The organism is Ancylobacter aquaticus (genome assembly GCF_004339465.1).
Lineage (GTDB): Bacteria > Pseudomonadota > Alphaproteobacteria > Rhizobiales > Xanthobacteraceae > Ancylobacter > Ancylobacter aquaticus.
In genome coordinates, this window is the sequence record NZ_SMFY01000001.1 from 1,480,440 (window position 1) to 1,533,706 (window position 53,267).

A 53,267-nucleotide genomic window follows, 5' to 3' on the forward strand; every position below is an offset into this window, starting at 1 on the left:
TTCATTCGCGACACGTGGGAGCCAGGCTTTGCCCGACTACGACAAGGAAGGTCTCGTTTCCGCCTGGACCTTCGACGGCAATGGCGGGGCGCGGCGGATCGGCTGGGAGGAAATCGGACAGGGCGTCCCGGCGGGCGAGCGCTTCCAGTGGATCAACCTCCAGCAGATGGACCATCGCCACGGCCACGGGACCTGGCTCGACGACCAGAGCGGCATTGATCCCTCCATCCTCGAATCGCTGGTGGCGGCGGAAACGCGCCCGCGCTGCGCGCTGTTCGAGAATGGCGCGTTCCTCAATCTGCGCGGCATCAACCTGATGCCCTATTCGCTGCCCGACGAGATGCACTCCATCCGCTTCTGGGTGGAGCCGCACCGCATCGTCTCGGTGCGCCGGCGGGCGCTGTCGGCGGTGGGCGATTTCGAGGATGCGATCCAGCGCGGGCGGGCGCCGCGCACGCCGGGGGAGTTCGTCGCGGACCTCTCCATGCGGCTGGTCGACCGCATGGACACGGTGATCACCGCTCTGGCCGAGCAGGCGGACGAGCTTGAGGAACAGGTGCTGAGCGCCACGCTGTCTAATCTGAGCCCGAAGGTTTCCGAGGTGCGGCGCGTCGCCATCATCCTGCGCCGCTACATCGCCCCGCAGCGCGAGGCCCTGAACCATTTCTCGCTGGAAGACGCCGAATGGCTCTCCCCGCGCGACCGCAACCGGCTGCGCGAGGCGGCCGACCGGGTGACGCGGTTCGCCGAGGAACTGGATTCCGTGCGCGACCGTGCGGCCGTGATCTACGACCAGATGGTGGAACGGCGGGCGGAACAGATGAACCGCTCCATGCTGGTGCTGGCGGCCGTGACGGTGATTTTCGCGCCGCTGACGCTGATCACCGGGCTGATGGGCATGAATGTGGAAGGCATTCCCGGCTCGCAGGACCCGAACGGCTTCTGGGCCGTGACCATCCTCGCCGGCCTGCTCGGAATCGGGCTGGTGACGTTGCTGCGGAAGATACGCTGGCTGTAGGGCGCCCCTTTCCCTCGCCACGCCGGCGCATACATTGACGGGATGCCGGCCGCGACATTTCGTCGGCCGCGGGAGGGAAGTGCCATGCGCGGGAAAGCGATTGCGTCGGCGGCGGTGTTTGCCGGTTTCATGCTGGGGGCGGCCGGCGGCGCGGCCGAGGCCTATGAATTCACCGGGACGTTTGCCGGCGGCGACTGCCGAAAGATGGCGGCGGCGACCCCGCCGGGGCAACTCTGGTACGGGCATTTCACCGGCCGCCGCCAGTCGCCGTGGAACGTCGATTTCATCGAGGGCCGTACCGCCGACGGGTGTTTCCGCAGCAAGGCCGAATGCGACAACTGGCTCTACCAGTGGCGCTCGGCCTGGCAGCTGAATTTCTGGAACGACTATTGCGTGAAGGGCTGGCCGCCCAAGGCCCGCCCGGCCGGGCCGCGCACGCAGGTGCCCTTCGGGCAGTAGGGCGAGTGCCGAGCGGGCAGCCGGGCGAGCCTGCTCATGAAAAAGGGCGCCGTCGACCCGCGACGGCGCCCGATTTTTCGCGTGAGAACCGCTCAGACGGCCTTGGAATAGAGCTCGGCGACGTAGTCCCAGTTCACCAGGTTTTCGACGAACGCCTTGAGATAGTCGGGGCGACGGTTGCGGTAGTCGATGTAATAGGAGTGCTCCCACACGTCGCAGCCGAGGATCGGGGTGGCACCGTGGACCAGCGGGCTCTCGCCATTGGCGGTCTTCATGACGACGATCTTGCCGTCCTTGACCGCCAGCCAGTTCCAGCCCGAGCCGAACTGGGTCACGCCGGCCTGGATGAAGTCTTCCTTCATCTTCTCGACCGAGCCGAGGTCCGCGACGATCTTCTTCTCAAGCTCGCCGGGGATGGCGCCGCCGCCATTCGGCTTCATCCAGTTCCAGAAGTGGAGGTGATTGTAGTGCTGGCCGGCATTGTTGAACAGGCCGGCGTTCTTGCCGAAAGAGCCCTTGACGATCTCTTCCAGCGACTGGCCTTCCCACTCGGTGCCCTTCAGCAGGTTGTTGCCGTTGTTCACATAGGCGAGGTGGTGCTTGTCGTGGTGATATTCGAGCGTCTCGCGCGACATGTAGGGGGCGAGGGCGTCGTGGGAGTAGGGAAGCTCGGGAAGCGTGAAGGACATGGAATCTGTCTCCGCAGAAATGAAATCCGGCCGCGCCGTGTCGGCGCCCCTCGCGGGTGCGCGGGCACCGTGAAAGGTCGGCACCGATTAGATAGGGCGCGACGGCGCGGGCGACAACCAAAAGCGTCGCGCGCGGCCGAATTCTTCCCCGTCCCCGCGCGCGCCGGCGGGCACGGGGACAATCGTCCTGCCCGCTTTCGCTAAAGCTGTACTGGACGTAAAGTCTCCTACAAGAAGGACCGACGGCGAATCGGTCCGGCGGAGTTTCTTCATGGGTGCAGTAGTCATCGGAATCGGCGCGGCTCTGGTCGCGCTTGGCGTCGTCTTCGGCGTAATTGGGTTCGGTTCCGCGGAGACGACTTCCGGCGCGGGCCTGATGATGGTCGGAAGTACCGTTTTTGTCGGCGGATTTCTGATGCTCGCCCTCGGCTTCATTCTGCGGGTCTTGGGCGACATCGCCGAGAAGCTGGAAGGCGCGGTGCATTTCGAGGCGCTGGAGGACGAGCACCCTGCCGGGCGCGTGGAGGCCACCACGGCCGCCATCGCCGTCGAAGCCCTCGCTCCCGTCGCGTCGGCCTTCGAGGACGCACCCCCGGCACGCGCGCCGCAGGAACGGCCCCCGCTTGAAGAGGGGCGCGCCCCGCCGGCTTGGTTCGGCCGCCCGCGTGCCGGCGAGCCGCCGAGCGCAGGCGCTGCGGTGTTCGAGCCGGAGCGGACGTTCGCGCCGGAGCCGGAATTCGCGAATGAGCGAGAGTTCGAGCCCGAGCCGGCGTTTGCGCCCGAGCCGATGTTCGAGCCCGAGCCGGAGCCTGAGTTCGAGCCCTTGCCGCCCTTCCGTTCCCCGCTCGCCGAAGCCGCGCGCCTGGAGGGCAAGCGGGCCGAGCCTGTGCGGGCCGAGCCCCCGCGTCCCGATCTCCCGCGCCGCGAGCCGCCGGGCTTCGCGCGCCCCGCCGCTGGCGCGAGCCTGCCGGTGGAGCGGCCTGCGCCCACCCCCGTCGTCGTTGCCCCTGCCGACGAGGAGGCGAGGCAGCCGCATCCGCGCGACGAGTTCACGGACGAGCCGGATACGGCGCCTCCCGCCTTTCTGCGCGAGACGGACCTGGTGACCGAGGAACCGTCGCCCGAGGAGCCTTCCATCACCGTGCTCAAGTCCGGCACCATCGGCGGCATGAGCTACACACTCTATTCCGATGGCTCGATCGAGGCCGACCTGCCGGACGGCATGCTGCGTTTCGCCTCGCTGCAGGAATTGCGCAGCCACGTCGCCGGCAGCGTCGCCCGCGACTGAGGCGGCCGCTGCCGCACCCAATGCAAAGGGCGCCCGAGGGCGCCCTTTTTCATGAATGCGGCATTCCTGCGTGTGCGGGCCGGCGCCTGTCAGCGCCCCGCCACGGCGAGGGCGAAGGCGTAGATCATTGCAGTTTCCTCCAGCCGGTCGAACCGGCCCGAGGCGCCGCCATGGCCGGCTTCCATATTGGTGCGCAGCAGGAGCGGGCGCGTGTCGGTCTTCAGCGTGCGGAGCTTCGCCACCCATTTCGCCGGCTCCCAATAGGTGACGCGCGGATCGGTGAGGCCGGCCAGCGCGAAGAGGGCGGGATACTCCTGCGCCGCCACGTTGTCGTAGGGCGAATAGGCCTGGATGGTGGCGAAGGCCTGCGCGTCGTTGATCGGGTTGCCCCATTCCGGCCATTCCGGCGGGGTGAGGGGAAGCGTATCGTCGAGCATGGTGTTGAGCACGTCGACAAAGGGCACTTCCGCCACGATGCCGGCGAACAGGTCCGGCCGCATGTTGGCCACCGCGCCCATCAGCATACCGCCGGCCGACCCGCCATGGGCGACAATGCGGTCCGGCGCCACGATCTTCTGCGCCACGAGGTGCTCTCCGGCGGCGATGAAATCGCTGAACGTGTTGGTCTTGCTGGCGAGCTTGCCCTCGCGGTACCAGCGCCAGCCCTTTTCCGTGCCGCCACGAATATGGGCGATGGCGAAGACGAAGCCGCGATCCACCAGCGACAGGCGCGCGGTGGAAAAGCCTGACGGAATCGAAAGGCCATAGGCGCCATAGCCATAGAGCAGGCACGGCGCGCTGCCATCCAGCGGGGTGTCGGCGGCGAAAAGCAGCGACACCGGGACGAGTTCGCCATCCACCGCCGGGGCCATGAGACGCCGGGTGACATAGCGGCTGGGGTCGTGACCGGAGGGCACTTCCTGGCGCTTGCGCAGCGCCCGGGCGCGGCTCGCAATATCATAGTCCCACACCTCCGACGGCGTGGTCATGGACGAGTAGGTGTAGCGGATTTCGGTCTTGTCGAAGCCGTAGCCGGGATCGAAGCCGAGCGAATAGGCGTCCTCGGCGAAGACGACGGCATGCTCGGCCCCATCCGCCAGCGTCCGCACCACGAGGCGCGGCAGGCCGTCCTCGCGCTCCAGCCGCACCAGATGGTCGCGCAGCACGCTCGTCGACAGGAGCAGCCGGCCCGGCTTGTGCGGCACCAGATCGCGCCAGTGGGCGCGGCCGGGCGTCGCCAGCCGCACGGTGACGATCTTGAAGTCCTCGGCCCCGTCGGCATTGGTCTCGATGACGAGGCTCTCGATGCCGGCGAGCGCGGGATGATGCTCGACGCCGTAGCGCAGCCCGGCCTCGCGCGGCTCTACCCGCACCGGGGCTTTGAGCGGGGAGGCGAGGTCGATGAGCCAGACCTCGCTGGTGTCATGGTCGCCGCAGGAGATGAGGCCGAAGCGGCGCGACTGGGTGCGGCCGAGCGAGACGAAGAAGCCCTTGTCCGGCTCCTCATAGACCAGCGTGTCCTCCGCCGGGTCGGCGCCCAGCCGGTGGCGATAGACGAAGCTCGGGCGGTGTTCGGTGTCGCGCCGGATGTAGAAGAGGTAGGCGCCATCGGCGCTCCACAGCACATCGCCCGTGGTTTCCGCGACGAGATCGGGCAGTTCGGTGCCCGCCTCGATGTCGCGGATGCGCAGCGTGTAATATTCCGAGCCGGCCTCGTCCGCCGTCCAGGCGTAGAGGCGATGGTCGGGCGATTGCTGGGCATCGCCGAATTGGAAATAGGCCTTGCCCTGCGCCAGCGCGTCGCCGTCGAGCAGCACGGTCTCACCGGCAATGGCACCGGCCGGGCGGCGGCAGATCAGCGGGTGCTGCCCGCCCTCGCGGAAGCGGGTGAAATAGGCGAAGGGGCCATCCGTGGACGGCACGGACGAATCGTCCTCCTTGATCCGCCCGCGCATTTCCTTGACCAACTGCGTGCGCAGGGCCGCGTGAGGCGCGAGCCATACCTCGGCGGCGGTGTTCTCGGCCTCCAGCCAGGCGCGGATATCTGGGGCGAGAAGGGCCGGATCGCGCATCACCTCGCGCCAATTGTCGGCGCGCAGCCAGGCGTGGGGGTCCGACAGAGTCTGGCCGTGAAAGCTGCGGACCAGCGGCGGATGGGCAGGGGCGAGGCGGTCAGCGGTGTCGGACGTCACGCGGGCGTTTCCTCGGCCTTGGGCGGCTCCGCCTGGAACGTGAGAGCGACGCCGTTGATGCAGAAGCGCTGGCGGGTCGGCGGCGGCCCATCGGGGAAGACATGGCCGAGATGGGCGTCGCAACTCGCGCAGCGCACCTCGACCCGGTGCATGCCATAGGAGTGGTCGTGATACTCACTGACGGCCTCGGCATCCACCGGCTGGAAGAAGCTCGGCCAGCCCGTGCCCGATTCGAACTTGGCGTTGGAGCGGAACAGCGGCGCCTCGCAGCACACGCAGCGGTAGAGCCCCCGCTCCTTCTGGGAGAGGTGCGGACCGCTGAAGGCGCATTCGGTGCCGTGGCCCCGGGTCACGGTGTACTGTTCGTGGGTGAGCTGGGCGCGCCATTGCGCGTCCGACTTCACCACGCGGGGGCGGCGGGAGATCTGGTCCATGGGAAAATCCTTGAGGTTGGAAAATCCTTGAGGTTTCCCGTTGAGATAATGGCCCCTGAGGGCAGCGGCAAGTGTTGTTGTGCTTCACGAAGTTTTGCCCGGCAGATCGCGGGCGCGTTGTCGCGCCGCCACAGGCTTTCGCTACAGCTGAGCTTGCGGCGGCCGGGCGACAGTCTCACGGCTGCCCCGCATTGCACACACCATTGCGACCAAGGGCGCTCGAAAAACCTTGTTATCGCTCCTGTTCAAGTCTATCTGTGGTCTTGTGGCCGTCGACGGAAGGAATACGTTTGGAAAAGACGTATTTGGACGTACAGTGGCAGCACGCAGGGCGCGCTTCGGTCTTGCACGAGATTTTTGCAAAATGAATTGAAGAATGAGCCATGAGCGATATCAACGACGCTGACAGCTATATCGAACTCGCCGCCGATATCGTCTCGGCGTATGTGAGCAATAATGCGGTCTCGACCAATGAACTTGTCACCCTCCTTGCAGATGTGCACGGCGCATTGCAGCGGGTCGACAAGGGTGAGGTCGAGGTGGTGGTGGAGCCGCTGAAGCCGGCCGTTCCGCCGAAGAAGTCGGTGACGCCCGATTACATCGTGTGTCTCGAAGATGGCAAGAAGTTCAAATCGCTGAAGCGGCACCTGCGCACGCAGTATGACCTCACCCCCGAGGCGTATCGCGAGAAGTGGGGCCTGCCGGCGGACTATCCCATGGTTGCGCCCAACTATGCCGCCGCGCGCTCGGCGCTGGCGAAGGAGATGGGCCTGGGCCAGCAGCGCCGGCGCACGCCCGCCGCCGGCTGAACACCGGCGCCCATAGTGGTGTCCGCAAACTGATTGAAAAGGCCGTCACCCCGGGTGGCGGCCTTTTTCGTGGCGCGCCGGCCGTGCCGGCAGGGGTGTCGCCTCAACCTCCGCCAGCAGCCGGCACAGCGCGGCATGGCGCGCCGCGTCATACCCCACGCCGGAGCCGGCCGCCCGCCGCTCGGCCCGCAGCAGGCGCTGCAATGTCGCGCCATGGCCGTCCGGCGGTCGCCCGAGAAAGGGCCGCAGTGCCGCCGCGCGCCCGGCAATAATGGCGTCGCGTTCCTCGCTGCGGGCGGCACGGATGCGGGGGCGGTGGGAAGTGGGGGGAGGGCTTCTCATGGTGAACCTCGCTGAACCGAGGCCAGTATCGGGCCGGCGAAGGCTGTGCGGATAAAAATCCTATCCTCGCGATTCCACGCACCCGCGATGGCGTCATTCGGCCACGATATCGCCGGCCTCAAAATAATGTTCTGTTTTTGTTCTTGCTGGGCGACGATTTCGTTAATAGGCTTAAATTCCTTTACCGGAGATGTCCTCATGCCTGATCCCCTCTCCCCATCCACCACGGTGCGGCCGACGGCCGAACCGTGCCTGATCGCCGCCCGGCTGGCCGCCGACGCCACGGCCATTCCCCTGCCGCTCGTGCTGCACCCCAGGCGGCTCGACCGCCGCTGCGCCTCGGCTCGCGCGCTGGCGATGTATCTCGCCCATGTCGGGCTGGGCCTGCCGATGAGCCGGGTGGCGATCGGTTTCGGCCGCCATCGCTCCACTGTCGCCCATGCCTGCCGGCGGATTGAGGAGCGCCGCGAGAGTGCCGGCTGGGACCGCTGGGTCGCGGCGCTGGAAGACGATGCACGGCGGCTGTCGCCCCCCGCCGGCGCCGAGGGAATCGTCGTGGGAGGAGCGCATGGCTGAGCGCCGCATCGACCATGTCGAGGTGGAGGTCGACGGCGTGCGCCGCGCCGTCGCCATTGATCTGGAGGAGAGCCCGCTCGGCTGGCTGGCGCGGCGGCGCGGGCGCGATGGCAGAAGCTTCATCGCGCCGGTGCAACTCATTGCCGGCGAGCGGCTGCGGGCCGATTTCACCCGCGCCGGCATGGCCCCGCGTCTGACCGCGAACTGGGACGCGGTGACGCGGGCGGACCGTTCCGGCGGGGTCGCCGGGCTCAACGCTTCCGAAGCCGTGCTCGCCGCCCGCCAGCGCGTGGGGAGGGCGCTGGAGGTGGCAGGGCCGGAATTCTCGGGCCTGCTGATGGATGTGTGCTGCTTCCTCAAGGGACTGGAGCAGGTGGAGCAGGAGCGCTGCTGGCCGGCCCGCACCGCCAAGGTGGTGCTGTCGCTGGGGCTGGACCGGCTGGCCCGGCATTATGGGCTGAGCGAGGCGGCGCATGGCCCGGCTCGCGCCCGTACCCGCGTCTGGAAGGCGCCGCCGGAAAGGACGGAGGACGGCTAGAGTGGAGCGTCTTCGAGTGCCGCCCGGGCGTCGGCGCGGATGCGCTCGACCATCGAGCGCAGGCCGTTGGAGCGCTGCGGGGTCAGATGGTCCTTGAGGCCGATGCGCGCGAACACGGCAGCGGGATCGGCCGCCAGGATGTCGCGGGCCGGGCTGTCCGAATAGAGAGCCAGCAGGATGGCGACGAGGCCGCGCACGATATGGGCGTCGGAATCGCCGTGAAAGGCAAGGCGGGGGGCTTCCGCGCCGCCGCTGGGCTCGCTCACCAGCCAGACCTGGCTGGCGCAGCCCTGCACCTTGGCCTGCTCGGTGCGGCGCTCCTCGGGGAAGGGCGGCAAGGCCCGGCCCAACTCGATGAGGTAGCGGTAGCGGTCGTCCCAATTGTCGAGGAGTTCGAAGTCCTCGATGATGCTGTCGATCTTTGATGTCATCGGCGCCTCTCCGGCCGCATATAGGGGCGCGGGGGAGCCAAGCGCAATGGCGGGCGTTGCGCTCGCGCGGCTCACGCGGGGCGTTTGGGCGGTAGCGGCACGCCGCCGGGGGTGGCCGGATGCACCGGGAGGGCGCCGGGCGGGTTCGCCGGGGCCGCTGCCGGCGTGGCACCGGCCGAGCCGGTGATGTCCGACGGCGCGCCCCCCGCGGGCGGGCGTGGGCCCTGCCAGGCGGGGCTGAGATCGTGGGTGGTCAGCGTGTCGCCGGCGCGCGAGCCGTCGGACCGGGCCGCCGCCTTCCGTTTCTCCTCGACAATCTGCTCGGAGAGATAGCTGAGAGCGAAGCGCGCGCCGGCCTCGGCCCGCTCGCCGATCAGCTCGATCAGGCTGCCGCCGATGGCGCAGGCCTGCGGCTGGCGGGTGCAGAAACCGCCGGCATCCGCCGCCGCCGCCGTGGCGGCCGAGAGCGCGTCCATCGCGCTGACCTTGGGCTCGCCGGTCTGCGCCGTGCTGCCCTGAGGCGCGTGCGTCGACGGCCCGCCGACCACCGCCGGCAGCAGCAGGAAGACGACGGTGAGCCAGAAACCGATGCGCAGCAGGAAGAACATGAGCGGTCTCGCGGAAGCCTGAAACGGGAGGATAGAGGCTGCGGGTTGCCCAAGCGGTTTCGAAAACCCGCAAAATCAGCCGATCGCGGAAAGGCGATGTTAAGCACGACGGCTGCTTTTAGGGTTCGCTTAAACCCGGCATGGCATGGTCATCCCGTCTTGCCGCCTGCGTCCCCCCGATTCGGATTCCAGAACACGGTTCCATGCCCCGTTCCTATGCCAGCGATCTTCTGGTGGACGATATCGATCTCGATGGCGAGCGCGTCGCGGGGCGCCCCTACCGTCATGGCCGGCGGCGCTCGGACCTGTTCATGCTGATTCTCGCCGGCGGTGCCTGCGCCGCCGTGCTGTTCAACGCGCTGGCGCTGCAACAGGGGCGCCCGGGTTCCCAAGGGCGCGGCGGTGCGCCGGCCTCGGCCCCGCCGGACATTCGCCAGGTCGACACCCCTCGCGCGGCGAGCAGCACACCGGCGGTGAGCCCGCCCGCGCCGCCGGCCGCCTCGATCGCCGTGCCGGCCCTGCTGCCGGAATTGCTGGCGACGCCTGCGGTGCCGACGCCGCTTCCACCGGCGAAGCCGGCCGCGCCGCGTGCCGCGGCCTCCGCTGCCGGCCCGACTGCCGCTACTGCGTCCGCGTCGACGGCCGAGAAGGCGGTCGCGCCCCCCGCTGGGCTACTGCCGCCGGGCGACGTTCCGGTGTCGCCGCGTGTCATGGAAATCCAGAAGGCGCTGGCGCGCCTCGGCTACGGCCCCATTCGCATCGACGGCGTCTTCGGGGCGGCGACGGAGGAGGCGATCCAGCGCTTCGAGCGCGACCGCCGCCTGCCGATAACGGGGCAGATGTCGGAGCGGGTGGTCCGCGAACTCGCCGCTGTCTCGGGCTTCACTATACGGTAGGGCAGCATGCGGCTGAAAAGCGGGATCTTCGTTTCCGCCCTGCTGCGCCGGGCCAATGGTGCCGGCGCGTTCGCCGCCGTGCGCCGGCGCGGCGCGGAGGAGGCCGGTGCGGTTTTCGTGATCGTGGCGACGCAGGACGGCAAGGCGGCGCTGTATGGCCCGGCATTGCCCTCGCTGGACGGCGCGCCTCGGGATGAGGGCATGCGGCTGTTCGCCCCGCTGGTGCCGGCGGGCAGCCCCGAGAGCGAGGCCGAGGCGCGGATGGCGCGCGAGACGCGCTACGATTCCGATCTCTGGCTGGTCGAGATCGAGGACCGCGCCGGGCGGTGCTTTCTCGATCTGGCGCCGGAGTGATCCGCGCCGCTCAGCCCTTGTGCTGGCGGCTGTCGGTCGCTGCCGGAACCGCCGGGGCCGCATAGGCCGTGTTGAAGCTGCGCATGGAGGGGGCGTCTTCCGCCCGCTCGCGGACCTGCCGCCGGCCGCCCCGCCACGAGGCGACCAGATGCTGGGCGCTGGCGAGGGGAAGCGCGTCGAACATTTCCGCCAGCCGCGCCATGTCCCCGGCCGAGCGGCCGGCGACCGGATGGAGCCGGAACAGCACGCGCGAGAGAATGGCGAAGGACAGGCCCAGCGCGCGGGCGACCACCGCCAGCGCCTGGCCGGTATCGTCAGCGATGATGCGGGCGGCATTCTCGGGCGTGACCCCCAGCGCGCGCTCCATCAGCGTGGCAAGCTCCCCCGTGCCCTTCGCCTTAGCGGCGTCCAGGAGGGCGTCGATGAAGCTCGCCGGCGGTGCCCCCACGCGCTCGGAAAGCGGCAGCGGCGGCAGGGTGACGAGGCGGGCGATGAGGCTGGCACGCTCCTCCGGCCCGGCGAGGAAGAAATCAGGGACGGCGGGCGGTGCAGTTTCGGGCGGCGCTGTCGCGGCCGGCGCGGCTGCCAGATCGGCCGGGGGCGCATCGGTGACCGAAGGCGCCCGCGGCGCGGCCGCTTCCGCTGGGGGAGCTGCCGGCGTGGTCGCGGCGCCGCGGCGATGGGTGATCTCGGCGAGGCGCTTGGCGAGGGCCGGCGTCACCTCTCGGCGGGTGGCCATGGCGGCGAGGTGGGCGGGGCCCGCCTGTTCGGCCAGCTCCGTCAGGTCCTTTTCATCGAGCACCGGCGAGAGTCGCAGGATCGGGCCGGCCAGCGCCAGCGGCCCGGCGGCAAGATGGCGGGCGAGCGCGCGCGGCAGCGCCGGGTGCGGCGCCAGTTCGCGCACATAGCGCGCCGCCACGCCCGCGTCGACGCCCTCAATCAGGCGGACGGCGAGGGTGGTGAAGCGGGCCTCGGCTGCCTCGCCGAGAACCGGCTGCCTCAGGAATTCGTGCACCAGAAGCCGCAGCATGGCCGGGCGGGTGTCCTGATACGAACGCCGCGCCGTGTCGTTCGGGTCGATGGGGCCGGAACCGGAATGGGGAGGCATGGAGGCGGACACAACTCGCGATTGGCACGTCGCGCCGCCCGGGCGGGAGCGCGAAACCAAGCTAGCGCTCGAACGTTATAAAGCCGTTAACCATGGTTGGACCGTAGTGGGCCACTGCTGTTTGGCGGGACTTTGGAGGGCGCGATGGGTGCCTTAGTGCCGTTTCCGACATCGAGACTCCAGAACGAACCTGCGGGCGTGCGCATGCCGTCCGGCGGCTCGGCCAAGGTGATCATTCTCCCCGTTGTGCAGTATGTGCGACCGGGCGAGGCGGCATCGGCGGCTGCGGCGAGCGCGGTCCACGATTGGCGGAAGCCTGTTGGTTCCACCTGATCGGGAAGGGCTGGGGGTGCGCGGGGCCGGCCGTCAGGTGGCGGGCGCGCAGTTCGCCAGTTGCATCCGCGCGCGAACCTCGTCGCGGGCGCTGCGTTCGCGCACCAGCGCCCGTATCAGCACAATGCCTTCATCGCTGGGGGATTCGACGATCAGCCGGTCGGCCGCCGTCACTTCGTCGTCCTCCGGCAGGGCCGCGCGCTGCTTGGCGTTCATCAGGTCGAGCTCGATGATGGAGCGCCCCGCCGAACGGTCGTTGATGGCGTAGAAGGGCAGGCCGTGGCGGGTGTAGAACGACACCGAGGTGTAGTCCTCCGTCGTCGGCACGCGCACCTTGAGCGGGCCGGCGGCGAGATCGTACAGGCACACTGCCGAGATGAACGCCGGGTCGGTGGCAGGCAGCACTGCGCCGACGTCGGAAGGGTCATCGATGGGCACCACCTCATTGGGCACGGCCACCGCCGCCAGCCGCGCATAGGCGTCCTGTTCGGCGAGGTAGGGCAGAACCAGCACGGCGGCCAGATGCACGATGAGGCCGAGCACGATGCCGGCGAGGGCGGTGAGGACGAAACGGCTCATCGACGCGCCCTCATGAGCTGCGCTCCCAGGAGCAATGCTCGGTAAGGATGCGGGGCATTTCCGGGGCGTCGCTGGTGCGGTTGGCGAGGCCGACCGCCGTATCATAAAGGCGGAAGGTGAGGACGATGCGGTCGCGGGCGCCGGTGGGCAACCAGTTTCCGGCACGTGCGCGCGGGCCCAGCGCCACGTCGAGCGTGCTGTTGCGGTTCCACACCACTTCGGTGCTGGTGAAGCCGGTGCGCGCGGCGGCGTTGTCGATCAGTCGGCCCTGGGCGTCGGTCAGGGTCAGGGTCCAGAAGCGGGCCTGCGGCAGGCTGCCGGACACCCGGATGTCGCAGCGCCCGTCGAGCGGGCGGCCGGCCGAATCGGTGGCGGCGACGAAGGCAATTCCGTCCGCCAGCTCCAGCGGCAGTTCGCCAGCGCGGGCAAGGGCGGCGCGGGCATAGGGATCGGCCGTCTCGGTGCCGGCGCGCGGCCAGGTCTCCCACGGTCCGGAACGCACCAGGCCCGGCCCGTACCCCTTCACCGTAGTGATCCAGGTGAGGCCGAGCCCGAGGGCGGCGCCGATGGCCAGGGTCAGGAGGAAGAGCAGGGAGCGCACGGGCAGAAGCTATCCGATGGAGCAGGCGCCTCATGGATGGGCGCTCGCGGGGGGAAGGTCAATCGCGGCAGTAGGAACGCAGTAGCTGAATCGCGAGGAGTCAGTTGCTTCCGACAAGGCTGGTGCCGGGCGAGGGGGCGATGCCGGCGGTGGGCCGGCGCAGGGGCGAGGACGCGGCCTCTCGCAGGCGAGCCGACAGGCCCATCAACCGTTCCGCCGACGCCGGCGAGAGCGTGACCGGGCGCTGGACGCCTTCGATCTGGAGAGCCGAGGCCTGTGCCGCCGCACCGTCGAGCACCGGCGCAGACTGGTTGCCGAGGCCCGGCGTGGGCTTCAGCTCGATACCCTGATGAGCAAACGCCATCACCTTCTGCCACGTCATTGCCGGCAGGGAGCCGCCGGTCATCTTGCGCGTCGACTGGTAGTCGTCATTGCCGAACCAGACCGCCCCCACGTAATTGCCGGTGAAACCGACGAACCAGGCGTCGCGATAGGCATTGGTGGTTCCCGTCTTGCCGGAGACCTTGGTGCCCGGGATCATGGCGCGCCGGCCGGTGCCCTTTTCCACCACGCTGTTGAGCATCGGGTTGATCATGGCGATGATGTCCGGCGGGATCAGTTCTTTCGGCTTGGGCCCGTTCTGGGCGAAGCTCCAGACCGGCTCGCCATTGGGCGTGCGCATGTCGACCACCGCGTGCGGATCGACCGAATAGCCGCCGCTGGCAAAGACCGAATAGGCGGTCGCCATGTCCACCACCGTTACCTCGGCGGCGCCGAGCGGCAGGGCGCGGGTAATCTTGAGCTCGGTCTTCAGGCCCATCGCATGGGCGAGGTCGACGATGCGGCCGCGCCCGATATTCTCTGCCAGCTTGACCGCCACCGTGTTCAGCGAGCGGGTGAGGGCGTTGATCAGGGTGATCGAACCGGCATAGGAGCGGCCGTAATTCTGCGGGCACCAATTGCCGATGCAGATCGGCCCGTCGACGACGATGGTGCTGGGCTTGTATTTCCCCGTCATCAGCGCCGCCGTGTAGACGAAGGGCTTGAAGGACGAGCCGGGCTGGCGCAGCGCGTCGGTGGCGCGGTTGAACTGGCTCTCGCCATAGTCTCGCCCGCCGACCATGGCGCGCACCGAGCCGTTAGGTTCCATCACCACCATGGCCGATTGCTTGGCGCCGTAGTCCTTGCCGAACTGGCGCAGGCTGTCGCGGATGGCGGTGTCGGCCGCCTTCTGGATGTTGGGGTCGAGCGCGGTGCGGACGATGAAGGAGCGCTCGGCATAACTTCTGGGCAGGCCTTCGACGATCTGCTTCACCTGATCGAAGGCGTAGTCGAGATAATATTCCGGCAGGTCGTCCTGCTTGCGGTCCACCGGGGTGGCCGGGTTGCGGCGGGCGCCGAAGACCTGGCCCTCGGTGAGGAAGCCGGCATCGACCAGATTGTCGAGCACCACGCTGGCGCGCCCGCGCGCCGCCGGCAGGTTGATATGCGGGGCGAATTTCGAGGGCGCCTTGAACAGGCCTGCCAGCATCGCCGCCTCCGCCAGATTCACGTCGCGGGCGGACTTGCCGAAATAATACTGCGACGCCGCGTCCACGCCGAAAGCGCCGCCGCCCATATAGGCGCGGTCGAGATAGAGCTTCAGGATCTGGTTCTTGGTGAGGTGGAATTCCAGCCACAGCGCCAGGAAGGCTTCCTTGATCTTGCGCTCCAGCGTGCGCTCGTTGGAGAGGAACAGGTTCTTTGCCAACTGCTGGGTGAGCGAGGAGCCGCCCTGAACCACGCCGCCAGCGCGCGCATTGGACAGCACGGCGCGGAAGGTGCCGGGAATGTCGATGCCGAAATGCTCGTAGAAGCGCCGGTCTTCGGTGGCCAGCACGGCCTTGATGAGGTGGTCGGGGAATTCCTCCAGCGGCACCGTGTCGTTATGGCGGATGCCGCGCTCGCCGATGGTGTTGCCGTAGCGGTCGAGGAAGGTGACGGACAACTCGGCGCGTTTCAGCCAGTCGTCCGAGGTTTCCTGGAAGGCGGGCACCGCCAGCGCCAGCATCAGCACCGCGCCGACCGCCCCCCAGGTCATGGCCTCGGAGGCCAGCGAGATGGCGCGGCGGGCGGGGCCCTGCACGTTGAAGCGCTCGGTGAAGGCGACGAAGCCGCCCCAAGTGGAGCGGAGGGTGACGCCGCCGGAATAGATCGATGAGTCGATCCATGAATCGACGCCCAGCAGGACATGGCGAAGCCGCCGGCGGAAACGCGACGGCGGGTGCCCGCCCTCGGGCGTCGGCAGCGGGGAATCAGCGTGCGGCGTCTCGTTCAAGCCCGTGCTCCAGAGGCGCTTGGCAGGCCCCATCTGCTCTTATAACCGAGCCCTTGCCGCGCGACGAGGGCGGTATCAAGGCTCGCCATGGCGCGGATGCGACGCTATCTAAGGAGTGATTGCCGGTTCGTGAAGAGCGGACCGCCACCTGATGGCCAGCCGGAAACCCGAGAGCGATGCACGACCCTTCGACCGCCCCCGCAGCGGCGCCGTTCTGGCGCACCAAGACGCTGGAGGAGATGGATTCCGCCGAGTGGGAGAGCCTGTGCGACGGCTGCGGGCGCTGCTGCCTCGTCAAGCTGCAGGACGAGGACACCGAGGCCATCGCCTATACCGACATCGGCTGCCAGTTGCTGGACGATTTCAACTGCCGCTGCCGTAACTACCCCGACCGGCAGGCGCAGGTGCCCGACTGCGTGCGGCTGACGCCTGAGACGGTGCGGGCGCTGAACTGGCTGCCGCCCTCCTGCGGCTACCGGCTGGTGGAAGAGGGGCGCGATCTCTACTGGTGGCACCATCTTGTCTCGGGCGACCGCGAAACCGTCCATGCGGCGGGCGTCTCGGTGCGCGGCAAGGTGGCGGCGCTGGAGGACGAGCTGCCGCTGGAGGACTATGTCGACCACATGGTCCGCTGGCCGCTCCGCCTGCCGCGCGGCGCGGTGCGCAAGGTGGCGAAGGGGTAGGGGCGAGGAATGCAGGTTCTTCGGGCTGAAAACCAGAAGGCAGAGAGCGCGCTATTCCGTAGCGGCCGAAATTAAAAGCGGCCGAAACTAAAGTTCCGCAAGAGCCGAGCGATCAGCGGTGCGTTGGTGGCTTACCCTATTGGAAGCTATTTCCATACTCCGCGACACAAGCCCCGTGGATGGGGTGGACGCCTGCGGCGGATTTTACCCTGGGTCCCGGCGCTTCGCCTCGCCTGCGGCTCCGCTTGGCCGGGACACGGTGACCCGGCCGCTCCCCCTCACAGAGCCAGCACGCTCCGGTCGACCTGCTCGATGTCGCGCGTGCCGGTGAGGGCCATGGAGACGTCGAGTTCCTTGCGGATGATCTCGATGGCCTGCGCCACGCCGGCCTGGCCGCCAGCGGCGAGCGACCACAGGAAGGCCTTGCCCATCATGCAGCCCCGGGCGCCCAGGGCGCGCGCCTTGAGGATGTCCTGACCGGACTGGACGCCGCCATCGAACCAGATCTCGCTTTTGCCGCCGCCAATGGCCTCGACGATCTTCGGCAGGGCGGAGATCGAGGAGACGGCGCCGTCGAGCTGGCGGCCGCCATGGTTGGAGACGACGATGGCGTCGGCGCCGGTCTCCGCCGCGATCCTTGCGTCCTCGACATCGAGAATGCCCTTGAGGATGAGCTTGCCCGGCCACAGCGAACGCACCCATTCCACATCCTTCCACGACAAGGACGGGTCGAACTGGCCGGCGATCCAGTGGGACAGGGTGGTGAGGCTGTCGGCGCCCGGCACCCTATCGGCGAGGTTGCCGAAGGAATGGCGCTTGCCCATCAGCACGCTGGCGACCCAGCGCGGCTTGGTGGCGATGTCGAGCGCGTTGGCGAGGGTGAGCCTGGGCGGCACGGCGAGGCCGTTCTTGATGTCGTTGTGGCGCTGGCCCTGAATCTGCAGATCGAGCGTCAGCACGAGGGCCGAGCACTTCGCCGCCTTGGCGCGCTCGATCAGCGAGGCCGAGAAAGCGCGGTCGCGCATCACATAGAGCTGGAACCAGAACGGCTTGTCGACCGCGCCGGCGACATCCTCGATCGAGCAGATCGACATGGTGGAAAGGGTGAAGGGAATGCCGGCGGCCTGCGCGGCGCGGCAGCCATGGATTTCGCCGTCGCCATGGAAGAGGCCCGTCAGCCCCGTGGGGGCGATGGCCAGCGGCAGGGCGACCTTCTCGCCGATCATGGTGGTGGCGGTCGAACGGTCGGACACGTCGATCATCACCCGCTGGCGCAGCCCGATGGCGGCGAGGTCCGCCTTGTTGGCCGCGAGCGTGGTTTCGTCATAGGAACCGCGATCGGCATAATGGAAGATGGCGCGCGGCACCTTGCGCTCCGCGATGGCGCGCAGATCCTGGATGTTGGTCACGGTGGCCATTGGCGTTTCTCCCCGGCTTCTCTTCCGGGCAGGCTGATACGCCTCCTCCGGCCGACGTCAATGATATGCAGGCCCTATCGACGGCCGCGCCTCCGGCGGGAAGGCGAGGGCCGTCTCTCGGCCTTTCTGGTAAAATTTAATTACCATGCAAGTCAATGGTCCGCCGGGATGCGCGCGGGCGGGTGGCGATGTAGTCTCACGCGGTGAACACGACAGAAGAAGAAAATGGGGAGTGGCCGACGTGGAACGCTTGCGCGCACCAAAGCTGGCGGAGGCGATCGCCGAGCATATCGAGCGGCTGATCCTGGAGGGCGTGCTGCGCCCCGGCGAGAAACTGGCCAGCGAGCGCGATCTCGCCGAGCGGCTCGACGTGTCGCGCCCCTCGCTGCGCGACGCGCTGGCGCTGCTGGAACAGCGGGGCCTGCTGGCAACCGGCCGCGAGGGAACCCGTGTCACCGAGTTCCTCGCCGGGCTGACCGACCCGCTCGCCGGGCTGCTGCAATCCAACGAGCAGGTGACGGCGGATTATTTCGAGTACCGCACGGCCGTGGAGCGCCTGGCCGCCGGGCTGGCGGCGGTGCGGGCGACGGCGCCGGAGCGGCAGGCGATCCGCGACTGCCTGGCCGAAATGGCGGCCGCCCACGAGGTGCAGAACGCCACCCGCGAGGCCGAGGCCGACATCGTACTGCACCGGCTGATCTACGCCGCCTCGCATAATCTGGTCATCCTGCATGTGATGCGGGCCTTTTCCGAGATGCTGCGGCGGGACATTTTCTTCAACCGCACCAGCCTGTTCACCAACGCCGAATTCCGCGAGGCACTGCTGGTGCAGCACAGGGCGATCGGCGAGGCGGTGGTGGCTGCCGACCCGGAGGCGGCCGAGACGGCGGCCTTCGAGCACCTGAAATTCACCGGCGAGACGGTGGCGCGCACCCATCGCGACGCCGCCCGGGCCGACCTCGCCGTGCGCCGTCTCAACCGCTCGACGCTGCTTTCGGGGTAACGCAATCCAGGGCGGGGATGACGGCCAAGGCGTCAGGCGCCCGGATGCTCGGCCACCGCCTCGGCGCGGCCGATGCGGATGACGCCGAGCACCAGCGCGCAGCCCATACCAATGACCGCGCCGCCGGCGATCTGCGGCAGTGTCAGCGGCTCGTCCAGCAGCAGCGTGCCGATGGTGACCGCGACGCCGGTGACCCCGAATTCGACGCTGATGGCGCGGGTGGGGCCGATGGAGGCGATCAGCCGGTAGAAGATCACATAGGTGATGGCGCTCATCAGCACGCCGGCGACGAGCAGCGCGCCGACATCCAGCGGCCCCGGCATGGCCGGCACCGGCACGAAGGGGAGAAGCGGCAAGGTGAGAAGGCCGCCGAACAGGAAGGCGCCGATGGTGATTTCCCACGAGCCCGCCTTGGCCAGCCGCCTTCCGGCATAGACGCTGCCGAACGCAGCGGAGAGGGTCGAGCCGAGCGTGGCGGCGCAGCCGATCAGGAAATCCTGCGTCACCGGCTGGGCGGGAAAACCCACCAGCAGCACGATTCCGGCGGCCCCCAGCCCAATGCCGACGAGGCCGCCGAGCCGGATCGGCTCGACCCGCCACAGCGCCGCGATCAGCATGGTGAACAGCGGGATGGTGGCGACGAGGATCGCCGACATGGCGGTGCCGATCTGCGGCAACCCATAGGACAACAGCCCGAGCTGCAGCGCGACCGTGGTGGCTCCGACCACGAAGAGCGGAAAGATGCCGAAGGAGAAATCCAGCCGGCGGCCGATAGCGCGGGCGACCAGCAGAAGTGTCGCCGCCGCGATGAACGAGCGCAAGGCGACCGCGCCAACCCAGCCGAAGGCGTGGATGTTGTGGTCCATCACCACGAAGGACGCCCCCCAGACGAGCGCCAGGAAAGCGTAGGAGACCAGATCCCGGGACTTCATGAACCGCACCGCGACAGACAGACGCGGCTCATGCGGCCGGTTCGCGGGCGGAAATTAGATGGTCGCGGGCGGCTGTCAATCTGTTTGAAAATGGGATAAGGGAAACGCCATGAAAGTCACCGACACCTATCAAGACCGCCAGAAGACCGCCGCCGAAGCCAAGGCCCGCTTGCTGGAGAAGCTCGCCGCCCGTCCCGGCCCGGACGACCCGGCGATGATCGCCAAGGCCGCCGAGCGCAAGGCCGCCGCCGAGGCGCGCCAGATCGCCAACGAAGCCAAGCAGGCGGCCAAGATCGCCCGCAAGGAGGCCGAGGCCGCCGCCGCGATCGCCGCCGCCGAGGCCGCCGCCGCCGAGGCCATCGCCGCGGCCGAGGCCGAGGCTGCCGCCAAGGCCGCCGCCATCGAGCAGGCCGCCGCTGCCGAGGCCGACGCCAAGGCCCGCCGCGACGAGCGCTACGCCGCCCGCAAGCAGCGCGCCGGCCGCTGACGGCCCGACCGCGACATTCGGTTTTCCGATGTCGCGGCCCCGTTGGCCCGCATAGCATTGAGCGGGTGGAATCACCTGTTCGGTGGAAGGTCTCCGAAACCGGCATTCCAGACGTTGCGCGCCGGACCCCCGGCGCGCGCCCAACCGCGTTTTCGCGGACGCTACCCCGTGGCCCTCTGGCCGGCGAACTGGCCGCCATAGCCGCGCCGGGGCACGCCCAGCGTCTGCTCCAGAATCAGCTGGCACACCTTCATCCCCGCCCGTAGCCTTATCGGGCGCGGACCCAGATTGATGATCTCCAGCTGGATCTGCCCGGTGGAGCCGGCGTGGATGGTTGGCGCGGTGAGATGGACGATGAGGCCGATGCGGGCGAGCGAGCTCTTGCCCTCCACCCGCGCCGCCAGCCGCGCCCCCGGGCGCAGGTCCACCCGCTCCAGCGTCCAGCCCAGCACGAGCCGCCCCGGCGCCAGCACGAATCCGTCCGCGCCGATGTCGATCTCGCCGGCCATGCGGGCGATCGCCTCGCGAAAACTGTAGCCCGGCCCGGCCGGGTCGATCACCGGGTCCTCGCCCGGCTCCGGCTCGCGGTAGAGGCTGAGCCGGCGGTCGAGCCGCAGGTCGACGCCGTTGGGGGCGTAGAACTCCTCCGGCGGGGCGGGCTCGATCAGCACCGAGCCGTCATTGATGGCGTCGAGGATGTCGCGGTCGGTCAGGATCACGGGCGTTGGCTCTCGCGGGTCAGCGCTGCGGGAGCGCTAACATGGGTGCTGTGCGCCGCAAAATCCATGCCGCGCGGCAATTGGCCCGGTTTCAGGGGGCAGTGCAGCAAAAGGGCTTGAGCCGGGCGGCGCGGCGCCACAAGCTGGGGGCGACCCGCAAACGCCGTTTGCCCCTGATGTGGAGACCCCCCGACATGACCGACCGCCCGAAGCTTCTCGGCATTTCCGGCAGCCTGCGCTCCGGCTCCTATTCCACCGCCGTGCTGGAAGCGCTGAAGGCCGCTCTCGCCCCGACCATCGACTTCACCGTGCTGACGCTCAACGACGTGCCGCTCTACAACGAGGACGAGGACGGGGCCACCCAGCCGGAAGGCGCTGCCTCGCTGCGCGCCAAGATCGCGGCGGCGGACGGGGTGCTGTTCGTCTCGCCGGAATATAATTACGGCCCCTCGGGCGCGATGAAGAACGCGGTGGACTGGGGCTCGCGCCCCTATGCCAAGGGCTCGCTGCTCGGCAAGCCGGTGCTGGTCGTCACCTCCTCGCCCGGCTCCACCGGCGGCATCCGCGCCCAGGGGCAGCTGCGCGAATCGCTCAGCGCGGCCGGCGCGCGGGTGGTGGCTTATCCCCACCTCGCCATTCCCAACGTCGCCGACAAGGTGAAGGACGGTGCCTTTACCGACGAGAAGACCTCGAAATTCCTCACCGGCGGCGTCAACGCGCTGGTGAAGGAGATCCACCTGCTCGCCGCCCACGCCAAGGCGGGGTGAGGCGACGGGGTGAGGCGGCGGCGGGGTTCCCGCCTGCCGCCCGCTCGTCCACACTGGGGCGGCATCCGACCAAGGAGCCGCCTCATGATGTCGAACGTCCGCCCCCTGCTCGCCGCCGCGCTGCTGGTGACCGTCGCGCTTCCTGCCGAGGCGCAGGAGGTGACGGCCGCGCGGCTGGAGGCGGCGCTGCCGCAGCTTGACGCCATGGCCGCCAAGGCGGTGGCGGAGGGGCAGGTGCCGGGCCTTGCCGTCGTGGTGGTGCACAAGAACACGGTGGTGTTCATCAAGGGCTATGGCCTGCGCGAGGCCGGCAAGCCCGGCGCGGTGGACGCCGACACGGTGTTCCAGCTCGCCTCCTTCTCCAAGCCGATTTCCGCCACGGTGGTGGCCGCGCTGGTGGGCGAGGGGGTGCTGGACTGGGACACGGCCGTCGCGGCGCTCGACCCGTCGTTCCGGCTGAAAGAGGCCTATCCTACCCAGCAGGTGAGCGTGCGCGACCTGTTCGCCCACCGTTCCGGCCTGCCGGGCGACGCCGGCAACGAGCTGGAGGCGCTGGGCTATGACCGCGCCACCATCCTGCACCGGCTGGCGCTGGTGCCGCCCGCCTCCAGTTTCCGGGCGGGTTATTCCTATTCCAATTTCGGCCTCACCGCCGGGGCCGTGGCCGCCGCCGCGCCGACCGGCAAGCCGTGGGAAGAGGTGGCGCAGGAAAAGCTCTATGCCCCGCTCGGCATGGCCTCCACCTCCTCGCGCCACGCGGATTTCCTCACCCATGCCAACCGCGCCGAGCTGCATATCGGCGGGCCGGGCCAGTGGGCGGCGAAGGTGGCGCGCCAGCCGGACGCGCAGTCCCCCGCCGGGGGCGCCTCTTCCACGGTGCGCGACCTCGCGCAGTGGATGCGGCTGGAACTGGGGAACGGCCTGTTCGACGGCCGCCGGCTGATTCCCGCCGAGGCGCTGGCGGCGACGCACCAGCCGCTGATGGCGCGCGGCGCCAACCCGGTGACGGGCGCGGCCTCGTTCTATGGGCTCGGCTGGGTGGTGGAATATGGCCGCCACGGCGAGAGCTGGGGCCATGCCGGGGCGTTCAGCGTCGGCGCGCGCACGCTGGTGACGCTGTACCCGCAGGCGGAACTCGGCATCGTGGTGTTGGCCAACGCCTTCCCGACCGGCGTGCCGGAGGGGCTGGCGGGCAATTTCTTCGACCTCGCCTTTGACGGCGCGACAAGCCAGGACTGGATGGGCCCGTGGAACGCCGCCTATGCCGGGATGTTCGCCCCGGGCGTCGCGGCCGCGCGCGAACGCTACGCCCCGCTTAGCGATCCGCTGCCCGCCGCGCCGCGCGAGGCCTATGTCGGGCGCTACGCCAATGGCTATGTCGGCGGCGCGGAGGTGGCGGCGGCGCGCGAGGGGGCCGCAGGCGGGGGAGCGGGTGGCGGGCTGGAGTTGCGGCTCGGCCCCGACGGCGCCGCGCGCTTTCCGCTGACCCATTTCAACCGCGACATTTTCCTGTACTACCCCACCCCCGAAATGCCCGACGTGCCCGCCGCCGTGCGCTTCACGCTCGGCGCGGACGGGAAGGCGGGGGCGCTGACGATCGAGGACCTCGACGGCTACGGGCTGGGGACGCTGGAGAGGGAGTGAGGGGCGGGGCACGGGCTGGCGATGGCTGCGGCTTTCGCGGTCCATCCTCTTCACTGCGAAGAATGCTTCGGCCGGTTCCTTTATGCCTTGGGCGGCCTACGAAGAAATCGTGGATGCCCGGCCCAGTGCCGGGCGTGAAGCGGTAGGGACTAGCGGCAAAATTTGCGATGATGCTAACTTGCCAAGTATTAACGGCCGCTCCTTCGCCATTTCCTTGCTGCAGAGTCTGAAAAGCAAATTCGGAAAGGATACCGCTTGCTCTTTCACGTTGCGCGAACGCCCGTTGGTGTAGGTCAGATCATTACGCCCGGAGGCTGGGGCAACCAAACCCGAGACTTTCGGGCAGGTGGGAGCGTGATAACGTCGGACTCAATCGCACACATCTTGATGTGGGAAGTGGCACTGGAGGCTGTACGTCGAGCCGCCTATGGCTCCTTGCCCAGCCGTCTCGATTGTGTGTTCACTTTCGAGGATATGGCGGATGCCCTCTGGTTTCGCGACACGAAGCGTCCCGGGCATTTGGTCGTTGGATGCGAACCTGTGGATTCTTGCGCCTCCCACCGCGGAGACTTCAATCTATTGAGCGGCTCGCAGGCCCCTCTTGTGGACCACATAGCGGATGCTGCTAATCGATATTGGGCGGGAGGCTCGGCGGTGCGGGCCGAACTGCTTTTCGCTGGATCTATTGAAGTGACGCATATTTTCTAATGACGATTAGCAGTTCTTAATTGTGCTAGAAATCCCATAATAGGAAAATAGTCCTTGACAGCGTGACGCTGGCCGGGTAGGTTTTGGTCATGCTCCACAACTGCGTCGGAAGGCGGCGAGGTCCTGATGCCTCGGCCTGCCGTCACGGCGCTCTTTCAGCCGGCCTTCGGGGCCGGCTTTTTTGTCTCATAACCGTTTCAACCGAGTGGCGGAGGTCGGCATGGTGACGCCTGTGCGTCTTCTCGCGCCCGAAGCCGTGGCACCTGCCAGGCGGCTTTACGAGCAGACCGACGTGCCGGCCGAGAGCATCGCCCAGTTGCTGGGGATCGGCCTGCGCACCTTCTACCAGCGGCGGCGCGCCTGGGGTTGGAAGACACGCCAGCCGCACCGCCTCACCGGCGACCCGGCGCTGCTGGTGCCGGCCTCGGGAGAGGGGCGCGCGGGCGGAACTGTCGGCAAGGAGGGCGACGCGGCCACGCCCACGGAGCGGCGCGAACTGATCGCCCGGCTGGTGCGGCGGATCGAGGCCGAGATCGCCGCCATCGAGCGGCTGGTCGCGCTCGCCGGGCTCAATGCGGCGATGAAGCCGGAGGCCGGCCCCGCGGATGGCGAGCGGGCGGCCCGCACGCTGGCCATTCTCGTGCGCTCGCTGCGCGAACTGGCGGCGCTGGAGAAACTGGAGCCGGACAGGGACGACGATGACGCCACCCGCGACGCCGACATTTTCCGACGCGAGCTTGGCGACACGCTTGAGCGCGTGCTGGCGGGCGGGGAAGCTTCCTGAGGCGCTGGCCGCGCTCGACGCCCCGACACTCGACTGGCTGCGCCACCACTGGCCGCTGATCGGCCGCGCGGGCCAGCAGCCGCCCGCCCACGCGCAGGGCGGCGGCGACTGGCTGACCTGGCTGATGCTGGGCGGGCGCGGGGCCGGCAAGACGCGGTCCGGCGCCGAATGGGTGCGCGCGCTGGTTCATGGCCGCGCCGGGCCAAGAGCCGGGCGGCTCGCGCTGGTCGCGGAAAGCCACGCCGATCTGCGCGAGGTGATGGTGGAGGGCGTCTCCGGCCTGCTCGCCGTGCATCCGAACCATGAGCGCCCGACATGGGAGCCGACGCGGCGCCGGCTGCAATGGCCTAACGGCGCGGTGGCGCAGGGCTTTTCCGCCGACGACCCGGAGAGTTTGCGCGGTCCGCAATTCGACGCCGCCTGGTGCGACGAACTGGCGAAATGGCGCTACGCGCAGGCCGCTTTCGACATGCTGCAATTCGGCCTGCGCTTGGGCGTCCGGCCGCGCCAGATGGTGACGACGACGCCGCGCCCGACCGCGCTGATCCGCGCGCTGCTCGCGGACCCGCGCACGGCGGTATCGCGCATGGGCACGGCGCAGAACGCCGCGCATCTGGCGCCCAGCTTTCTCGACACCGTGGTCGGCCGCTATGCCGGCACGCGGCTCGGCCGGCAGGAACTCGACGGCGAACTGATCGAGGACCGCGCCGACGCGCTGTGGAACCGCGCCGGGCTGGAGGCGGGGCGGGTGACGCCGACCCCGGAGTTGGTCGGCCGGATGGTCCGCATCGTGGTGGCGGTCGACCCGCCGGCTGCCTCGACCCGGCGGGCGGATGCCTGCGGCATTGTCGCGGCGGGGATCGACGCGGAGGGCCTCGTCCATGTGCTGGCGGATGAGAGCGCGCAGGGGCTGAGCCCCAATGGCTGGGGCGGGCGCGCCATCGGCCTGTTCCAGAAGCTGGAGGCCGACCGGGTGGTGGTGGAGGTGAACCAGGGCGGGGAGATGGTGAAGACCATCCTCGCCGGCATCGACCCCGCTGTGCCGGTGAGCGAAGTGCGGGCGACGCGCGGAAAATGGCTGCGCGCCGAGCCGGTGGCCGCGCTCTACGAGCAGGGAAGGGTGCGCCATGTGGGCGCTTTCCCGGCGCTGGAGGATGAACTGTGCGATTTCGGCCCGGACGGCCTCTCCAATGGCCGCTCCCCCGACCGGCTCGATGCGCTGGTCTGGGCCATCACCGCGCTGGCGCTCGGCCCCCGGAGCGCGGCGCCGCGGGTGCGGCGGGTGTGAGGGGCGCTCGCATTGTCTGCGTCATCCCGGACGGCTGCAGGCCGATCCGGGACAGTCGGCCCGCCGGAGAGCGATCCCGGCTCTTCGGCTTTGCCTGCGGCCGGGATGACGGCCTACCCATGTAACCGGAGCCCCTTTCATGAAGCTCTTTCCCTTCTCCTTTGGCCGCGCCGCGCCGCCGGAGGCCAAGGCCTCGCGCACATCGGCGCTGGTGGCGCTGCTGGGCGGCCATCGGGCGCAGTGGACGCCGCGCGACTATGGGGCGCTGGCGCGCGAGGGCTACCAGCGCAACGCCATCGCCTATCGCTGCGTGCGGCTGATAGCGCAGGGTGTGGGCGAACTGCGCCCGGTGCTGACGCAGGAGGGGCGCGAGGACGCCGCGCATCCGCTGCTCGACCTTCTGGCGCAGCCGAATGCGCGGCTCTCCGGGCCGGGGCTGATGGAGGCGCTGGCGTCGCATCTGCTGCTATCCGGCAATGGCTATGTCGAGGCGGTCTCGGTGGGCGAGCAGGTGCGCGAATTGCACGTGCTGCGCCCCGACCGCAAACAGTTCGACCGGCTGAAAGAGGAGCTGGAGGCGAATTTCTCCGGCAGCGGCAATGCCGGGCGGCCGCTGCTGCTGGAGGGCGGGCTGGACTGGCGTCCGCTTTCGCTCACCCCCAAGGACATGGATTTCCTGGAGGCGAAGAACGCCGCCGCGCGGGAGATCGCACTGGCCTTCGGCGTGCCGCCGATGCTGCTCGGCATTCCCGGCGACGCGACCTACGCCAATTACGCCGAGGCCAGCCGGGTGCTCTGGCGCCAGACCGTGCTGCCGCTCGGTCGCCGGCTGCTGCACGAGATGTGCCTCTGGCTCGGCCCCGCCTACGGGTCGGGCCGGCTGCAGCTGGAGCCCGACCTCGATGCCATCGAGGCGCTGCATGGCGAGCGCGAGGCGCTGTGGCGCCGGGTGAGCGAGGCGAGCTTCCTCACCGAGGACGAGAAGCGGCAGGCGGTGGGCTATGGGGCGCGGGGGTGAGGGGCCTGACCCTTGAGCCGTGTCCCGGACCAGCGACGCCGTAGGCGGAGCGCCGATCCGGGACCCAGCGAAAAGGTTTCTGCCAAAGAGTTTTCCCCTGGGCCCCGGATCGGCGCCACGCGGTGCGTGGCTTGTCCGGGGAACCGCTTTCTGACGGGTCGCCACCGCCCGTCATCCCGGACGCCGCGACGCGGCGATCCGGGATCGGGTGCCGTTGGGTGCGTCTGCTTTGGCACGCGATCCCGGCTCTGCGCTTCGCTTCGGCCGGGATGACGAGAGACGAATGAACGTCATGCCCGGCTTTGTGCCGGGCATCCACGACCTCAGCCTGAGAAGACGTGGATCCCCGGGTCAGGCCCGGGATGAGGGACGATCCAGGCCGTCGCCCGCCACGGAGGTTCACCATGCAACCGCTCATGACAGCCTTTGCTGAAAAGGCCGATATCGCCCATCTGGCGCTGCTGATGTGGGCGCTGGGGGCTTCCGCGCTGGCGGGGCTCGCGCTGCGCGAGCTGGGCCATGCGGCGCGCCGCTTCGACGATTTCGTGCGCGAGATCGCGCGCTTCAACGCCCTGTTCGGAGACGAGACATGACATCCACCCCGCGCATCCGGGCGTTCCTGCCCGACCGTTTCAACGGGCTTACCCCCCGCCTGCCGGCACCCCACCGGGCCGGGCAGGTGCCGCAGGTGTTCCGCCAGTTCGGCCGCACGCTCGGCAAGCTGGAGCGCGCCGCCGCCACCCGCCGTGCGGGGGTGGCCGATGCCGGACAAGGGGAGGGCGCATGAGCGCGTCCGTACTAAGCGCACCCGTTTCCCGCGCGCCGTCTCGTCACGCCGCCCCGCCGCTGCGCACCAAGGCCGAGACCGGGCCGCTTGGCGGCGCGCTGGCGAACATCGCGCCCGATGGCAGCTTCGAGGGCTATGCGGCGCTGTTCGGCCGGGTCGATCTCGGCCGCGACCTTATCCTGCCCGGCGCCTTCGCCCGCTCGCTGGCCGAGCGCGGGGCGGGCGGGGTGCGCATGCTGTTCCAGCACGACCCGGCCGAACCGATCGGCAGCTGGATCAGCCTTCACGAGGATTCGGTCGGGCTGCGGGTCCGGGGTCGGCTGACGCTGGATGTCGCCCGCGCCCGCGAGGTGCTGGCGCTGATGCGCGCCGGGGCGATCGACGGGCTCTCCATCGGCTTCCGCACGGTGGAAGGGCGCACCGACACGCGCACAAAGGTGCGGCGGCTGTTCCACATTGATTTATGGGAGGTGTCGATCGTGACCTTTCCCATGCAGCCGGACGCGCGCATCGCCAGCGTCAAGCACGCCGGTGACGCGCTCGCCGGCGCCATCCGTCGCGGCGCCCGCCGGCTGCGCACCCTGCCGGGGTTACGGCCGGCGATGGCGTGAGTTCTTCCCCTCATGGTCGGGCTTGACCCGGCCACCCAGACGTTCGGCCACGTGCCGTTGGAAGGCTGGGTCCCCGGGCCTGGCCCGGGGATGAGGGCCTGAACATTTGACCGGGGCCTTCCCGGATGACGCTCCTTTCAACAGGACCTGAGCCACATGGAACCGAGCATGCCCGCACCTGAGATGAAGTCCGCCGGCCCGGAAGTCTCGGCCGCTTTCGAGGAATTCATGAGCGCTTTCGAGGCGTTCAAGGACGCCAATGACCAGCGGCTCGGCGCGCTGGAGCGGCGCGGCGGCGATGTCGTGGCCGACGACAAGGTGGCGCGCATCAATGCCGCGCTCGACGGCCAGAAGGCGCTGATCGACGAACTGGTGCTGAAGGCCCGCCGGCCGGCGCTGGGGGGCGGTGGCGACCTCGTCACCGACCTCGCGGCGCGCGAGCACAAGGCGGCCTTCGAGTCCTATGTCCGCACCGGGGAGGCGGCGGGGCTCAAGCGGCTGGAGGCCAAGGCGCTCTCCGCCGGAGTGGGCGCGGATGGCGGCTACACCGTGCCCACCGAGACCGAGCGCGAAATCGGCCGGCGGCTCGCCGCGCTCTCCCCGATCCGCGCCATTGCCGATGTCAGGGTGATTTCGGCCGGTACCTACAAGAAGCCGTTCATGACCTCCGGCCCGGCGGTCGGCTGGGTGGCGGAGACGGGCGCGCGGGCCCAGACCGCCAGCCCGGTGCTGGACGAGATCGCCTTCCCGGCGATGGAACTCTACGCCATGCCGGCGGCGACGCAGACCCTGCTCGACGATTCCGCGGTCAATATCGACGAGTGGCTGGCCATCGAGGTGGAAGCCGCCTTCGCGGCGCAAGAGGGCGCGGCGTTCATCACCGGCGACGGCACCGGCAAGCCGAAGGGGTTCCTGGCCTATGACACGGTGGCGGAAAGCGCCTGGACCTGGGGCAAGCTCGGCTTCATCGCCACCGGCGCGGCCGACGACTTTCCCGCCGCCAGCCCTTCCGACCCGCTGGTTGACCTCGTCTATGCGGTGAAGGCCGGCTACCGGCAGAACGGATCCTTCCTGATGAGCCGGCGCACGCAAGGCGCGGTGCGCAAGCTGAAGGACGAGAGCGGCCAGTATCTGTGGGCGCCGCCCACCGCGCCGGGCGCGCCGCCCAGCCTGATGGGCTTTCCCGTGCACGAGGCGGAGGAGATGCCGGGCATCGCCGCGAACAGCCTCTCGATCGCCTTCGGCGATTTCCGCCGGGGTTATCTCGTCGTCGACCGGGCGGGGGTGCGGGTGCTGCGCGATCCCTATTCCGCCAAGCCCTATGTGCTGTTCTACACCACCAAGCGGGTCGGCGGCGGGGTGCAGGATTTCGACGCCATCAAGCTGCTGAAATTCGCCGCCTAAGGCGAACGGCAGTAACGCGACGCAAAAAAGGGGCGCCCGGTGAGGGGCGCCCCAATTGAGACGGTCAGTCTCGGGAAGTTCGGTCCGGCACGTTCAGCGGGTCGAGCGGGCGTTGGCTTCGACGCTCCGGTCGATATAGGCGTCGGACACGGCCGGCACGGTCACGGTGGCGTTGCGGCCTTCGACGACGTTGCGCTGGGCCTGCGGCTGGACCTGCTGGGTCTGGACCTGCGGGCCGGTGGCGCGGGTGTAGAGGGTGCCGTCACGGCCGGCGGCCTGCGCGCCGGCGGAACCGAAAGTGGCCAGGGCCACGGCGGCGAGGATGATCTTGTTCATGGTGGATACTCCTTAAAAGGGGCCGGCGCACGCTCCCGTGGGGGCGCCGGCCAGAGGGGGAAGAGAAGAAAGGGATCAGCGGGTCGAACGGGCGTTCGCCTCGACCGACTTGTTGATGTAGGCGTCGGAGACGGTCGGCAGCGCCACAGCTGCGTTGCGGCCTTCGACGACCTGGCCCTGCGCGGCTTCGGCCTGCACGGTGGCCGGGGTGCTGTAGAGGCTGGGGTCGCGACCGTCAGCGGCGCTGGCGGAGGCTGCGCCAACAGCGATGAGAGCGAAGGCGGCGAGGATGATCTTGTTCATGGTGGATGCTCCTTGAAAGGGGCCGGCGCACGCTCCCGTGGGGGCGCCGGCCAAGGGGGAAGGGAAGAGATCAGCGGGTCGAACGGGCGTTCGCCTCGACCGACTGGTTGATGTAGGCGTCGGAGACGGTCGGCAGCGTCACAGCGGCGTTGCGGCCTTCGACGACCGGGGCCGGCGCGACTTCGGCCTGGGCCGGGGTGGCGCGCTCGTAGAGGCTGGCGTCGCGGCCATCGGCGGCGCTGGCGGCAACCGAGCCGAACGAGGCGAGGGCGACGGCGGCGATGATGAACTTGTTCATTTTAGTCTTCTCCAAAGTGTGGGTGGCTGGCCGAGAGGGCCGCGCCGTTTTCATGAAGTGAACCTAGTCAGGGCGCCGTCGCATGGCCAGTTGTGTTTCGGCGCTCGCCGGTTTGCGTGGATGCAATAACATCTGCGTGTTCGCCCTCTAGCGGAACATCATTCGAGCGCCTAGGAAGTAAGCGTCACCGATAATATCGTGCGCGGTAGAGGCGACCGGCGGTGATGGCAGGCGTGCGCGCGGGTGCGCGTGTGGGCTTCACGCTCCCTGCAATTTCAGGCTCCCGTGCGGTTGCCCGCACCGCCCGATTGCCGTCGCCACCCGTGCGCGCCAAAGCGGGGCATCAACTGCGGAGCTGCCTTTGACGCGCCTTCTGTTCGTGTGCAGCCGCAACAAGCTGCGCAGCCCGACTGCCGAACAGGTATTCGCCGGGCGGGACGGTCTCGATGTCGCCTCCGCCGGCACCAATCGCGACGCCGAAACGCCGCTCACGGCCGAATTGGTGGCCTGGGCCGACATCGTCTTCGTTATGGAGAAGGCGCACCGGGAGAAGCTGCAGGCGCGCTACCGGGCCGCGCTGAAGGACAAGCGCCTGGTGTGCCTCGACATTCCCGACCGCTTCGCCTTCATGGCCCCCGCGCTGGTGCGGCTGCTGGAGCGCAAGGTGATGCCGCTGCTGCGCTGAGGCGGTGTCGCCCTAGCGCCCGATGCCGCGCAGCGTGGCGTCGATCCAGGCGCGCTGCGGGCCGATGAGCGTGGCGCCGGTGACGCCGCCGCAGCCGCGCGCCCCGCCCGCCGCCGTCGACCAGCCGATGATGCCGGCGACCACGCCCTCGATGAGCACCGGGCCGCCGCTGTCGCCGGTGCAGCCGCCTTTGGCCGCGCCGTCGGACAGGCGAACCATGATGCCGCCCGTCGTGCCGATGCTCGGCAGGGTGACGGCACGCAGCGTGCCGGCGCTCTGGCCGTCGCCGTCCTTCGTGACGCCGTAGCCAACGACGGAGAAAGCGGTGCGCCGCGCCGGCAGCGCCATCTCGGCGGTGAGCGCGGCCGGGCGGAAGCCGGCGGGCAGCGGTTCGGCCAGCCGCACCAGAGCGAGATCGGGCGTCGGGCGCCGCGTCGCGAAGGAATTCGGGTCGAAGGAGGGATGCAGGGCGATGCGGTTGACGGGGATCAGCCGGGGCGCCCCCGCCTCGAATACCACCACCGCATAATCCGCCGCCGGCTGCACGCAATGGGCAGCGGTGAGCAGCACATTCGGCGCCAATACCACCCCGGTGCAGGTGGCGCCCCGCGTCGACACGATCATCGCCGTCTCCGCCTTCAACGCCGGGTCCGCCGGCCCGCCGCCGACAATGGCGCGGGCGGGAGCGGCGAGCAGAAGGGCGGCGAGAAGCAGGACGGCGAAGGCGGGGAGGCGGCGGTGCATCGGTCTGTTCCGTAGAGGGGCGAGGCCGTTGTGGCGGCGCCCGGCCGTCAGGTCAATCGGCGCAACATCTTTCGCGCGTCGCGGAAGGGGTTCGGCGGACGAGGCTTCGCTGGGGCCCGGAGCGGCGGTGCGCGGTGCGCATCTTGTCCGGGACACGGGGCGTTTCGCCTGCGGCCTCGCCGATCCGGGATACCGGTGCCTTGGCGGCGCTGCGTGACAACCATCAACAGAGAGGCACCCATGCCCGCGATCCTTCTCGCCGGGCCGACGGCCGAGCCGCTGACGCTCGCCGAGGCCAAGACTTATCTGCGCGTCGACCACGAGGCCGAGGACGCGCTGATTTCGTCGCTCATCACCGCCGCGCGGGCTACCGTGGAAGCGCTGACGCGGCGGGTGCTGATCGACCAGAGCTGGCGGATCGTGCGCGATGCCTGGCCGGCCTCCGGGCTGATCGCCGTGCCGGTGAACCCGCTCAAGGCGATCACCGCCGCGCGGGTACTGGACGCGGCGGGGGCGGAGACGACTGTGCCGCTCGACGCTTTCACCGCCGACACGGCGCGGCTGCCGGGGCTGATACGGGTCGCGCGGGGCGCCGTGCCGGCGCCAGGGCGGGCGCTCGCGGGCATCGCGCTCGACATCACCGCCGGGCATGGGCCAAGCGCCGACCATGTGCCCTCGCCGCTGATCGAGGCGGTGCGGGTGATCCTTGCCCATTTCTACGAACACCGCGATGTCGCGGGGCCGGGCGCGGCCTTTCCCGCCCGGCTCGATGCGCTGGTGGCGCCGTTCCGGGTGCCGCGACTGTGAGCGCGATCGGAGCCCTGCGGCACCGGCTGGTGCAGGAAACGCCGGTGGAGACTCCGGACGGGCTGGGCGGCGTGACCCGCGCCTTTCTCGCCGTCGATGCGCTGTGGGGCGCGGTGGCGACGCGCGGCGCGGCCGCCGAGGTCGCCGACCGGCCCGGCGCCGTGCTGAGCCACACCATTACCGTGCGCGCCCCTGCCACGCTGCAGCCGGGCGACCGGCTGCGTCTGGGCGCGCGGCACTTTCTGGTGGAAGTGGTGAGCGACCCGGACGGGCGCGGCCGCTTCCTCGTCTGCGACTGCCGGGAGGAGACGCCATGAAATTCCTGACGCGCCTGAAGGGGCTGGAGGCGTTGCGCCGGCGGCTTGCGCAGGCGGCCACCGGGAGGCCGCGATGAGCACGGGCCCGGCCGTCGCGCTGCGCCGGGCGATCCACGCGGCGCTCGCCACCGACGCGGCGCTGACCGCCGCGCTGGGCGCCGGGCGCATCCATGACGTGCCGCCCGCCTCGCCGGAATTCCCCTATGTCACCCTAGGCGAGGCGCAGGTGCTGGACTGGTCGACCGCCACCGAGACGGGCGCCGAGCACCGCCTCGCGCTCGCCTGCTGGTCGCGCCAGGGCGGGCATGGAGAAGCGCACGCGCTGGCGCATCTGGTGCAGCAGGCGCTGCACGACGTGCCGCTCGCCCTCGACGGCCACCGGCTGGTGAACCTGCGCGCCTCCACCGCCGAGATCCGGCGCGAGCCGGGCGGTCGCACCTATCGCGCGCTGCTGCGTTTCCGCGCCGTGACGGAAACCGATTGAAGTTTTCCAAACCTGTCAGGAAAGCCGCGCAAGGGATTCAGCGGACTCGTGAATCCGCGTGAAGTTGAATCAGAAGATGAAGTCACTTGGCGGCGTTTGCGGAATCAAACTGCGAAGGCGGCAAGACGTCTCGCCAGGGCCGAGTGAAGACTAGTCTAGACCTGAAGAGTTAACCGTCTCTGAATACCGCCAGAATCTGGCGAGGACAAGCAAAGGAGCGGCCGATGGCGGCGCAAAAGGGCAAGGACCTGCTGTTGAAGATCCATGATGGCACCGCCTATGCCACGGTGGCGGGACTGCGCTCGCGGCAGATCGCGTTCAATGCCGAGGCGGTGGACGTGACGCACACGGAGAGCGCCGGCCGCTGGCGCGAGCTGCTCGCGGGGGCGGGGGTGAAGCGCGCCTCGGTGACGGGCTCGGGCGTGTTCAAGGACGGCGCGTCGGACGCGCTGATCCGCCAGAGCTTCTTCGACGGCACGATCCGCAACGCCCAGATCGTGGTGCCCGATTTCGGCACGATTGCCGGGCCGTTCCAGATCACCGCGCTGGAATTCGCCGCCGAGCACGACCGCGAGGTGACGTTCGACATCGCGCTGGAGAGCGCCGGCGAGATCACCTTCGCGGCGCTGTGAGGGGGCACCGGCCTTCAGAGGGCCGTCGTCCGAGGCGTGCTGCGCGCGCACCTCGGGACGCCCGGCAGTGGCCGGGCACCCAGGGATGCCCGGCGATTCCATGTGGAAAGGAAACAGACCATGGCCAACCGCCATCGCGGCGAAGTCTCCGCCGAACTCGACGGGCGCCGGCGCACGCTGGTGCTAACGCTGGGTGCGCTGGCCGAGCTGGAAGACGCGTTCGGGGTCGAGGATCTCGTCGCGCTGACCGAGCGCTTCGCCCGGGGCCGGCTCGCGGCGCGCGACGCCATCCGCCTCGTCGCCGCTGGGCTGCGCGGGGCCGGGGAGACCGTCACCGAGGATGAGGTGGCGCGGATGACCACGCCGGGCGGAGCGGCGGGTTTCGCCCGCCTCGTCGGCGAACTGATCGCCGCCACTTTTGGCGGTGCAGGGGGCGCAGAAGGCACGCCGCGCCCTTTGCCCGATCCTCCGGAGGCGCGCGGATAGGTGGTGCCCGGGCCTTCCCCTGGGAGGACGCGATGGCGGTCGGTTTCGACCGGTTGCGGCTGTCCTCCGGGGCGTTCTGGGCGCTCACCCCGCGCGAACTCGCCGCCGCGCTGCGCGCCTTTTCCGGCCCGGCGCGATCCCCGCTCGACCAGGCGGCGCTCGCCGCTCTGATGGCGCAGTTCCCGGACTGACAGGCAGCAATCAACCGACTGACAGGGCGAGATGGGAGTGGGCGACATGGCCGAATTCGACGGCGACGGGCTGACAGTGGAGATCAGCGCCGACACCAGCGCCTTCCAGCGCGAGATCGCTGAAGCCGAGCGGCTGGCGCGGGGGTTTGGCCGGGCGGTGGGCGATGCGCTGACCGGCGCCACCTTGAAGGGGCGCGAAGCCGACGACGTGCTGCGCTCGCTGGCCAGCCGGCTGTCGTCGCTGGCGCTCGACATCGCCTTCAAGCCGCTGGAGCAGGGGCTTTCCGGACTGCTGCAGGGCGCGCTGGGCGGGGTCTCGGCCTTCGCCAAGGGCGGGGCGTTCGAGAAGGGGCGCGTCACCCCCTTCGCGCAGGGCGGGGTGGTGGCGGCGCCGACCTATTTTCCCATGGCCGGTGGTTCGCTCGGCCTGATGGGCGAGCGCGGGGCCGAGGCGATCCTGCCGCTGGCGCGCGGTGCCGACGGCAAGCTGGGCGTCGCCGCGCAGGGTGGCGGACGCTCCACGCAGGTGACGGTGAACGTCTCGACGCCTGATGCGAGCGCCTTCCGCCGCTCCGACGCCTACCTCTCCGGCCTCATCGCCCGCGCCGTGGCGCGCGGGGAAAGGAGCCTGTGAATGCCCGCCTTCCACGAGACGCTGTTTCCGCTCGACATCGCGCTCGGCGCGGCGGGCGGGCCGGAGCGGGCGACGGAGATCGTCACCACGCTGACCGGCCGCGAGGAGCGCAACACAAGGCTCGCGCATTCGCGCCGGCGCTGGGATGCCGGCTATGGCGTGAAATCGCTGGCGCAGCTCGCGGGCGTCGTCGCCTTCTTCGAGGAGCGGCGCGGCCGGCTGCATGGCTTCCGCTGGCGCGACCGGCTGGACCATGCCTCCGCCGCGCCGGGAAGCGCGGTATCGTCGCTCGACCAGGCGCTGGGCGTCGGGGACGGGGCACGGGCGCAGTTCGCCCTCGCCAAGACCTATGGCGGCGGCCACGCGCCCTATGTGCGGCCGATCGCCAAGCCGGTGGCGGGCTCGGTCCGTGTGGCGGTGAACGGCGCGGAGCGGGTGGCGGGCACGCATTTCTCCCTCGATGCCGTGAGCGGCACGGTGACGTTCCTTGCCGGCCACATCCCGGCGATGGGGGCGAGCGTGACGGCGGGCTTTCTGTTCGACGTGCCGGTGCGCTTCGACACTGATTTTCTTGAGGTGAACCTCACCGCCTTCGAGGCGGGAGCGATCCCGCGCATCCCGATCCTGGAGATACGGACATGAGAGACGTACCCGCCGGCCTCGCGGCGTCGCTGGCGAGCGGGGTGACGACGCTGGCACGCTGCTGGCGCCTGACCCGCCGCGATGGCGTGGTGATCGGGCTCACCGAACACGACGAGGATCTCTCCGTTGACGGAACGCTGTTCCGCGCCGCCTCCGGCGTTTCCGGCAGCGAAGATGCGTCCGCGCTCGGCTTCGCGGTGGGCGGGGGCGAGATGTCGGCCGCGCTGACCTCCGCGCTGATCGACGAGGCCGATCTCGACGCCGGCCGTTATGACGGGGCGGGGATCGAGCTGCTGCTCGCCGACTGGTCGGCGCCGGACCATTTCCTGCTGTTGCGCCGGGCCAGCCTTGGCGAGGTGCGGCGCAGCGAGGGCAGCTTCACTGCCGAGCTGCGCGGGCTCTCGAGCGCGCTGAACATGGTGCGCGGCCGGCTGTTCACCGCCGGCTGCGACGCCGATCTGGGCGATGCCCGCTGCACGATCGCGCTGGCCTCCCCGGCGCTCACCGGCCACGGCACGGTGAGCGCGGCGGAAGGGCCGGGGCTGATGGTGGCGGCGGGGCTCGGCGCCTATGCGGCGGGGTGGTTCGCGCAGGGGCGGCTGGTGTTCACAACTGGGGCCAATGAGGGGTTCGCCACCGAGGTGAAGGGCCACACCGTGGAGGGAGCAGTGCGGCTGGAACTGTGGCAGCGCCCGCCGGTGCTGCCCGCGACGGGCGACGCTTTCACCGTCACGGCGGGCTGCGACAAGAGCTTCGAGACCTGCCGCGACCGCTTTTCCAACACGCTGAATTTTCGCGGCTTTCCTCACATGCCGGGCAATGACGCGGTGCTGCGCGTCGCCACGCCGGGGAGACCGTGATGCAAGAGGCCGTGATGCAAGAGGCGGTGATGGATGGGGCGGTGATGGCGCCTGCGGCGCTGCGTGGGCGCTTCATTGCCGAGGCGCGGGACTGGATCGGCACGCCCTATCTCCACCGCGCCTCGCTGAAGGGGCAGGGGGCTGACTGCCTCGGGCTCATACGCGGGGTGTGGCGGGCAGTGGTGGGGCCGGAGCCGCAGGGCCTGCCGGCCTACGCGCCGGACTGGGCCGAAGCGACGAAGGCCGAGCAGATGGCGCAGGCGGCGGGGCGCCATATGCGCGCCGTACCGCTGCAGGCCATCGCACCCGGCGACGTGCTGCTGTTCCGCTGGCGCGACGGCTTTCCCGCCAAGCACGCGGCGATCCTCGTGAGTGCGGAGCGGATGGTGCACGCCCATGACGGGGCGGCGGTGGCGGAAGTGTTTCTCGCCCCCTGGTGGCGTCGCCGGCTCGCCTTCGCCTTCGCCTTTCCGGGGGCGTGAGGGGAATACTGCCGGCGCTCCTCATGGCCGGGATTGACCCGGACAACCAGCCTTGGCGCCGCGCGCGGATATCAGGTCCCCGGGCCAAGCCCGGGGATGGGGGATGTGGCCGTGTCCCGGCCCAGCGACGCCGCAGGCGGAGCGCCGCGCCGGGACCCAGCGGCAGCGTTTCGGCCAAAGAGCCTCTCCTGGGCCCCGGATTGGCGCCGCGCTCTGCGCGGCTTGTCCGGGGAACGGGCCTCTCACGCCAAATGATCGGAAGACACCATGGCCACACTCATTCTCGGCGCGCTGGGCGGGACGATCGGCGGGGCGCTGTTCGGGCCGGTGGGGGCGCTGGCCGGGCGGGCGCTGGGGGCGCTGGGCGGTTCGGCCATTGATTCCCTGGTGCTGAATCCCGGCCAGCGGGTCGAGGGCCCGCGCCTCGCCGAGTTCGGCACCATGACCTCGACCGAGGGGGCGGCGCTGCCGCGACTTTATGGACGGGCGCGGCTGTCCGGCCAGGTGATCTGGGCGGCGCCGGTGCAGGAGGTGGTGTCCACCCAGACGCAGGCTTCCGGCGGCAAGGGCGGCATCGCGGGCGGCGGCGGCGGCAGCACGACCTACAGCTATTTCGGCAGTTTCGCGGTGGGCGTGTGCGAGGGGCCGGTGACGCGGCTCGGCCGCATCTGGGCCGATGGCCGGCTGCTGGATACCCGCACGCTCACCGTGCGGCTGCATCGCGGCGGCGAGGACCAACTGCCCGACCCGCTGATCGAGGCGCGCGAGCCGGGGGCGCCGGCCTATCGCGGGCTGGCCTATCTGGTGTTCGAGCGCCTGCCGCTGGCCCGTTTCGGCAACCGCCTGCCGCAGATTTCGGTCGAGGTGGAGCGGGCGGTGGGGGCGCTGGAGAATGCGGTGCGGGCGGTGACGCTGATCCCCGGCGCCACCGAGTTCGGCTATGAGCCGCGCGAGGTGCTGCGGGTCGACCGCCCGGGCGTGTACCAGCTGGAGAACCGCCATGTGACCACCCATGCCAGCGACATCTCGGCCGCGCTCGACCAGTTGCTTGCCACCTGCCCGAATGTGGAGCGGGTGGCGCTGGTGGTGGCGTGGTTCGGCACGGATCTGCGGGCTGGCCAATGCCAGATCCGCCCCGCTGTCGAGCGTCGCAACAAGCCGACGCAGATCGGCATCTTTCCCGAGGCGTGGCAGGTGGCGGGGCACACACGCACCAGCGCCGCGCTGGTGAGCCAGCACGAGGGCAAACCGGCCTATGGCGGCACGCCTGCCGACGACAGCGTGATCGCGGCGATCGCGGTGCTGAAGGCGCGCGGGCTGGCGGTGACGCTCAACCCGTTCGTGATGGTGGACATTGCCGCCGGCAACAGCCTGCCGGACCCCTGGAATCCCGGCGCGATGCAGCCGGCCCACCCCTGGCGTGGGCGCGTGACCTGCCATCCCGCGCCCGGCATTGCCGGCTCGCCGGACGGCACAGCGGGCGCGGCGACGCAGCTGGCGGCGCTGTTCGGCACGGCGAATGCCGGGCATTTCGGCGCGTCCGGCGGGCGCGTGATCTATTCCGGGCCGGCCGAGTGGTCGCTGCGGCGCATGGTGCTGCACTACGCCAAGCTGGCACAGATCGCCGGCGGGGTGGAGGCGCTGCTGATCGGCTCGGAAATGGCGGCGTTGACCCGGGTTCGCTCGGCCCCGGGCGTCTATCCGGCGGCCGCCGCCCTTGCCGCGCTGGCGGGCGAGGTGCGGGCGATGCTGGGGCCGGGCACGCAGATCGGCTATGGCGCCGACTGGACCGAATATGGCGCGCATGTGCTGGGCGGGGGCGCGGAGGTGCGCTTTCCGCTCGACCCGCTATGGGCCTCTCCGGCGCTCGATTTCGTCGGCATCGACTGGTATCCCCCGCTCGCCGACTGGCGCGAGGGCGACAGCCATCTCGACGCGGAGGGCTTCGAGAGCGGCTATGACCGCGCCTATATCGCCGGCAATCTCAACGGCGGCGAGGCGTTCGACTGGTATTACCCCGATGACGCCGCCCGCGCCGCGCAGATGCGGGCGCCGATCACCGATGGCGCCTATGGCGAGGCGTGGATCTTCCGCCAGAAGGACCTCGCCGGCTGGTGGAGCCATGCCCATCACGAGCGCGTCAGTGGGGTGCGGCAGGCGAGCCCGACAGCATGGGTGCCCGGCTCCAAGCCGCTGCGGCTGACCGAAATCGGCTGTCCGGCGGTCGACAAGGGGGCGAACCGCCCGAGCGCCTTCCCCGACCCGAAATCCACCGAGGGCGGGTTGCCGCCCTTCTCCACCGGCGCGCGCGACGACCTGATCCAGCGCCGGCACCTTGAGGCGAGCCTCAACGGGTTCTCCGCCAATGGGGCGCTGAACCCGGCGGCGGCGGGGCTGCCCGGCGGGCGGATGATCGACCCGGCCTCGCTTTATCTCTGGACCTGGGACGCGCGGCCCTTTCCGGTATTCCCGCGCGCCACAGATGTGTGGGCGGATGGCGCCAACTGGCAGACCGGGCACTGGCTGACCGGCCGTCTGGGTGCCGCGCCGCTGGCCGAACTCACCGCCCGGCTTGCGACGGATTTCGGCGTGCCGGACATTGCTACGGGCGAGCTGCGCGGCATTGTCGACGGCTATGTGGTCGACCGGCCGATGACCGCCCGGGCGGCGCTGGAGCCGCTGGCGCGGGCCTTCGCCTTCGATCTCATTGAGCGTGGCGGCGCGCTGGCGCTGGCCCCGCGCGGCGGACGGGTGCGGGCGGTGCTGGGCGACGCGGACATCGCCACCGGCGAGGGGGTGGCCGCGCCCTTGCTCACCCGCATGGCGGAGGGCGAACTTCCACTTTCCGCCACGCTCGGCTTTACCGACGGCACCAATGATTACCGCCGCGCCACCGCGGTTTCCCGGCGGCTTGCCGGGGCGGCGCGGGCGGAAACCGGGGCCGAGATCGCCATGGTGGCCGATCCCGGCCTGGTCGCCGGCCTCGCCGACATGTGGCTGCAGGATGCCTGGGCGGGGCGCGACAGTGTGAGCCTGACGATGCCGCCCTCGCAAATCGCGCTGGAGCCGGGCGACCTGGTGCGGCTGGAGCGCGACGGGCGGGCACGGCTTCTGGAGATCGTCTCCATCGAGGACAGGGGCACGCGCCTGGTGAACGCGCGCGGCATCGACCCGGCGGTGTTCGCCCTTGCCGTGCGCGAGGGGCGGGCGGGCGAGGTCGATCTGCCGGGCGGCGAGGGGCCGGCGCTGGTGCATCTCATCCAGGCGCCGCTGGCACGCGGCGAGGGGGCGCCCACGCTTGCCTGGCTCGGCGCCTTCGTCACTCCATGGCCGGGGAGCCTTGCCGTGTGGCGGGCGGTGGACGGGGGCAGCTTCCAGCCGATCGTCACCCTGGCGGCGGCGGCTGTGACGGGCGCAACGGTAGGCCCGCTGCCGCCCGGCCCGCTTTGGCGCTGGCAGCGCGCGAGCCTCGACGTCGAACTCGATGGCGGGCTGATCGCGGGGGCGAGCGAGGAAGCGGTGCTGGGAGGGGCCAACGCGCTGGCGCTGATCGACCCTTCCGGCGAGGTGGAGGTGATCCAGTTTGCCGAGGCGGAGCTGGTCGGGGCCGCGACCTGGCGGCTGTCCGGCCTGCTGCGCGGGCAGTTGGGCACCGAGGCGAAGGCCACCACCGAATGGCCGGCGGGCACGCTTCTGATGAAGGTGGACGCCAATCTGGCGCCGGTGGCGAGCGGGCTCGACATGATCGGCCGCGCTGTCACCTACCGCATCGGCCGCGCCGACCGCGACCATGGCGACGGCGCCGTTACCGAGATTGCCGCCACGCTGGGGCCGGCGGCGCTGCGACCCTTCGCGCCGGTGCATGCGAGGGCCCGGCGGAGTGAGGCCGGCGTGGAACTCAGCTGGACCCGGCGCACGCGGGGCGACGGCGATTCCTGGGATCTGGTGGAGGTGCCGCTCAGCGAGACCGGCGAGGCCTATGCGGTCGAGATACTGAGCGGGGAAAGCGTGAAGCGACGCCTCACGACAACCGTGCCGGCGTTGACCTATGCGCTCGCCGACGAGATCGCCGATTTCGGCGCGGCGCAGCCCTTCCTCGATGTCCGCATCGCTCAGCTCTCGGCCGAGATCGGCGCCGGGACGGCGCTGACCGCACGGCTGAGACCCTGACCGTCCCTCCCGACAGGAACATCCCATGAGCGAAACCACGCCCCTGCTCGCGCTGCCGCTGCTGGCGGCGGCGCAGGCGCAGAAGCATGTGACCCACAATGAAGCGCTGGTGCTGCTGGACGCGGCGACGCAGCTCGCCGTGCTCGACCGCACCCGGGCCGCGCCGCCCGCCACCCCCCTGCCGGGCGACCGGCATATTGTGGCGGCCGGCGCCAGCGGTGCCTGGGCGGGGCGCGCCGGCGACATCGCGCTCTATGATTCCGGCTGGCGCTTCCTGACCCCGCGCGCGGGGTGGCGCGCTTACGTGGCGGGCGAGGCGCGCAGCCTGCTCTTCGATGGCGTCGCGTGGCGCGAGGCGCTCGCGTTCACTCCCTCCGGCGCGACAGCGACGCTGCGCACGGTGGAGGAGGAGGTGAACCTCGCCGGTGCCTTCGTCGCCTCGACCCTTCTGGTTCCAAACCGCGCCATCTGCCTCGCCGTTGCCAGCCGCACGGTGACGGCGGTGACGGGGGCGACCTCCTATGAGGTCGGCATATCAGGCGAGACGTCGAAATTCGGCGGCCTGCTGAGCATCGCCGCCGGGGCGAGCAATATCGGCGTGATCGGCCCGCAGGCCTTCTATGCCGACACGCCGCTGCGCGTGACCGCGGTGGGCGGCAGCTTCACCGGCGGGCGGGTGCGGCTCGTCCTTTCCTTCCTCGCCTTCACCCTCTGATATCAGGGAGCGACCCATGCCCTATGATTCCGCCAAGGACCCCTGGCACCGCCGCGCTCTCTCGCCCGTAGGCCTGGGCCGCGCCGGCGCCGTGGTGACGCCGAACGACGCCACCGACCTGCCGCGCTATGCAAGGCTGCGGGTGTTCGTGCCGGCTGCGCTGGCGAGCGCCGATATCCGCATCCTCCCCGTCGACGCGGCCGACGGCGCCCCACTGACCCTGCCGCTGCCGCCCGGGCAGGTGAGCGTGCTGGAATTTCTGGTGAGGCGGGTGCTGGCCACGGGCACCACGGCCGGGCTCGTCATCCACCGGGTCGACTGAGATGGCGAGCATCGGTTTTACGCTCGATCTCCGCCATCGTCGGCGGGCGCCGGCGGTGGCCCTGCCGCTCGACGGTTTCGCCGGCTCGCTTTATGCGGCGTTCGGCATGAGGCGACTCCTGTCGGCCCATGCCGGCCCGTGCGTGCGGGCACGGCGCACCAGCGACGGGGCGGAGGTCGATGTCGGCTTTACGGCACCGGGCGACTTCGACGTGGCCGCGTTGCTCGCCTTCGCCGGCGCGGGCAGCGTCTATGCAACGCGGTGGTACGACCAGACCGGGAACGGACGTCACGCGGAGCAGGCAACGGGCGCGGCGCAGCCTCGGCTGGTCAGCGCCGGCGTGCTCGATATCGGGCCGAACGGGCGGCCCGGCATGGTGTTCTCGGGTGCGCAGTATGTCGACATGCAGAACAGCCTGGGCATCGCACGCGGCGCGTCGGCCCTGACGGTCGCGGCTGCCACCGGCGCGCCGCCGACATCGGCGACGCAGGCGATCTTCTCGACGTCCATCGGCGGGGGGCCGCAATCGAGGGCCATCCTTTACTGCGCCAGCGGCACCCTTGCCGTGGGCGCCCGCTCCATTGACGGCGGTGCCGAGCAGAGCGTGGTGCGCCCCATTGGGGTATCCACCCGCCTGATCGCGCGGATCGGCTACGCCGCCGGTGGCCTCGATATCTCCGGAAACGGCGAGACGACAACGGGCGTTATGTCTCCGGCCCAATCGGCACCGGACACGAACAGCTCTTCCGCGTCGCGAATCGGTGCCAACGCCGTCGGCACGTCGGGATTTGCTGGGGCCATGTCGATGCTGGCCCTTTCCCGCTCCGCGCTTGATGTCGCGGCGCTCGACGCGGCCCTCACCCGGGTGATGCCATGATGTACCTGATCTTCGCGACGGCGGGGGAGGCGCAGGCCCGCAGCGCGGCGGCGTGGCAGGCGCTCGGCAGCGCGCCCGGTGACACCCTGTATCTGTGGGCGTGGCAGCTTCACCCGACCGATGGACGGGCCGCGCTCCTGCTCCCCGCGATGCCGGGTGAGGCGCAGATTCATCTGTCGCAGGAGAGCTATGACGGGCTGCTCACGCCCGCCGAGCGCGCGGCGCGCGTGGAGACGCTGCCCGCCGAGGACTGGGGCGTCGCCGAGTTCTGATGCGCCGCGTCTATTCGGCCGCTGCGGGAACGCCGGCGCCGGGCTGCCTGGGCGCGACAGCCGGTGCGGCCGGAGCCGGGGCGGTGGCCACGCCCGCCGTGGCTGAACCGGACGCGCTCGCGCCGGGCGCGGTAGCCCCGGCGGCGGCGGCCTTGACCGCTGCCGTCGCGGTGGGCTTGGCCACGATCATCGGCCGGGCAACGATGCGGCGCTTGGCGGTCTCGACCACGGTCGAAATCCTCTCGAACCGCTTCAGCCGGTCGATCTCGTTGTTGAGCCGGTCCAGCTCGTCGCCAATGGCGCGGCAGATGGCCCGATAGCTCTCGGGTGCCAGCCGGTCGCGCATATAGGCGACGCCGCGCTCGCGCTCCGGGTCGCTGCTCTTCAGCACCACCGGGGCGACAGCCAGAAGTGCCTCCGCCTGCACCTGTCCGGAGCTGCGGCGGGCTTCATCGAAAATGCTACGCAGATCTTCGACAAGTCGATCTTCTCTTGCCATGCCGTGCGGAGCCCCTTGTCCGTAGCCAGCTATCTCAAAAAGAGTCTCGGAATCCCGGTATTTTTGCAACCGTGCCGGGGTAGCCGGATGGTTAACATAGCGTTAATCCCCAGAAATCACCCCCAAAATCTTGCAGCGGAGCCATGCAATGACCGCGTCGAGCTTCGACGAGGCGCTGAAGCGCGTGCTCGTCCATGAGGGCGGCTATGCCGATCACCCCGCCGACCCCGGCGGGGCGACCATGAAGGGCATTACCCAGCGCGTTTATGATGGCTGGCGCCGCCGCCATGGCGTGCCCGCGCGAGGGGTCCGGCTGATCGAGCCCGGCGAGGTCGCGGCGATTTACCGGCGCCAATATTGGGACGCGGTGCGGGCGGACGAACTGCCCGCGGGGCTCGATTTTGCGCTGTTCGACGCGGCGGTGAATTCCGGCCCCGCCCAGGCGGCCAAATGGCTGCAGCGCACGCTTGGTGTCGTCGCGGACGGGCAGGTGGGCGAGGCGACGCTGGCGGCGCTGGCCGGGCAGGAGCCGGCCGCGCTGGTCGACGGCCTCTGCGATCGCCGCCTCGCAATGCTGCGGACCCTGCGGACGTTTCCGACCTTCGGCGCCGGCTGGACCCGCCGCGTCGCCGAGGTTCGGGCGGCGGCGACGCGGATGGCGCGCGACACCCCACCGGAGGCCGCACGGGAGACGGAAGGCGCCGCCCGGGCGCGGCCCGGCGACACCAAGCTCTCGCGCACGCCGGAAGGCGCCGGCGGGCTCATCAGCGGCGCGGGCGTGCTCGGCACTGTCGTGGCCGAGCAGGCCGACCGGCTGGCGCCGCTCGCCAGCCTCGCCGAGCCGCTGAAATGGCTGTTCGCGGCGCTGATGCTGGCCGGCGTGGCCCTCACCCTGCGCGGCGCTCTGGTGCGGATAAGCGCCGGCGAGGCGACGCCGTGACGGCGCTGCTGGGGCTGATGGCGAGCCCGCTCGGGCGGGGCGCCGCGCTCGTCCTCGCGGCCCTCGCGCTGGCCGGCGGGATCTATCTCAAGGGGCGCACGGAAGGCCACGCGGCCTGCGTGGCGGAGGGAGAACGCGATGTGCTGGACACGATCGAGCGCGCGAATGACGCGCGGGCTGATGCTGATCGCCGCAATGCTGATGACGGCCGGCTGCGCGACGACGACGCCTTCCGCCGCGACTAGGGGCGCCTGCGGGGCGTTCGCGCCGATAGGCTGGGCGGTGGCGGACACCGATCCCACCATCCGCCAGGTGAAGGCGCACAATGCCGTGGGGCGGGAATTGTGCGGGTGGGGGCGGTGAGGCAAACGCTTGCCAGCGGAGAGCGCAGGATCGACGGTAGCGGGATCACTCCAGCGGTTTCCCGGAGCTCCCATGATACTTCCCACCGTCGACCCCCTTCTCGCCCTTGGCGTGTTTACGTCGACGGCCGCCACCGACACGGTCTATGTGCTGTTCAACGCCTCGATCATGGCGCGGCGGCGCTTTTGGGCGGCAAACTGGAGCGGGCTCTGGTACATGCTCTCGGCCTTCGCCGTGATCACCTACACGCAGGACTGGATCTACGTCGCCTTCGCGGCGGTCGGTTCATGGTCCGGCGCCTTCGCCACCGTGACGTGGCTCGCCTGGCGGGAACGGGGCACGGCCGGCGTGACCTGATCCGTGCGCTGATCCTCGCCACCTGACATCCGCGCCGCGCGGTGGCATGCTCGGCACGCCGCGCCAACCCTGCGCGGCGTGCGCCTGAGGAATTGCCGTGCGTCTGCTTGTCGTCGAGGACGATCCCGATCTGAACCGCCAGATGGTCGAGGCGCTGGTCGAGGCCGGCTATGCCGTCGACCGCGCCCATGACGGCGAGGAGGGCCATTTCCTCGGCGACACCGAGCCCTATGACGCGGTGGTGCTCGATATCGGCCTGCCGAAGATGGACGGGCTCTCGGTGCTGGAGGCCTGGCGGCGCGAGGGGCGCAAGATGCCGGTGCTGATCCTCACCGCTCGCGACCGCTGGAGCGACAAGGTGCAGGGCTTCGATGCCGGCGCCGATGACTATGTCGCAAAACCCTTCCACATGGAGGAGGTGCTGGCGCGCATCCGCGCGCTGCTGCGCCGCTCCGCCGGCCATGCGGCAAGCGAGCTGACCTGCGGGCCGGTCATGCTGGACACACGCTCGGGCCGGGTGACGGTGAACGGGCGACAGGTGAAGCTGACCTCGCACGAGCACCGGCTGCTGGCCTACCTCCTGCACCATGTCGGGCGGGTGGTGTCGCGCACCGAGTTGGTCGAGCATCTCTACGACCAGGATTTCGACCGCGATTCCAACACGATCGAGGTTTTTGTCGGGCGGCTGCGCAAGAAGCTGGATGTCGACGTGATCCAGACCGTGCGCGGGCTCGGCTATCTGCTCGTCGCCCCCGAGGCGCCCCGCGCCGACAGTTCCCGCGCCGAGACGCCGCGCTGATGCGCGCCGGCTCGCTGGCGCTACGCCTGTTCGTCTCCGCCACGGTGGTCAGCGTCGCCGTGCTGGCGATCACCGGCTTCGCGCTGCATCAGGTCTATCGGGCGGCGGTGGAGCGGGCCTTCGACCAGCGGCTCGACGTCTATCTCAAGACCATCGTCGCCGATGTCGCCAATTCCGCCTCCGGCACCATGCCGGAGCCGACGACGCTGGGCGACCCTCTGTTCAACTTTCCCATTTCCGGCTGGTACTGGCAGATCACCCGCACCGACGGGCCCGCTGCGCAGGTGAAGACCTCGCGCTCGCTGCCCGAAGGCAAGCTGCCGCTGCTGTTCGAGAAACAGGCCAATTCGGACGTGTCCGGCCTGCGCGAGAGCTATGCCGACGGGCCCTCGGGCCAGAGGCTGCGAATCGTCGAGCGTGTGGTCGACCTCGGCGAGGACGGGCGCTACGCGGTGGCGGTGGCGGCCGATGCGGGGGAAATCGAGGAGGAGGTCGCCGGCTTCGACCAGGCGCTGGTGATGACGCTGGCGGTGCTGGGCGCTGCCTTCCTGCTGACGCTGGTGTTCCAGGTGCTGTTCGGCCTGCGCCCGCTCAAGCGCATGCTCGCCGCCCTGCACGACGTGCGGACCGGCCGCGCCGACCGTATCGAGGGCGCCTATCCGGTGGAACTGGCCCCGCTCGCCGCCGAGGTCAACGCGCTGATCGACACCAATCGCGAGATTGTCGAGCGCGCCCGCACCCATGTCGGCAACCTCGCCCATGCGCTGAAGACGCCCATCTCGGTGCTGCAGAACGAGGCGGCGCGGGCCGGCGAGGCCGATGCCGCGCTGGGCGCCAAGGTGACGGCGCAGGCGCAGATCATGAAGGACCAGGTAGCGCACCATCTGGAGCGGGCCCGCATGGCGGCGCGCGCTTCCGTCGTCACCACGGTCGAGGAGGTGGCGCCCATCGTCGAGCGCATCGCCGCCACGCTGGCCAAGGTGCATCGTGCCAAGGGGGTGGCGGTGGAGGCGGAGGTTGCCAGCGGCCTGCGCTTTCGCGGCGAGCGGCAGGACCTGGAGGAAATTCTCGGCAACCTCGTCGACAATGGCTGCAAATGGGCGCGCTCGCTGGTGGAGATCGCGGTGGCGCCGGTGCCCGGCGGTGCCGGCGAGCGGGAGTATTTCGAGATCACCATCGACGATGACGGGCCGGGCCTGACGCCCGAGGAACAGCGCGAGGCGCTCAAGCGCGGCAAGCGACTGGACGAGACGCAGCCGGGTTCCGGGCTTGGCCTGTCCATCGTCTCGGAGCTGGTCGGGCTCTATGGCGGGCGGCTGGCCTTCGACCGCTCGCCCTTTGGCGGCCTGCGCTGCGTGGTGAAGCTGCCGGCAGCGTGAGGCGCGGGAGGGGTGACGGAGCCGCGCTTTCGCCCTATTCCTCATCCTTGGTGCGCGAAGAGCCGTGCCGAAGCTGGAGGATACAATTTCATGCGCGCATACCAATTCGTGGCCGTGGGTCTTGTCGCCGGCGCCCTCGCGGGCTGCAGCACCGCGCAGGAGAACCCGAACACTGTCGGCGGAGCGGCCATCGGCGCGGTTGCGGGCGGCATCATCGGCCAGGTGGCCGGCCGCAGCACGGCCAGCACGCTGGTGGGCGCGGCGGTGGGCGGCCTGATCGGCGGGACGATCGGCAATGCGCTGGACCAGGCCGACCGCCAACGGGCGCGCGATGCGGAAATGCAGGCGCTGGAATATGGCAACCCCGGCGCGCCGGTGAGTTGGCGCGGCGACAGCGGCAATTACGGCACCATCGTTCCCGGCCCGGCCTATGCGCGCGGCGGATCGCCCCGGTGCCGGGAGTTCACCCACACCATCTATGTCGACGGCCAGCCACAGACCGCGCGCGGCACCGCCTGCCGCAACCCGGACGGCACCTGGACGCCGGTCGCCGGCTGAGCGACGCGCCCGGCCCGGCCCGTGGCGGGGTGACGCAGGCGCGGCCAACCGTGCACGCAGCCTCGCGCGACTGTGAGGCTGCGTCGATCCGACTGAGGGTGTTACGGATTGGCGTCGGCGTCCGGGTCGGCTACCTCAGCGCATTAGAGGGAAACTAATGTTGCTGTGGATCGCCTTCTCGCTGATGACCGGCGCCGCCATTATGGCGGTGCTCTGGCCGTTGCGCACCGGCGCGGCCCTGCCCGCCGCCAGCACCGCCGAAGCCGATCTCGCCGTTTACCGCGACCAACTGACGGAGATCGAGCGCGACCGCGCCTCCGGCCTCATCGCCCCGGCCGAGGGCGAGGCGGCGCGTACCGAAGTGGCGCGGCGCATCCTGCGCGCTTCCGCCGAGCGCAGCCGGGAGGGTGCTTCCTCCGGCGACGACCGGCGCCGGCGCCTTGTTGCCGTGGTCGCGCTGCTCGGCGTGCCGCTGATGGCCGGCGGGCTCTACCTCGCCCTCGGCTCGCCGCTCTATCCGCCGCAGCCGCTGGCGCAGCGGCTGGAGGCGCAACCCAACCCCTCCGACGTCGCCATTCTCATCCGCAAGGTCGAAAGCCATCTCGAAGCCAACCCGAATGACGGGCGCGGCTATGAGGTGGTGGCGCCGATCTATGCCCGTATCGGCCGGCTCGACGACGCCGCGCGGGCCTGGGCCAACGCCATCCGCCTTCTCGGCCCCACTGCGCCGCGCGAGACGGGCCTCGGCGAAGCGCTGACCGCGCAGGCCGGCGGCGTGGTGACGACACAGGCCAAAACCGCCTTCGAGGCGGCGCTCACCGCCGACCCGAAGGACCCCAAGGCGCAGTATTTCCTCGGCCTCGCCGCCGAGCAGGATGGCCGGAAGGCCGAGGCCGCCGCGCGCTGGAGCGCGCTGGTGGCCCAGTCGCCGGCCGATGCCCCCTGGCTCGGCCTGCTGCGCGAGGCTTTGGCCCGGATCGGTGCGCCCATGCCCGCGACCTTGACCGCGCCCGCCGCCGGCCCCGGCGCGGCCGATGTGGCGGCGGCGGAAAGCCTCACCCCCGAGCAGCGCGACGCGATGGTACGCGGCATGGTCGAGCGGCTGGAGGCGCGGCTGACGCAGGAGGGCGACGATATCGAGGGCTGGCTGCGGCTGATGCGGGCCTGGACCGTGCTCGGCCAGCAGGACAAGGCGAGGGTCGCCGCCGGACAGGCACGCACCCATTTCACCAGTGACAGCGGCGCGCTTGGGCGCATCGACGCGCTGGCGCACGAACTCGGGCTCGGGAGCTGACCATGACCCGCAAGGGACGTCGCCTACTGGTCATTTCCTGCGCCGCCGGCGTGCTCTTCATCGCGGCCGGGCTGGTGCTGTTCGCGTTGAACGACACCATCGTGTTCTTCCGCTCGCCCAGCGAGATCGCCGCCGAGGGCACGAGGCCGGGCACCCGGCTGCGGCTGGGCGGGCTGGTGAAGGACGGCAGCGTGCTGCACACCGACGGCACCCATGTGCGTTTCGTCGTGACCGATGGCGGCGCCGACATGGGCGTGACCTATGTCGGCCTGCTGCCGGACCTGTTTCGCGAAGGGCAGGGCGTGATCGCCGAGGGCGTGCTGGCGCCCGATGGCAGCTTCACCGCCGACAGCGTGCTGGCCAAGCACGACGAAACCTATATGCCGAAGGAAGTCGCAGACGCGCTGAAGAAGCAGGGCGTGTGGAAGGAAGGGGAGGGGATGCCGTGAAGAATGGCTGCCACCGTTTCGAGACGGCGGTCCTACGAGGCTCGGGCCTTGCCCGAGCACCTCAGGATGGTGTTCATCCCCATGGTTCACGTTTTTGGTGCGCCGTCATCCTGAGGTACCGCGAAGCGGCCTCGAAGGATGCTCGAAGGAATACCTGCCCATGAACCCGGAAATCGGCCATTACGCGCTGGTGCTCTCGCTTGCCGTCGCGCTCCTGATGACGGTGATCCCGTTCTGGGGCGCGCGCACCGGCGACGCGGCGCTGATGAAGGTGGGCTCGACGCTGGCGCTGGTGCTCGCCGGCTTCACCGGCCTGTCCTTCGCCACGCTCGTGGTGGCCTATGTGCAGTCCGATTTCTCGGTGCTGAACGTGGTCGAGAACTCCCATTCCGCCAAGCCGCTGCTCTACCGCATCACCGGCACCTGGGGGAACCATGAGGGCTCGATGCTGCTCTGGGTGCTGGTGCTGGCGATTTTCGCGGCGCTGGTGGCGCTGTTCGGCGCCAATCTGCCGGCGCGGCTGAAGGCCAATGTGCTGGCCGTGCAGGGCTCTGTGGCAACGGCGTTCCTGCTGTTCATCCTGTTCACCTCGAATCCGTTCGCACGGGTGATCCCGCCGCCGGCAGAGGGACAGGACCTCAACCCGATCCTGCAGGACATCGGCCTCGCCATCCATCCGCCACTGCTCTATCTCGGCTATGTCGGCTTCTCCATCACCTTCGCCTTCGCCGTCGCCGCGCTGATCGAGGGGCGGATCGACGCCGCCTGGGCGCGCTGGGTGCGGCCCTGGGCGCTGACCGCCTGGGCGTTCCTGACGCTGGGCATCGCGATGGGCTCCTACTGGGCCTATTACGAGCTCGGCTGGGGCGGCTGGTGGTTCTGGGACCCGGTGGAGAACGCCTCGCTGATGCCGTGGTTCGCCGGCACCGCGCTGATCCATTCCGCCGTGGTGATGGAAAAGCGCGACGCGCTGAAGGTGTGGACGGTGCTCCTTGCCATCCTCGCCTTCTCGCTCTCCCTGCTCGGCACCTTCCTCGTGCGCTCGGGCGTGCTCACTTCGGTGCACACCTTCGCCACCGATCCCTCGCGGGGCGTGTTCATCCTCGCCATTCTGGTGTTCTTCATCGGCGGCTCGCTGACGCTCTATGCGCTGCGCGCGCCGATGCTGCGGCAGGGCGGCATCTTCGCCCCGGTCTCCCGCGAAGGCGCGCTGGTGCTGAACAACCTGCTGCTCACCGCCGCCTCCGCCGCCGTGCTGGTCGGCACGCTCTACCCGCTGGCGCTGGAGGCCTATAACGGCGCCAAGATCACCGTCGGGCCTCCCTATTTCAACCTGACGGTGGGCGCGCTGATGCTGCCGGTGGCGTTCGCCATGCCGTTCGGGCCGCTTCTGGCCTGGAAGCGTGGCGACCTCGCCGGCGCGGCGCAGCGGCTGATGGCGGCCTTCGGCGCCGCCATCGTCATCGCGGCGCTCGCGGCCTATGCGCAGGGCGGCGGGCCGGTGCTGGCCCCGTTCGGCATGGGGCTCGCCGCCTTCGTGGTCATCGGCGCGCTGGCCGAAGTGATCGAGCGCGCCGGCTTCGGCCGGGTGCCGAGGGCGACCGCCTTCGCCCGGCTGCGCGGCCTGCCCCGCTCGGTGTTCGGCGGGGCGCTGGCCCATGCCGGCGTTGGCGTCTGCCTGTTCGGCATCATCGCCGAAACCAGCTGGAACGCCGAGCGCATCGCCGGCGTGAAGGTCGGCGGCAGCTTCGAGGTCGGCGGCTATGAGCTGACCCTCGACCGGCTGGAACCGCGCAACGGGCCGAATTACCGCGATCTCGTCGGGGTGTTCACGGTCCGCCGGGGTGGCGTCGACATGGGCACCATCGAATCCGCCAAGCGCCTGTTCACCGCCCGCAACATGCCGACCACCGAATCGGGCATCCGCACCATGTGGTTCAGCCAGCTCTATGTGAGCCTGGGCGACGAACTGCCGGGCGGCGGCGTGGGCGTGCGCGCCTATTGGAAGCCGTTCGTGACGCTGATCTGGATCGGCTCGGTCATCATGGCGCTGGGCGGCGCGCTCTCGCTCACCGACCGGCGGCTGCGCGTGGGGGCCCCCAAACCGGCCAAGAAGCCGAAGGCCAAGGCGGATGGCGCGTCGCCGGTGCCGGCGGAATGAGCGGCATGCGCGCAGTCCTTGTCTATTTGCTGCTGGCGTTCGCCCTCGTCACCCCCGCCGCCGCCGTGCAGCCGGACGAAGTGCTGCCGGACGCGGCGCAGGAAGCGCGGGCGCGCGAGCTCTCGAAAGAGCTGCGCTGCATGGTCTGCCAGAACCAGTCCATCGACGATTCCGACGCGCCGCTGGCGCGCGACCTGCGCCTGCTGGTGCGCGAGCGCATCCAGGACGGCGACAGCGACCGGGAGGTCATGGACTATCTGGTCGCGCGTTATGGCGAGTTCGTGCTGCTGCGCCCGACCTGGCACGGGGCGAACGCCATATTGTGGCTGGCCCCCTTCGCCGTGCTTGTGGCCGGCGGCATCGGGCTCTTCCTCGCCTACCGCCGC

General features: G+C 70.1%; 64 protein-coding genes (1 of these 64 only partly in view). 46 read left to right on the forward strand and 18 right to left on the reverse strand.

Annotated elements, in window-relative coordinates; all coding sequences use genetic code 11:
* Nucleotides 1-28: 28 nt before the first annotated feature.
* Nucleotides 29-1,018, forward strand: coding sequence for a zinc transporter ZntB (locus tag EV667_RS06760; protein ID WP_131834484.1), 990 nt, complete (start codon nt 29-31; stop codon nt 1,016-1,018).
* Between the two features lie 84 nt (nt 1,019-1,102).
* Nucleotides 1,103-1,477 (forward strand): hypothetical protein, encoded by a 375-nt coding sequence (locus tag EV667_RS06765; RefSeq protein WP_131834485.1) that lies wholly within the window; start codon nt 1,103-1,105, stop codon nt 1,475-1,477.
* A gap of 92 nt (nt 1,478-1,569) precedes the next feature.
* Here EV667_RS06765 and EV667_RS06770 read toward each other — a convergent pair whose 3' ends face one another.
* On the reverse strand, nt 1,570-2,166 hold the full coding sequence (locus EV667_RS06770; RefSeq protein WP_131834486.1) for a superoxide dismutase: 597 nt from the start codon (nt 2,164-2,166) through the stop codon (nt 1,570-1,572).
* A 271-nt stretch (nt 2,167-2,437) separates the two neighbouring features.
* On the opposite strand from EV667_RS06770, the gene EV667_RS06775 reads away from it, so the two are divergent.
* Entirely contained in the window at nt 2,438-3,454 is a 1,017-nt protein-coding gene (locus EV667_RS06775; RefSeq protein WP_131834487.1) for a hypothetical protein, read from the forward strand.
* A gap of 89 nt (nt 3,455-3,543) precedes the next feature.
* Here the strand turns inward: EV667_RS06775 and EV667_RS06780 are convergent, their stop codons facing one another.
* Complete coding sequence (locus EV667_RS06780) at nt 3,544-5,646, reverse strand: S9 family peptidase (protein WP_131834488.1); 2,103 nt, start codon at nt 5,644-5,646, stop codon at nt 3,544-3,546.
* Complete coding sequence (msrB, locus tag EV667_RS06785; RefSeq protein WP_131834489.1) at nt 5,643-6,080, reverse strand: peptide-methionine (R)-S-oxide reductase MsrB; 438 nt, start codon at nt 6,078-6,080, stop codon at nt 5,643-5,645. Before msrB ends, EV667_RS06780 begins: the two co-directional genes overlap by 4 nt.
* Before the next feature lie 383 nt (nt 6,081-6,463).
* Here msrB and EV667_RS06790 point away from each other — a divergent pair, with 383 nt between their 5' ends.
* The gene (locus tag EV667_RS06790; protein ID WP_131834490.1) at nt 6,464-6,889 is read left to right on the forward strand and encodes a Ros/MucR family transcriptional regulator; all 426 of its coding nucleotides are present in this window, start codon (nt 6,464-6,466) and stop codon (nt 6,887-6,889) included.
* Nucleotides 6,890-6,934: 45 nt separating this feature from the next.
* Here the strand turns inward: EV667_RS06790 and EV667_RS06795 are convergent, their stop codons facing one another.
* Nucleotides 6,935-7,231: a hypothetical protein gene (locus tag EV667_RS06795; RefSeq protein ID WP_131834491.1), complete on the reverse strand. Its 297-nt coding sequence runs from the start codon at nt 7,229-7,231 to the stop codon at nt 6,935-6,937.
* Between the two features lie 198 nt (nt 7,232-7,429).
* Here EV667_RS06795 and EV667_RS06800 point away from each other — a divergent pair, with 198 nt between their 5' ends.
* Together EV667_RS06800 and EV667_RS06805 are read left to right on the forward strand one after the other, a co-directional pair.
* Complete coding sequence (locus EV667_RS06800; protein WP_131834492.1) at nt 7,430-7,807, forward strand: helix-turn-helix domain-containing protein; 378 nt, start codon at nt 7,430-7,432, stop codon at nt 7,805-7,807.
* Nucleotides 7,800-8,345: a DUF6456 domain-containing protein gene (locus EV667_RS06805; protein ID WP_131834493.1), complete on the forward strand. Its 546-nt coding sequence runs from the start codon at nt 7,800-7,802 to the stop codon at nt 8,343-8,345. Before EV667_RS06800 ends, EV667_RS06805 begins: the two co-directional genes overlap by 8 nt.
* Here the strand turns inward: EV667_RS06805 and EV667_RS06810 are convergent.
* Together EV667_RS06810 and EV667_RS06815 are read right to left on the reverse strand one after the other, a co-directional pair.
* The gene (locus EV667_RS06810) at nt 8,342-8,776 is read right to left on the reverse strand and encodes a SufE family protein (RefSeq protein ID WP_131834494.1); all 435 of its coding nucleotides are present in this window, start codon (nt 8,774-8,776) and stop codon (nt 8,342-8,344) included. The two genes, EV667_RS06805 and EV667_RS06810, sit on opposite strands and share 4 nt — an antisense overlap.
* Before the next feature lie 71 nt (nt 8,777-8,847).
* The gene (locus tag EV667_RS06815; protein WP_131834495.1) at nt 8,848-9,384 is read right to left on the reverse strand and encodes a DUF5330 domain-containing protein; all 537 of its coding nucleotides are present in this window, start codon (nt 9,382-9,384) and stop codon (nt 8,848-8,850) included.
* A 203-nt stretch (nt 9,385-9,587) separates the two neighbouring features.
* Here EV667_RS06815 and EV667_RS06820 point away from each other — a divergent pair, with 203 nt between their 5' ends.
* Together EV667_RS06820 and EV667_RS06825 are read left to right on the forward strand one after the other, a co-directional pair.
* The gene (locus EV667_RS06820) at nt 9,588-10,280 is read left to right on the forward strand and encodes a peptidoglycan-binding domain-containing protein (RefSeq protein WP_131834496.1); all 693 of its coding nucleotides are present in this window, start codon (nt 9,588-9,590) and stop codon (nt 10,278-10,280) included.
* Between the two features lie 6 nt (nt 10,281-10,286).
* Nucleotides 10,287-10,634 carry a DUF1491 family protein gene (locus tag EV667_RS06825; RefSeq protein ID WP_131834497.1) on the forward strand — a complete coding sequence of 116 codons (348 nt, stop codon included), beginning with the start codon at nt 10,287-10,289 and terminating at the stop codon, nt 10,632-10,634.
* 10 nt (nt 10,635-10,644) lie between these two features.
* Here EV667_RS06825 and EV667_RS06830 read toward each other — a convergent pair whose 3' ends face one another.
* The 4 genes from EV667_RS06830 to EV667_RS06850 form a co-directional block, all read right to left on the reverse strand.
* A complete protein-coding gene (locus tag EV667_RS06830; RefSeq protein ID WP_131834498.1) occupies nt 10,645-11,742 on the reverse strand; it encodes a DUF2336 domain-containing protein in 1,098 nt (365 codons plus the stop codon).
* Between the two features lie 366 nt (nt 11,743-12,108).
* The gene (locus tag EV667_RS06840; RefSeq protein ID WP_131834500.1) at nt 12,109-12,654 is read right to left on the reverse strand and encodes a DUF1254 domain-containing protein; all 546 of its coding nucleotides are present in this window, start codon (nt 12,652-12,654) and stop codon (nt 12,109-12,111) included.
* A 10-nt stretch (nt 12,655-12,664) separates the two neighbouring features.
* The gene (locus tag EV667_RS06845) at nt 12,665-13,255 is read right to left on the reverse strand and encodes a DUF1214 domain-containing protein (protein ID WP_131834501.1); all 591 of its coding nucleotides are present in this window, start codon (nt 13,253-13,255) and stop codon (nt 12,665-12,667) included.
* 100 nt (nt 13,256-13,355) lie between these two features.
* Complete coding sequence (locus EV667_RS06850) at nt 13,356-15,572, reverse strand: transglycosylase domain-containing protein (protein ID WP_245516011.1); 2,217 nt, start codon at nt 15,570-15,572, stop codon at nt 13,356-13,358.
* Nucleotides 15,573-15,748: 176 nt separating this feature from the next.
* Between EV667_RS06850 and EV667_RS06855 the strand changes: the two genes are divergently transcribed.
* The gene (locus EV667_RS06855; protein ID WP_131834502.1) at nt 15,749-16,255 is read left to right on the forward strand and encodes a YcgN family cysteine cluster protein; all 507 of its coding nucleotides are present in this window, start codon (nt 15,749-15,751) and stop codon (nt 16,253-16,255) included.
* Between the two features lie 278 nt (nt 16,256-16,533).
* Here EV667_RS06855 and EV667_RS06860 read toward each other — a convergent pair whose 3' ends face one another.
* On the reverse strand, nt 16,534-17,673 hold the full coding sequence (locus EV667_RS06860) for an alpha-hydroxy acid oxidase (protein ID WP_131834503.1): 1,140 nt from the start codon (nt 17,671-17,673) through the stop codon (nt 16,534-16,536).
* Between the two features lie 241 nt (nt 17,674-17,914).
* Between EV667_RS06860 and EV667_RS06865 the strand changes: the two genes are divergently transcribed.
* On the forward strand, nt 17,915-18,676 hold the full coding sequence (locus EV667_RS06865; protein WP_245516012.1) for an FCD domain-containing protein: 762 nt from the start codon (nt 17,915-17,917) through the stop codon (nt 18,674-18,676).
* Between the two features lie 32 nt (nt 18,677-18,708).
* Here EV667_RS06865 and EV667_RS06870 read toward each other — a convergent pair whose 3' ends face one another.
* Entirely contained in the window at nt 18,709-19,608 is a 900-nt protein-coding gene (locus EV667_RS06870; protein WP_131834505.1) for a DMT family transporter, read from the reverse strand.
* Between the two features lie 109 nt (nt 19,609-19,717).
* On the opposite strand from EV667_RS06870, the gene EV667_RS06875 reads away from it, so the two are divergent.
* Nucleotides 19,718-20,095: a DUF6481 family protein gene (locus tag EV667_RS06875; RefSeq protein ID WP_131834506.1), complete on the forward strand. Its 378-nt coding sequence runs from the start codon at nt 19,718-19,720 to the stop codon at nt 20,093-20,095.
* 161 nt (nt 20,096-20,256) lie between these two features.
* On the opposite strand, the gene dcd is transcribed toward EV667_RS06875, so the two are convergent.
* Entirely contained in the window at nt 20,257-20,814 is a 558-nt protein-coding gene (dcd, locus tag EV667_RS06880) for a dCTP deaminase (protein ID WP_131834507.1), read from the reverse strand.
* A gap of 194 nt (nt 20,815-21,008) precedes the next feature.
* Between dcd and EV667_RS06885 the strand changes: the two genes are divergently transcribed.
* The 9 genes from EV667_RS06885 to EV667_RS06925 all read left to right on the forward strand — a co-directional run bounded on the left by EV667_RS06885 (nt 21,009) and on the right by EV667_RS06925 (nt 29,825).
* Entirely contained in the window at nt 21,009-21,581 is a 573-nt protein-coding gene (locus EV667_RS06885; protein WP_131834508.1) for an NADPH-dependent FMN reductase, read from the forward strand.
* 84 nt (nt 21,582-21,665) lie between these two features.
* Nucleotides 21,666-23,225 (forward strand): serine hydrolase, encoded by a 1,560-nt coding sequence (locus EV667_RS06890; RefSeq protein WP_131834509.1) that lies wholly within the window; start codon nt 21,666-21,668, stop codon nt 23,223-23,225.
* 928 nt (nt 23,226-24,153) lie between these two features.
* Nucleotides 24,154-24,717 (forward strand): hypothetical protein, encoded by a 564-nt coding sequence (locus EV667_RS06895; protein ID WP_131834510.1) that lies wholly within the window; start codon nt 24,154-24,156, stop codon nt 24,715-24,717.
* Entirely contained in the window at nt 24,683-26,005 is a 1,323-nt protein-coding gene (locus EV667_RS06900; protein WP_131834511.1) for a DNA-packaging protein, read from the forward strand. Before EV667_RS06895 ends, EV667_RS06900 begins: the two co-directional genes overlap by 35 nt.
* Before the next feature lie 139 nt (nt 26,006-26,144).
* On the forward strand, nt 26,145-27,023 hold the full coding sequence (locus EV667_RS06905) for a phage portal protein (RefSeq protein WP_131834512.1): 879 nt from the start codon (nt 26,145-26,147) through the stop codon (nt 27,021-27,023).
* Nucleotides 27,024-27,427: 404 nt separating this feature from the next.
* On the forward strand, nt 27,428-27,616 hold the full coding sequence (locus tag EV667_RS06910) for a hypothetical protein (protein ID WP_131834513.1): 189 nt from the start codon (nt 27,428-27,430) through the stop codon (nt 27,614-27,616).
* Nucleotides 27,613-27,810, forward strand: coding sequence for a hypothetical protein (locus EV667_RS06915; protein ID WP_131834514.1), 198 nt, complete (start codon nt 27,613-27,615; stop codon nt 27,808-27,810). Before EV667_RS06910 ends, EV667_RS06915 begins: the two co-directional genes overlap by 4 nt.
* Complete coding sequence (locus EV667_RS06920; protein ID WP_131834515.1) at nt 27,807-28,421, forward strand: HK97 family phage prohead protease; 615 nt, start codon at nt 27,807-27,809, stop codon at nt 28,419-28,421. The genes EV667_RS06915 and EV667_RS06920 overlap by 4 nt, the downstream gene beginning before the upstream one ends.
* Before the next feature lie 156 nt (nt 28,422-28,577).
* Nucleotides 28,578-29,825, forward strand: a complete 1,248-nt coding sequence (locus tag EV667_RS06925) for a phage major capsid protein (RefSeq protein ID WP_131834516.1) — start codon at nt 28,578-28,580, stop codon at nt 29,823-29,825.
* A 93-nt stretch (nt 29,826-29,918) separates the two neighbouring features.
* On the opposite strand, the gene EV667_RS06930 is transcribed toward EV667_RS06925, so the two are convergent.
* The 3 genes from EV667_RS06930 to EV667_RS06940 all read right to left on the reverse strand — a co-directional run bounded on the left by EV667_RS06930 (nt 29,919) and on the right by EV667_RS06940 (nt 30,762).
* On the reverse strand, nt 29,919-30,161 hold the full coding sequence (locus tag EV667_RS06930) for a hypothetical protein (protein ID WP_131834517.1): 243 nt from the start codon (nt 30,159-30,161) through the stop codon (nt 29,919-29,921).
* A gap of 75 nt (nt 30,162-30,236) precedes the next feature.
* Entirely contained in the window at nt 30,237-30,464 is a 228-nt protein-coding gene (locus EV667_RS06935; protein ID WP_131834518.1) for a hypothetical protein, read from the reverse strand.
* 70 nt (nt 30,465-30,534) lie between these two features.
* Entirely contained in the window at nt 30,535-30,762 is a 228-nt protein-coding gene (locus EV667_RS06940) for a hypothetical protein (RefSeq protein ID WP_131834519.1), read from the reverse strand.
* Nucleotides 30,763-31,123: 361 nt separating this feature from the next.
* On the opposite strand from EV667_RS06940, the gene EV667_RS06945 reads away from it, so the two are divergent.
* A complete protein-coding gene (locus EV667_RS06945) occupies nt 31,124-31,447 on the forward strand; it encodes a low molecular weight protein tyrosine phosphatase family protein (protein ID WP_131834520.1) in 324 nt (107 codons plus the stop codon).
* 12 nt (nt 31,448-31,459) lie between these two features.
* Here EV667_RS06945 and EV667_RS06950 read toward each other — a convergent pair whose 3' ends face one another.
* Nucleotides 31,460-32,191 (reverse strand): S1 family peptidase, encoded by a 732-nt coding sequence (locus EV667_RS06950; RefSeq protein WP_131834521.1) that lies wholly within the window; start codon nt 32,189-32,191, stop codon nt 31,460-31,462.
* Between the two features lie 240 nt (nt 32,192-32,431).
* Between EV667_RS06950 and EV667_RS06955 the strand changes: the two genes are divergently transcribed.
* The 15 genes from EV667_RS06955 (at nt 32,432) to EV667_RS07025 (ending at nt 44,082) form a co-directional block, all read left to right on the forward strand.
* The gene (locus EV667_RS06955) at nt 32,432-32,998 is read left to right on the forward strand and encodes a head-tail connector protein (RefSeq protein WP_131834522.1); all 567 of its coding nucleotides are present in this window, start codon (nt 32,432-32,434) and stop codon (nt 32,996-32,998) included.
* Nucleotides 32,995-33,315 (forward strand): head-tail adaptor protein, encoded by a 321-nt coding sequence (locus tag EV667_RS06960; protein WP_131834523.1) that lies wholly within the window; start codon nt 32,995-32,997, stop codon nt 33,313-33,315. Before EV667_RS06955 ends, EV667_RS06960 begins: the two co-directional genes overlap by 4 nt.
* A 73-nt stretch (nt 33,316-33,388) precedes the next feature.
* Nucleotides 33,389-33,799 (forward strand): DUF3168 domain-containing protein, encoded by a 411-nt coding sequence (locus tag EV667_RS06965; protein ID WP_131834524.1) that lies wholly within the window; start codon nt 33,389-33,391, stop codon nt 33,797-33,799.
* 224 nt (nt 33,800-34,023) lie between these two features.
* Nucleotides 34,024-34,431 carry a phage major tail protein, TP901-1 family gene (locus EV667_RS06970; RefSeq protein ID WP_131834525.1) on the forward strand — a complete coding sequence of 136 codons (408 nt, stop codon included), beginning with the start codon at nt 34,024-34,026 and terminating at the stop codon, nt 34,429-34,431.
* Between the two features lie 120 nt (nt 34,432-34,551).
* Complete coding sequence (locus EV667_RS06975) at nt 34,552-34,917, forward strand: gene transfer agent family protein (RefSeq protein WP_131834526.1); 366 nt, start codon at nt 34,552-34,554, stop codon at nt 34,915-34,917.
* The gene (locus tag EV667_RS06980) at nt 34,914-35,108 is read left to right on the forward strand and encodes a rcc01693 family protein (protein ID WP_280960225.1); all 195 of its coding nucleotides are present in this window, start codon (nt 34,914-34,916) and stop codon (nt 35,106-35,108) included. The genes EV667_RS06975 and EV667_RS06980 overlap by 4 nt, the downstream gene beginning before the upstream one ends.
* Nucleotides 35,109-35,154: 46 nt before the next feature.
* Nucleotides 35,155-35,742 (forward strand): phage tail tape measure protein, encoded by a 588-nt coding sequence (locus EV667_RS06985; protein ID WP_207907683.1) that lies wholly within the window; start codon nt 35,155-35,157, stop codon nt 35,740-35,742.
* Nucleotides 35,743-36,384 (forward strand): DUF2460 domain-containing protein, encoded by a 642-nt coding sequence (locus EV667_RS06990; protein WP_131834529.1) that lies wholly within the window; start codon nt 35,743-35,745, stop codon nt 36,382-36,384.
* Entirely contained in the window at nt 36,381-37,244 is an 864-nt protein-coding gene (locus EV667_RS06995) for a DUF2163 domain-containing protein (protein WP_131834530.1), read from the forward strand. Before EV667_RS06990 ends, EV667_RS06995 begins: the two co-directional genes overlap by 4 nt.
* Nucleotides 37,245-37,288: 44 nt before the next feature.
* Nucleotides 37,289-37,726, forward strand: coding sequence for an NlpC/P60 family protein (locus EV667_RS07000; protein WP_131835059.1), 438 nt, complete (start codon nt 37,289-37,291; stop codon nt 37,724-37,726).
* Between the two features lie 267 nt (nt 37,727-37,993).
* Nucleotides 37,994-41,896: a baseplate multidomain protein megatron gene (locus EV667_RS07005; protein ID WP_131834531.1), complete on the forward strand. Its 3,903-nt coding sequence runs from the start codon at nt 37,994-37,996 to the stop codon at nt 41,894-41,896.
* 25 nt (nt 41,897-41,921) lie between these two features.
* On the forward strand, nt 41,922-42,611 hold the full coding sequence (locus tag EV667_RS07010; RefSeq protein ID WP_131834532.1) for a DUF2793 domain-containing protein: 690 nt from the start codon (nt 41,922-41,924) through the stop codon (nt 42,609-42,611).
* Between the two features lie 16 nt (nt 42,612-42,627).
* Nucleotides 42,628-42,933, forward strand: a complete 306-nt coding sequence (locus EV667_RS07015) for a spike base protein, RCAP_Rcc01079 family (RefSeq protein ID WP_131834533.1) — start codon at nt 42,628-42,630, stop codon at nt 42,931-42,933.
* A 1-nt stretch (nt 42,934) separates the two neighbouring features.
* Nucleotides 42,935-43,810, forward strand: a complete 876-nt coding sequence (locus EV667_RS07020) for an arabinofuranosidase catalytic domain-containing protein (RefSeq protein WP_131834534.1) — start codon at nt 42,935-42,937, stop codon at nt 43,808-43,810.
* Entirely contained in the window at nt 43,807-44,082 is a 276-nt protein-coding gene (locus EV667_RS07025; protein ID WP_131834535.1) for a hypothetical protein, read from the forward strand. The genes EV667_RS07020 and EV667_RS07025 overlap by 4 nt, the downstream gene beginning before the upstream one ends.
* Before the next feature lie 10 nt (nt 44,083-44,092).
* Here EV667_RS07025 and EV667_RS07030 read toward each other — a convergent pair whose 3' ends face one another.
* Entirely contained in the window at nt 44,093-44,581 is a 489-nt protein-coding gene (locus EV667_RS07030; RefSeq protein WP_131834536.1) for a hypothetical protein, read from the reverse strand.
* A gap of 148 nt (nt 44,582-44,729) precedes the next feature.
* Between EV667_RS07030 and EV667_RS07035 the strand changes: the two genes are divergently transcribed.
* The 10 genes from EV667_RS07035 to EV667_RS07080 form a co-directional block, all read left to right on the forward strand.
* The gene (locus EV667_RS07035; RefSeq protein ID WP_131834537.1) at nt 44,730-45,521 is read left to right on the forward strand and encodes a glycoside hydrolase family 108 protein; all 792 of its coding nucleotides are present in this window, start codon (nt 44,730-44,732) and stop codon (nt 45,519-45,521) included.
* On the forward strand, nt 45,518-45,766 hold the full coding sequence (locus tag EV667_RS07040) for a hypothetical protein (RefSeq protein WP_131834538.1): 249 nt from the start codon (nt 45,518-45,520) through the stop codon (nt 45,764-45,766). Before EV667_RS07035 ends, EV667_RS07040 begins: the two co-directional genes overlap by 4 nt.
* A gap of 190 nt (nt 45,767-45,956) precedes the next feature.
* Complete coding sequence (locus EV667_RS07045) at nt 45,957-46,241, forward strand: hypothetical protein (protein ID WP_131834539.1); 285 nt, start codon at nt 45,957-45,959, stop codon at nt 46,239-46,241.
* A gap of 97 nt (nt 46,242-46,338) precedes the next feature.
* Nucleotides 46,339-47,040 carry a response regulator transcription factor gene (locus tag EV667_RS07050; protein WP_131834540.1) on the forward strand — a complete coding sequence of 234 codons (702 nt, stop codon included), beginning with the start codon at nt 46,339-46,341 and terminating at the stop codon, nt 47,038-47,040.
* On the forward strand, nt 47,040-48,419 hold the full coding sequence (locus EV667_RS07055; protein ID WP_131834541.1) for a sensor histidine kinase: 1,380 nt from the start codon (nt 47,040-47,042) through the stop codon (nt 48,417-48,419). Before EV667_RS07050 ends, EV667_RS07055 begins: the two co-directional genes overlap by 1 nt.
* Nucleotides 48,420-48,509: 90 nt before the next feature.
* Nucleotides 48,510-48,977, forward strand: coding sequence for a YMGG-like glycine zipper-containing protein (locus EV667_RS07060; protein ID WP_131834542.1), 468 nt, complete (start codon nt 48,510-48,512; stop codon nt 48,975-48,977).
* Between the two features lie 157 nt (nt 48,978-49,134).
* Nucleotides 49,135-50,271 (forward strand): c-type cytochrome biogenesis protein CcmI, encoded by a 1,137-nt coding sequence (ccmI, locus tag EV667_RS07065; RefSeq protein WP_131834543.1) that lies wholly within the window; start codon nt 49,135-49,137, stop codon nt 50,269-50,271.
* A gap of 2 nt (nt 50,272-50,273) precedes the next feature.
* Nucleotides 50,274-50,720 carry a cytochrome c maturation protein CcmE gene (gene ccmE, locus EV667_RS07070; RefSeq protein ID WP_131834544.1) on the forward strand — a complete coding sequence of 149 codons (447 nt, stop codon included), beginning with the start codon at nt 50,274-50,276 and terminating at the stop codon, nt 50,718-50,720.
* 160 nt (nt 50,721-50,880) lie between these two features.
* Nucleotides 50,881-52,881, forward strand: a complete 2,001-nt coding sequence (locus EV667_RS07075; RefSeq protein ID WP_131834545.1) for a heme lyase CcmF/NrfE family subunit — start codon at nt 50,881-50,883, stop codon at nt 52,879-52,881.
* Between the two features lie 5 nt (nt 52,882-52,886).
* Nucleotides 52,887-53,267, forward strand: the 5' portion of a protein-coding gene (locus tag EV667_RS07080; protein ID WP_245516013.1) for a cytochrome c-type biogenesis protein. Its footprint extends 132 nt past the window's final position; 381 of the gene's 513 nt are visible here — the first part of the coding sequence; the start codon lies at nt 52,887-52,889; the stop codon falls past the right edge of the window.

Bases quoted from the DNA above. Each gene is read 5' to 3' on its own strand.
- EV667_RS07055 (WP_131834541.1), top strand. From the start codon at position 47,040: ATGCGCGCCGGCTCGCTGGCGCTACGCCTGTTCGTCTCCGCCACGGTG.
- EV667_RS06895 (WP_131834510.1), top strand. From the start codon at position 24,154: ATGGTGACGCCTGTGCGTCTTCTCGCGCCCGAAGCCGTGGCACCTGCC.
- EV667_RS07060 (WP_131834542.1), top strand. From the start codon at position 48,510: ATGCGCGCATACCAATTCGTGGCCGTGGGTCTTGTCGCCGGCGCCCTC.
- EV667_RS06790 (WP_131834490.1), top strand. From the start codon at position 6,464: ATGAGCGATATCAACGACGCTGACAGCTATATCGAACTCGCCGCCGAT.
- EV667_RS07000 (WP_131835059.1), top strand. From the start codon at position 37,289: ATGGCGCCTGCGGCGCTGCGTGGGCGCTTCATTGCCGAGGCGCGGGAC.
- EV667_RS07015 (WP_131834533.1), top strand. From the start codon at position 42,628: ATGCCCTATGATTCCGCCAAGGACCCCTGGCACCGCCGCGCTCTCTCG.
- EV667_RS07005 (WP_131834531.1), top strand. From the start codon at position 37,994: ATGGCCACACTCATTCTCGGCGCGCTGGGCGGGACGATCGGCGGGGCG.
- EV667_RS06870 (WP_131834505.1), bottom strand. From the start codon at position 19,608: ATGAAGTCCCGGGATCTGGTCTCCTACGCTTTCCTGGCGCTCGTCTGG.
- EV667_RS06860 (WP_131834503.1), bottom strand. From the start codon at position 17,673: ATGGCCACCGTGACCAACATCCAGGATCTGCGCGCCATCGCGGAGCGC.
- EV667_RS06805 (WP_131834493.1), top strand. From the start codon at position 7,800: ATGGCTGAGCGCCGCATCGACCATGTCGAGGTGGAGGTCGACGGCGTG.
- EV667_RS06875 (WP_131834506.1), top strand. From the start codon at position 19,718: ATGAAAGTCACCGACACCTATCAAGACCGCCAGAAGACCGCCGCCGAA.
- EV667_RS06935 (WP_131834518.1), bottom strand. From the start codon at position 30,464: ATGAACAAGATCATCCTCGCCGCCTTCGCTCTCATCGCTGTTGGCGCA.
- EV667_RS06950 (WP_131834521.1), bottom strand. From the start codon at position 32,191: ATGCACCGCCGCCTCCCCGCCTTCGCCGTCCTGCTTCTCGCCGCCCTT.
- EV667_RS06795 (WP_131834491.1), bottom strand. From the start codon at position 7,231: ATGAGAAGCCCTCCCCCCACTTCCCACCGCCCCCGCATCCGTGCCGCC.
- EV667_RS06825 (WP_131834497.1), top strand. From the start codon at position 10,287: ATGCGGCTGAAAAGCGGGATCTTCGTTTCCGCCCTGCTGCGCCGGGCC.
- EV667_RS06770 (WP_131834486.1), bottom strand. From the start codon at position 2,166: ATGTCCTTCACGCTTCCCGAGCTTCCCTACTCCCACGACGCCCTCGCC.
- EV667_RS06925 (WP_131834516.1), top strand. From the start codon at position 28,578: ATGGAACCGAGCATGCCCGCACCTGAGATGAAGTCCGCCGGCCCGGAA.
- EV667_RS06885 (WP_131834508.1), top strand. From the start codon at position 21,009: ATGACCGACCGCCCGAAGCTTCTCGGCATTTCCGGCAGCCTGCGCTCC.
- EV667_RS06800 (WP_131834492.1), top strand. From the start codon at position 7,430: ATGCCTGATCCCCTCTCCCCATCCACCACGGTGCGGCCGACGGCCGAA.
- EV667_RS07010 (WP_131834532.1), top strand. From the start codon at position 41,922: ATGAGCGAAACCACGCCCCTGCTCGCGCTGCCGCTGCTGGCGGCGGCG.
- EV667_RS06990 (WP_131834529.1), top strand. From the start codon at position 35,743: ATGCCCGCCTTCCACGAGACGCTGTTTCCGCTCGACATCGCGCTCGGC.
- EV667_RS07075 (WP_131834545.1), top strand. From the start codon at position 50,881: ATGAACCCGGAAATCGGCCATTACGCGCTGGTGCTCTCGCTTGCCGTC.
- EV667_RS06890 (WP_131834509.1), top strand. From the start codon at position 21,666: ATGATGTCGAACGTCCGCCCCCTGCTCGCCGCCGCGCTGCTGGTGACC.
- EV667_RS06775 (WP_131834487.1), top strand. From the start codon at position 2,438: ATGGGTGCAGTAGTCATCGGAATCGGCGCGGCTCTGGTCGCGCTTGGC.
- EV667_RS06930 (WP_131834517.1), bottom strand. From the start codon at position 30,161: ATGAACAAGATCATCCTCGCCGCCGTGGCCCTGGCCACTTTCGGTTCC.
- EV667_RS07025 (WP_131834535.1), top strand. From the start codon at position 43,807: ATGATGTACCTGATCTTCGCGACGGCGGGGGAGGCGCAGGCCCGCAGC.
- EV667_RS07020 (WP_131834534.1), top strand. From the start codon at position 42,935: ATGGCGAGCATCGGTTTTACGCTCGATCTCCGCCATCGTCGGCGGGCG.
- EV667_RS06985 (WP_207907683.1), top strand. From the start codon at position 35,155: ATGGCCGAATTCGACGGCGACGGGCTGACAGTGGAGATCAGCGCCGAC.
- EV667_RS06905 (WP_131834512.1), top strand. From the start codon at position 26,145: ATGAAGCTCTTTCCCTTCTCCTTTGGCCGCGCCGCGCCGCCGGAGGCC.
- EV667_RS06915 (WP_131834514.1), top strand. From the start codon at position 27,613: ATGACATCCACCCCGCGCATCCGGGCGTTCCTGCCCGACCGTTTCAAC.
- EV667_RS06910 (WP_131834513.1), top strand. From the start codon at position 27,428: ATGCAACCGCTCATGACAGCCTTTGCTGAAAAGGCCGATATCGCCCAT.
- EV667_RS06820 (WP_131834496.1), top strand. From the start codon at position 9,588: ATGCCCCGTTCCTATGCCAGCGATCTTCTGGTGGACGATATCGATCTC.
- EV667_RS06995 (WP_131834530.1), top strand. From the start codon at position 36,381: ATGAGAGACGTACCCGCCGGCCTCGCGGCGTCGCTGGCGAGCGGGGTG.
- msrB (WP_131834489.1), bottom strand. From the start codon at position 6,080: ATGGACCAGATCTCCCGCCGCCCCCGCGTGGTGAAGTCGGACGCGCAA.
- EV667_RS07035 (WP_131834537.1), top strand. From the start codon at position 44,730: ATGACCGCGTCGAGCTTCGACGAGGCGCTGAAGCGCGTGCTCGTCCAT.
- EV667_RS07045 (WP_131834539.1), top strand. From the start codon at position 45,957: ATGATACTTCCCACCGTCGACCCCCTTCTCGCCCTTGGCGTGTTTACG.
- EV667_RS06840 (WP_131834500.1), bottom strand. From the start codon at position 12,654: ATGAGCCGTTTCGTCCTCACCGCCCTCGCCGGCATCGTGCTCGGCCTC.
- EV667_RS06955 (WP_131834522.1), top strand. From the start codon at position 32,432: ATGCCCGCGATCCTTCTCGCCGGGCCGACGGCCGAGCCGCTGACGCTC.
- EV667_RS06815 (WP_131834495.1), bottom strand. From the start codon at position 9,384: ATGTTCTTCCTGCTGCGCATCGGTTTCTGGCTCACCGTCGTCTTCCTG.
- ccmE (WP_131834544.1), top strand. From the start codon at position 50,274: ATGACCCGCAAGGGACGTCGCCTACTGGTCATTTCCTGCGCCGCCGGC.
- EV667_RS06975 (WP_131834526.1), top strand. From the start codon at position 34,552: ATGGCCAACCGCCATCGCGGCGAAGTCTCCGCCGAACTCGACGGGCGC.
- EV667_RS06765 (WP_131834485.1), top strand. From the start codon at position 1,103: ATGCGCGGGAAAGCGATTGCGTCGGCGGCGGTGTTTGCCGGTTTCATG.
- EV667_RS06970 (WP_131834525.1), top strand. From the start codon at position 34,024: ATGGCGGCGCAAAAGGGCAAGGACCTGCTGTTGAAGATCCATGATGGC.
- ccmI (WP_131834543.1), top strand. From the start codon at position 49,135: ATGTTGCTGTGGATCGCCTTCTCGCTGATGACCGGCGCCGCCATTATG.
- EV667_RS06940 (WP_131834519.1), bottom strand. From the start codon at position 30,762: ATGAACAAGTTCATCATCGCCGCCGTCGCCCTCGCCTCGTTCGGCTCG.
- EV667_RS06810 (WP_131834494.1), bottom strand. From the start codon at position 8,776: ATGACATCAAAGATCGACAGCATCATCGAGGACTTCGAACTCCTCGAC.
- EV667_RS07030 (WP_131834536.1), bottom strand. From the start codon at position 44,581: ATGGCAAGAGAAGATCGACTTGTCGAAGATCTGCGTAGCATTTTCGAT.
- EV667_RS06830 (WP_131834498.1), bottom strand. From the start codon at position 11,742: ATGCCTCCCCATTCCGGTTCCGGCCCCATCGACCCGAACGACACGGCG.
- EV667_RS06920 (WP_131834515.1), top strand. From the start codon at position 27,807: ATGAGCGCGTCCGTACTAAGCGCACCCGTTTCCCGCGCGCCGTCTCGT.
- EV667_RS06965 (WP_131834524.1), top strand. From the start codon at position 33,389: ATGAGCACGGGCCCGGCCGTCGCGCTGCGCCGGGCGATCCACGCGGCG.
- EV667_RS06855 (WP_131834502.1), top strand. From the start codon at position 15,749: ATGCACGACCCTTCGACCGCCCCCGCAGCGGCGCCGTTCTGGCGCACC.